This window comes from Streptomyces sp. NPDC059866 (assembly GCF_042731325.1).
Taxonomy (GTDB): Bacteria; Actinomycetota; Actinomycetes; order Streptomycetales; family Streptomycetaceae; genus Streptomyces; species Streptomyces flavusporus.
Window position 1 is genome coordinate 114,380 of the sequence record NZ_JBHWJT010000023.1, and the last position, 54,624, is coordinate 169,003.

The 54,624-nt window shown below is 71.5% G+C and carries 54 protein-coding genes and 2 pseudogenes (1 of these 56 running past the window's edge); 24 read left to right on the forward strand and 32 right to left on the reverse strand.

From position 1 onward, the window contains the following. Position 1: 1 nt before the first annotated feature. Positions 2-820: an RNA polymerase sigma factor SigF gene (locus ACFV7R_RS31760; protein ID WP_129797746.1), complete on the reverse strand. Its 819-nt coding sequence runs from the start codon at positions 818-820 to the stop codon at positions 2-4. 76 nt (positions 821-896) lie between these two features. Then, positions 897-1,675: pseudogene (locus ACFV7R_RS31765) on the reverse strand (class I SAM-dependent methyltransferase). A 145-nt stretch (positions 1,676-1,820) separates the two neighbouring features. On the opposite strand from ACFV7R_RS31765, the gene ACFV7R_RS31770 reads away from it, so the two are divergent. Then, positions 1,821-2,300 carry a helix-turn-helix domain-containing protein gene (locus tag ACFV7R_RS31770; protein ID WP_385269600.1) on the forward strand — a complete coding sequence of 160 codons (480 nt, stop codon included), beginning with the start codon at positions 1,821-1,823 and terminating at the stop codon, positions 2,298-2,300. A gap of 15 nt (positions 2,301-2,315) precedes the next feature. On the opposite strand, the gene ACFV7R_RS31775 is transcribed toward ACFV7R_RS31770, so the two are convergent. The 3 genes from ACFV7R_RS31775 to ACFV7R_RS31785 form a co-directional block, all read right to left on the reverse strand. Beyond that, positions 2,316-2,918, reverse strand: a complete 603-nt coding sequence (locus ACFV7R_RS31775) for a ClpP family protease (protein WP_385269602.1) — start codon at positions 2,916-2,918, stop codon at positions 2,316-2,318. A 1-nt stretch (position 2,919) separates the two neighbouring features. Beyond that, positions 2,920-3,558: an ATP-dependent Clp protease proteolytic subunit gene (locus tag ACFV7R_RS31780; protein WP_129797750.1), complete on the reverse strand. Its 639-nt coding sequence runs from the start codon at positions 3,556-3,558 to the stop codon at positions 2,920-2,922. A 194-nt stretch (positions 3,559-3,752) separates the two neighbouring features. Continuing rightward, positions 3,753-4,502: a TioE family transcriptional regulator gene (locus ACFV7R_RS31785; protein WP_385269604.1), complete on the reverse strand. Its 750-nt coding sequence runs from the start codon at positions 4,500-4,502 to the stop codon at positions 3,753-3,755. 58 nt (positions 4,503-4,560) lie between these two features. On the opposite strand from ACFV7R_RS31785, the gene ACFV7R_RS31790 reads away from it, so the two are divergent. Beyond that, the gene (locus tag ACFV7R_RS31790; RefSeq protein WP_385269606.1) at positions 4,561-5,778 is read left to right on the forward strand and encodes an erythromycin esterase family protein; all 1,218 of its coding nucleotides are present in this window, start codon (positions 4,561-4,563) and stop codon (positions 5,776-5,778) included. Between the two features lie 396 nt (positions 5,779-6,174). Continuing rightward, a complete protein-coding gene (locus ACFV7R_RS31795; RefSeq protein ID WP_385269608.1) occupies positions 6,175-6,657 on the forward strand; it encodes a VOC family protein in 483 nt (160 codons plus the stop codon). Between the two features lie 48 nt (positions 6,658-6,705). Here the strand turns inward: ACFV7R_RS31795 and ACFV7R_RS31800 are convergent, their stop codons facing one another. After that, positions 6,706-7,581 carry an aminoglycoside phosphotransferase family protein gene (locus ACFV7R_RS31800; protein ID WP_385269610.1) on the reverse strand — a complete coding sequence of 292 codons (876 nt, stop codon included), beginning with the start codon at positions 7,579-7,581 and terminating at the stop codon, positions 6,706-6,708. A 69-nt stretch (positions 7,582-7,650) separates the two neighbouring features. Then, positions 7,651-8,562: an SGNH/GDSL hydrolase family protein gene (locus ACFV7R_RS31805; protein ID WP_385269612.1), complete on the reverse strand. Its 912-nt coding sequence runs from the start codon at positions 8,560-8,562 to the stop codon at positions 7,651-7,653. A 175-nt stretch (positions 8,563-8,737) separates the two neighbouring features. Between ACFV7R_RS31805 and ACFV7R_RS31810 the strand changes: the two genes are divergently transcribed. Further along, positions 8,738-9,937, forward strand: coding sequence for an esterase-like activity of phytase family protein (locus ACFV7R_RS31810; RefSeq protein ID WP_385269614.1), 1,200 nt, complete (start codon positions 8,738-8,740; stop codon positions 9,935-9,937). Positions 9,938-10,002: 65 nt separating this feature from the next. On the opposite strand, the gene ACFV7R_RS31815 is transcribed toward ACFV7R_RS31810, so the two are convergent. Beyond that, positions 10,003-11,010, reverse strand: coding sequence for a zinc-binding alcohol dehydrogenase family protein (locus tag ACFV7R_RS31815; RefSeq protein ID WP_385269715.1), 1,008 nt, complete (start codon positions 11,008-11,010; stop codon positions 10,003-10,005). Between the two features lie 156 nt (positions 11,011-11,166). Between ACFV7R_RS31815 and ACFV7R_RS31820 the strand changes: the two genes are divergently transcribed. The 6 genes from ACFV7R_RS31820 (at position 11,167) to ACFV7R_RS31845 (ending at position 16,694) form a co-directional block, all read left to right on the forward strand. Then, positions 11,167-11,967, forward strand: coding sequence for a VOC family protein (locus tag ACFV7R_RS31820; protein ID WP_385269616.1), 801 nt, complete (start codon positions 11,167-11,169; stop codon positions 11,965-11,967). Between the two features lie 40 nt (positions 11,968-12,007). Further along, complete coding sequence (locus ACFV7R_RS31825; RefSeq protein ID WP_385269618.1) at positions 12,008-12,685, forward strand: ribonuclease H; 678 nt, start codon at positions 12,008-12,010, stop codon at positions 12,683-12,685. A gap of 390 nt (positions 12,686-13,075) precedes the next feature. Then, entirely contained in the window at positions 13,076-14,047 is a 972-nt protein-coding gene (locus ACFV7R_RS31830) for a patatin-like phospholipase family protein (RefSeq protein ID WP_385269620.1), read from the forward strand. Then, entirely contained in the window at positions 14,044-15,267 is a 1,224-nt protein-coding gene (locus tag ACFV7R_RS31835) for a macrolide family glycosyltransferase (protein ID WP_385269622.1), read from the forward strand. Before ACFV7R_RS31830 ends, ACFV7R_RS31835 begins: the two co-directional genes overlap by 4 nt. 3 nt (positions 15,268-15,270) lie before the next feature. Further along, positions 15,271-15,759: a hypothetical protein gene (locus ACFV7R_RS31840; protein ID WP_385269624.1), complete on the forward strand. Its 489-nt coding sequence runs from the start codon at positions 15,271-15,273 to the stop codon at positions 15,757-15,759. Continuing rightward, the gene (locus ACFV7R_RS31845; RefSeq protein ID WP_385269626.1) at positions 15,756-16,694 is read left to right on the forward strand and encodes a hypothetical protein; all 939 of its coding nucleotides are present in this window, start codon (positions 15,756-15,758) and stop codon (positions 16,692-16,694) included. Before ACFV7R_RS31840 ends, ACFV7R_RS31845 begins: the two co-directional genes overlap by 4 nt. 36 nt (positions 16,695-16,730) lie before the next feature. Here ACFV7R_RS31845 and ACFV7R_RS31850 read toward each other — a convergent pair. Together ACFV7R_RS31850 and ACFV7R_RS31855 are read right to left on the reverse strand one after the other, a co-directional pair. After that, positions 16,731-16,988, reverse strand: a pseudogene (locus ACFV7R_RS31850) (LysR family transcriptional regulator); the annotation flags it as partial. 13 nt (positions 16,989-17,001) lie between these two features. Continuing rightward, positions 17,002-17,670, reverse strand: a complete 669-nt coding sequence (locus ACFV7R_RS31855) for a nitroreductase (RefSeq protein WP_385269628.1) — start codon at positions 17,668-17,670, stop codon at positions 17,002-17,004. Between the two features lie 157 nt (positions 17,671-17,827). Between ACFV7R_RS31855 and ACFV7R_RS31860 the strand changes: the two genes are divergently transcribed. Further along, a complete protein-coding gene (locus ACFV7R_RS31860; RefSeq protein WP_385269630.1) occupies positions 17,828-18,478 on the forward strand; it encodes an FMN-dependent NADH-azoreductase in 651 nt (216 codons plus the stop codon). A gap of 54 nt (positions 18,479-18,532) precedes the next feature. On the opposite strand, the gene ACFV7R_RS31865 is transcribed toward ACFV7R_RS31860, so the two are convergent. Continuing rightward, positions 18,533-19,018 (reverse strand): MarR family winged helix-turn-helix transcriptional regulator, encoded by a 486-nt coding sequence (locus tag ACFV7R_RS31865; RefSeq protein WP_385269632.1) that lies wholly within the window; start codon positions 19,016-19,018, stop codon positions 18,533-18,535. Between the two features lie 100 nt (positions 19,019-19,118). Between ACFV7R_RS31865 and ACFV7R_RS31870 the strand changes: the two genes are divergently transcribed. Beyond that, the gene (locus ACFV7R_RS31870) at positions 19,119-20,102 is read left to right on the forward strand and encodes an aldo/keto reductase (protein WP_385269634.1); all 984 of its coding nucleotides are present in this window, start codon (positions 19,119-19,121) and stop codon (positions 20,100-20,102) included. A 130-nt stretch (positions 20,103-20,232) separates the two neighbouring features. Further along, entirely contained in the window at positions 20,233-20,730 is a 498-nt protein-coding gene (locus ACFV7R_RS31875) for a DUF6328 family protein (RefSeq protein WP_385269636.1), read from the forward strand. A gap of 37 nt (positions 20,731-20,767) precedes the next feature. Here ACFV7R_RS31875 and ACFV7R_RS31880 read toward each other — a convergent pair whose 3' ends face one another. The 8 genes from ACFV7R_RS31880 to ACFV7R_RS31915 all read right to left on the reverse strand — a co-directional run bounded on the left by ACFV7R_RS31880 (position 20,768) and on the right by ACFV7R_RS31915 (position 29,409). Then, positions 20,768-21,208 carry an SsgA family sporulation/cell division regulator gene (locus ACFV7R_RS31880; protein ID WP_385269637.1) on the reverse strand — a complete coding sequence of 147 codons (441 nt, stop codon included), beginning with the start codon at positions 21,206-21,208 and terminating at the stop codon, positions 20,768-20,770. Positions 21,209-21,268: 60 nt separating this feature from the next. Next, positions 21,269-22,240: an LLM class F420-dependent oxidoreductase gene (locus ACFV7R_RS31885; RefSeq protein ID WP_385269639.1), complete on the reverse strand. Its 972-nt coding sequence runs from the start codon at positions 22,238-22,240 to the stop codon at positions 21,269-21,271. A 41-nt stretch (positions 22,241-22,281) separates the two neighbouring features. Then, complete coding sequence (locus ACFV7R_RS31890; protein WP_385269641.1) at positions 22,282-23,913, reverse strand: serine/threonine protein kinase; 1,632 nt, start codon at positions 23,911-23,913, stop codon at positions 22,282-22,284. A 110-nt stretch (positions 23,914-24,023) separates the two neighbouring features. Next, complete coding sequence (locus ACFV7R_RS31895) at positions 24,024-24,983, reverse strand: threonine/serine dehydratase (RefSeq protein WP_385269642.1); 960 nt, start codon at positions 24,981-24,983, stop codon at positions 24,024-24,026. A 110-nt stretch (positions 24,984-25,093) separates the two neighbouring features. Further along, entirely contained in the window at positions 25,094-26,131 is a 1,038-nt protein-coding gene (locus ACFV7R_RS31900; protein ID WP_385269644.1) for a polyprenyl synthetase family protein, read from the reverse strand. Then, positions 26,128-27,180 carry a tetratricopeptide repeat protein gene (locus tag ACFV7R_RS31905; RefSeq protein WP_385269646.1) on the reverse strand — a complete coding sequence of 351 codons (1,053 nt, stop codon included), beginning with the start codon at positions 27,178-27,180 and terminating at the stop codon, positions 26,128-26,130. The genes ACFV7R_RS31900 and ACFV7R_RS31905 overlap by 4 nt, the downstream gene beginning before the upstream one ends. Positions 27,181-27,362: 182 nt before the next feature. Beyond that, the gene (locus tag ACFV7R_RS31910; RefSeq protein ID WP_385269648.1) at positions 27,363-28,040 is read right to left on the reverse strand and encodes an AIM24 family protein; all 678 of its coding nucleotides are present in this window, start codon (positions 28,038-28,040) and stop codon (positions 27,363-27,365) included. A gap of 64 nt (positions 28,041-28,104) precedes the next feature. Further along, positions 28,105-29,409 carry a CAP domain-containing protein gene (locus tag ACFV7R_RS31915; RefSeq protein ID WP_385269650.1) on the reverse strand — a complete coding sequence of 435 codons (1,305 nt, stop codon included), beginning with the start codon at positions 29,407-29,409 and terminating at the stop codon, positions 28,105-28,107. 213 nt (positions 29,410-29,622) lie between these two features. Here ACFV7R_RS31915 and ACFV7R_RS31920 point away from each other — a divergent pair, with 213 nt between their 5' ends. From ACFV7R_RS31920 to ACFV7R_RS31935, 4 genes are all read left to right on the forward strand, one after another. Then, on the forward strand, positions 29,623-30,819 hold the full coding sequence (locus ACFV7R_RS31920; protein WP_385269652.1) for an ROK family protein: 1,197 nt from the start codon (positions 29,623-29,625) through the stop codon (positions 30,817-30,819). A 24-nt stretch (positions 30,820-30,843) separates the two neighbouring features. After that, positions 30,844-32,652: an alpha-galactosidase D gene (locus ACFV7R_RS31925; protein ID WP_385269653.1), complete on the forward strand. Its 1,809-nt coding sequence runs from the start codon at positions 30,844-30,846 to the stop codon at positions 32,650-32,652. Positions 32,653-32,713: 61 nt separating this feature from the next. After that, positions 32,714-35,089, forward strand: coding sequence for a glycoside hydrolase N-terminal domain-containing protein (locus tag ACFV7R_RS31930; protein WP_385269655.1), 2,376 nt, complete (start codon positions 32,714-32,716; stop codon positions 35,087-35,089). Further along, positions 35,086-36,300 (forward strand): SGNH/GDSL hydrolase family protein, encoded by a 1,215-nt coding sequence (locus ACFV7R_RS31935; RefSeq protein ID WP_385269657.1) that lies wholly within the window; start codon positions 35,086-35,088, stop codon positions 36,298-36,300. Before ACFV7R_RS31930 ends, ACFV7R_RS31935 begins: the two co-directional genes overlap by 4 nt. Before the next feature lie 27 nt (positions 36,301-36,327). Here the strand turns inward: ACFV7R_RS31935 and ACFV7R_RS31940 are convergent, their stop codons facing one another. Genes ACFV7R_RS31940 through ACFV7R_RS31950 form a run of 3 tightly spaced genes read right to left on the reverse strand, consistent with a single transcriptional unit; the run spans position 36,328 to position 39,808 of the window. Continuing rightward, positions 36,328-36,678 (reverse strand): UBP-type zinc finger domain-containing protein, encoded by a 351-nt coding sequence (locus tag ACFV7R_RS31940; protein WP_385269659.1) that lies wholly within the window; start codon positions 36,676-36,678, stop codon positions 36,328-36,330. Further along, positions 36,675-38,135, reverse strand: coding sequence for an ATP-binding protein (locus tag ACFV7R_RS31945; RefSeq protein ID WP_385269661.1), 1,461 nt, complete (start codon positions 38,133-38,135; stop codon positions 36,675-36,677). The genes ACFV7R_RS31940 and ACFV7R_RS31945 overlap by 4 nt, the downstream gene beginning before the upstream one ends. Continuing rightward, positions 38,132-39,808: an FAD-dependent oxidoreductase gene (locus ACFV7R_RS31950; protein ID WP_385269663.1), complete on the reverse strand. Its 1,677-nt coding sequence runs from the start codon at positions 39,806-39,808 to the stop codon at positions 38,132-38,134. Before ACFV7R_RS31950 ends, ACFV7R_RS31945 begins: the two co-directional genes overlap by 4 nt. 214 nt (positions 39,809-40,022) lie before the next feature. On the opposite strand from ACFV7R_RS31950, the gene ACFV7R_RS31955 reads away from it, so the two are divergent. Next, positions 40,023-40,892, forward strand: coding sequence for a universal stress protein (locus tag ACFV7R_RS31955; RefSeq protein ID WP_385269665.1), 870 nt, complete (start codon positions 40,023-40,025; stop codon positions 40,890-40,892). A 1-nt stretch (position 40,893) separates the two neighbouring features. Here the strand turns inward: ACFV7R_RS31955 and ACFV7R_RS31960 are convergent, their stop codons facing one another. From ACFV7R_RS31960 to ACFV7R_RS31970, 3 genes are all read right to left on the reverse strand, one after another. Continuing rightward, positions 40,894-42,129 carry a DUF4032 domain-containing protein gene (locus tag ACFV7R_RS31960; RefSeq protein ID WP_385269667.1) on the reverse strand — a complete coding sequence of 412 codons (1,236 nt, stop codon included), beginning with the start codon at positions 42,127-42,129 and terminating at the stop codon, positions 40,894-40,896. Positions 42,130-42,138: 9 nt separating this feature from the next. Next, on the reverse strand, positions 42,139-42,885 hold the full coding sequence (locus tag ACFV7R_RS31965; protein ID WP_385269669.1) for an MBL fold metallo-hydrolase: 747 nt from the start codon (positions 42,883-42,885) through the stop codon (positions 42,139-42,141). A gap of 112 nt (positions 42,886-42,997) precedes the next feature. Continuing rightward, entirely contained in the window at positions 42,998-43,624 is a 627-nt protein-coding gene (locus tag ACFV7R_RS31970; protein WP_385269671.1) for an alpha-ketoglutarate-dependent dioxygenase AlkB, read from the reverse strand. 125 nt (positions 43,625-43,749) lie between these two features. On the opposite strand from ACFV7R_RS31970, the gene ACFV7R_RS31975 reads away from it, so the two are divergent. Further along, the gene (locus ACFV7R_RS31975; protein WP_385269673.1) at positions 43,750-44,391 is read left to right on the forward strand and encodes a TetR/AcrR family transcriptional regulator; all 642 of its coding nucleotides are present in this window, start codon (positions 43,750-43,752) and stop codon (positions 44,389-44,391) included. Positions 44,392-44,408: 17 nt separating this feature from the next. Continuing rightward, on the forward strand, positions 44,409-46,091 hold the full coding sequence (locus ACFV7R_RS31980; RefSeq protein ID WP_385269675.1) for an FAD-binding dehydrogenase: 1,683 nt from the start codon (positions 44,409-44,411) through the stop codon (positions 46,089-46,091). Between the two features lie 22 nt (positions 46,092-46,113). On the opposite strand, the gene ACFV7R_RS31985 is transcribed toward ACFV7R_RS31980, so the two are convergent. After that, positions 46,114-46,464: a DUF488 domain-containing protein gene (locus ACFV7R_RS31985; protein WP_385269677.1), complete on the reverse strand. Its 351-nt coding sequence runs from the start codon at positions 46,462-46,464 to the stop codon at positions 46,114-46,116. Positions 46,465-46,633: 169 nt separating this feature from the next. Between ACFV7R_RS31985 and ACFV7R_RS31990 the strand changes: the two genes are divergently transcribed. Continuing rightward, a complete protein-coding gene (locus tag ACFV7R_RS31990; RefSeq protein WP_385269679.1) occupies positions 46,634-46,756 on the forward strand; it encodes a hypothetical protein in 123 nt (40 codons plus the stop codon). A 20-nt stretch (positions 46,757-46,776) separates the two neighbouring features. Here the strand turns inward: ACFV7R_RS31990 and ACFV7R_RS31995 are convergent, their stop codons facing one another. Next, positions 46,777-47,676 (reverse strand): LysR family transcriptional regulator ArgP, encoded by a 900-nt coding sequence (locus ACFV7R_RS31995; protein WP_385269681.1) that lies wholly within the window; start codon positions 47,674-47,676, stop codon positions 46,777-46,779. A 94-nt stretch (positions 47,677-47,770) separates the two neighbouring features. Between ACFV7R_RS31995 and ACFV7R_RS32000 the strand changes: the two genes are divergently transcribed. Beyond that, positions 47,771-48,388, forward strand: a complete 618-nt coding sequence (locus ACFV7R_RS32000; RefSeq protein WP_385269683.1) for a LysE/ArgO family amino acid transporter — start codon at positions 47,771-47,773, stop codon at positions 48,386-48,388. 112 nt (positions 48,389-48,500) lie between these two features. Here the strand turns inward: ACFV7R_RS32000 and ACFV7R_RS32005 are convergent, their stop codons facing one another. The 3 genes from ACFV7R_RS32005 to ACFV7R_RS32015 form a co-directional block, all read right to left on the reverse strand. Continuing rightward, on the reverse strand, positions 48,501-48,959 hold the full coding sequence (locus ACFV7R_RS32005) for a cyclic nucleotide-binding domain-containing protein (RefSeq protein ID WP_129797792.1): 459 nt from the start codon (positions 48,957-48,959) through the stop codon (positions 48,501-48,503). A gap of 294 nt (positions 48,960-49,253) precedes the next feature. Next, positions 49,254-50,732 carry an aminotransferase class I/II-fold pyridoxal phosphate-dependent enzyme gene (locus tag ACFV7R_RS32010; protein ID WP_385269685.1) on the reverse strand — a complete coding sequence of 493 codons (1,479 nt, stop codon included), beginning with the start codon at positions 50,730-50,732 and terminating at the stop codon, positions 49,254-49,256. A gap of 55 nt (positions 50,733-50,787) precedes the next feature. Continuing rightward, positions 50,788-51,009, reverse strand: coding sequence for a hypothetical protein (locus ACFV7R_RS32015; protein ID WP_385269687.1), 222 nt, complete (start codon positions 51,007-51,009; stop codon positions 50,788-50,790). A gap of 185 nt (positions 51,010-51,194) precedes the next feature. On the opposite strand from ACFV7R_RS32015, the gene ACFV7R_RS32020 reads away from it, so the two are divergent. Next, positions 51,195-51,608 (forward strand): ATP-binding protein, encoded by a 414-nt coding sequence (locus ACFV7R_RS32020; RefSeq protein ID WP_240797339.1) that lies wholly within the window; start codon positions 51,195-51,197, stop codon positions 51,606-51,608. Between the two features lie 180 nt (positions 51,609-51,788). Further along, the gene (locus ACFV7R_RS32025; RefSeq protein WP_385269689.1) at positions 51,789-52,652 is read left to right on the forward strand and encodes a SigB/SigF/SigG family RNA polymerase sigma factor; all 864 of its coding nucleotides are present in this window, start codon (positions 51,789-51,791) and stop codon (positions 52,650-52,652) included. 48 nt (positions 52,653-52,700) lie between these two features. Here the strand turns inward: ACFV7R_RS32025 and ACFV7R_RS32030 are convergent, their stop codons facing one another. Both ACFV7R_RS32030 and ACFV7R_RS32035 read right to left on the reverse strand, forming a co-directional pair. Next, the gene (locus tag ACFV7R_RS32030; RefSeq protein ID WP_385269691.1) at positions 52,701-54,077 is read right to left on the reverse strand and encodes an NAD(P)/FAD-dependent oxidoreductase; all 1,377 of its coding nucleotides are present in this window, start codon (positions 54,075-54,077) and stop codon (positions 52,701-52,703) included. 177 nt (positions 54,078-54,254) lie between these two features. Next, on the reverse strand, positions 54,255-54,624 hold the 3' portion of the coding sequence (locus ACFV7R_RS32035) for an ATP-binding protein (protein ID WP_129797798.1). The gene runs 65 nt beyond the window's last position; the window shows 370 of its 435 coding nt (coding positions 66-435); the start codon falls outside the window, past its right edge; its stop codon occupies positions 54,255-54,257.

Sequence of the window (54,624 nt, forward strand, 5' to 3'; positions counted from 1 at the left end):
GTCAGGCGCAGTCGAGCTCTCCGAGCATGCCCCGCCGCAGCCGTACGATGATCCGCTTGAGCAGCCGGGAGACATGCATCTGCGAGCAGCCGAGCCGCTCGCCGATCTCGGCCTGGGTGGCCTCCTCCACAAACCTCAGGTGCAGGATCTGCCGGTCGCGTTCGTCCAGCTCGGCCATGAGCGGGGCGAGCGACTGGAAGTCCTCGACCAGCCGCAGCCCGTGCTCCTCGACGCCGATGTAGTCGGCGAGCACGGCCTCGCCGTGCTCGGGTCCGTCGCCGGTGAGCGCGGCGTCCAGCGACGCGGAGTTGTAGCCGTTGGCGGCGAGCTGACCCTCCACCACCTCGTCCTCGGAGATGTCCATCAGCGTGGCGAGCTCCGCCACCGTCGGTTCGCGGTCCAGACGGCTGGAGAGCTCCTCACGCGCCTTGGCCAGTTCCACCCGCAGCTCCTGCAGGCGACGTGGGACGTGCACCGCCCATGTCGTGTCGCGGAAGAACCGCTTGATCTCGCCCATGATGTACGGCAGCGCGAACGACGTGAACTCGACCTCGCGGGCCGGGTCGAACCGGTCGATGGCCTTGATCAGGCCGATCATCCCGGTCTGGACGATGTCCTCCATGTCGTCGCCGCGGTTGCGGAACCGCCCGGCGGCGAACCGCACCAGCGAGATGTTCATCTCGATCAGCGTGTTGCGCGCGTACTGGTAAGCGTGCGTGCCCTCCTCGAGAGCCGCCATCCGCTCGAAGAACTGGCGGGACAACTCGCGCGCGTCGCGCGGAGCCACGGTCCTGGGGTCCACGATCACGGCGGTGTCCATTGCCTCTCCCACGAAAGTTCCGGTGCGACGGCTGCCTCTTCGGGCGGGTACCCGGGGCGTGGCGGGTCATGCGCCGTCAATTGCCGGAACGGGTCGCGGAGATGAGCTCGTGGAGGTATCGCTTGGTGACGCTGCCGCCGTGATACGTGTCGATCAACTCCCGGATGCACCCGAGCAGGCCGTGCCGAGCGCGGTCGTCGAGTGCGCGGTGGCCCGAGTAGGTGAGCAGCACATCGATGTACTGGTCGGCGGAGTACGTGATCTCCTGGGCGTGACGTGTCACGGTGATGTGCTCGAAGCGCGCGGACCGGGTCAACTCATCCGTGTCCGAGGCGGTTTCGGTCTCGTCGAGCAGCCGCAGGCCGGGTGGGGTGGACGGATCCCAGCGCTCGTAGCAGCGCTGGGCCCGGGCGAAGAAGTCCGCGCTGCCGCCGGCCACATGGTGGGTGGTGACGAGGGCGAGACATCCTCCGGGGCCAGGACGTCCGCCGCCTTCTGCATGCGGACGACGGGGTCGATCCAGTGGAACGCGGTCGCGCTCACCATCACGTCGTACGGCTCCTGCGGTGGCTCCCAGCGTTCGAACTCCGCCACCTCCACGTCCACCAGCGGAAACCCCCGCAGCCGACGCCGGGCCACGGCCGCCAGGGCGGGCCCCAGCTCCACGGCCGTGATCCGGCAGCCGAACGCGGCGAGGGAGACGGTGAGTTGGCCGGTTCCGGGCCCTACTTCCAGGACCCGGTCGGCCGGTCCCAGGCCTGTCACCCGGGCCAAGTCCTCGACCAGGGCGTCGGGATACCGCGGCCGTGCCCTGTCGTACAGCTCCGCGGCCTCGTTGAACGTGTCCCGCAGCACGGCACCGCATCCCTTCCCCTCGGATCCCCTCGGATCCTCGGCCAGTCTCTCCCGGGCAGACACCGGGCGGGGTGTTTCGTCCGATTCCACCGAGGGCGGAACGCCGGGGACTTCCCGTGGCGGCGGGTGCTCCTAGGCTGAAGAGGTGAGCAACCAAGCGCCGAACGAAGCCCGCGTCATTCCGCTGCGCCCGCCCGCCGCGCGCCCCGGGACGGCCCGCCCAGCGTCCGAACGCCCCGCCGGTTCGCCGCCCCGGCCCGGACCGGCTCCGCACGAGCCGCTTCGGCAGGCACCCACTCCGCACGAGCCGCTTCGCTCTGCCCCCGCTCCCAAGGAACCGCTCTGGCGGAACCTCGTCGGTGACGTGCTGCGCCGTGAGCGTCTCGCGCAGGAACGCACGCTCAAGGACGTGGCCGACGCGGCGCGGATCTCCATGCCGTACCTGTCGGAGGTGGAGCGCGGCCGCAAGGAGGCCTCCTCGGAGGTCCTCGCGGCCGCCGCCCACGCCCTCGGCCTGGGCCTCGGTGACCTGCTGTCACTGGCGCAGAGCGAGCTCACGCGACACGCCGACCGCAGTCGCGGCAGGGCCGGTTCGCCGTACGACGGATTCTGCCTGGCAGCGTGAGGACGCGCCGGCGCCTCAGACCCTCACGAGGCGCCGGCTCACCACCTCGTCGGCCAAGCCGTACGCCACGGCCTCCTGCGCGGTGAACACCTTGTCGCGGTCCATGTCCGCGCGCAGTGTCGCGATGTCGTGGTGCGTGTGCCGGGCCAGCACCTCCTCGACCTGCGAGCGGATGCGGACCATCTCCTGGGCCTGGAGGGCGAGATCGGAGATCATGCCCCGGCTGCCGCCGCTGGCCGGCTGACCGAGCAGCACGCGCGCGTGCTCCAGCACGAACCGCCGGCCAGGATCCCCGCCGGCCAGCAGCACGGCTGCCGTGGAGGCCGCCTGGCCGACGCAGAACGTCGAGATCGGCGCCTGCACGAACGTCATCGTGTCGTAGATCGCCATGAGCGAGGTGAACGAGCCGCCGGGGGAGTTGATGTAGATCGCGATCTCGTTCTCCGGCGCCGCCGACTCCAGATGGAGGAGTTGCGCGATGACGACATTGGCGACGCCGTCGTCGATCTCGGTGCCGAGAAAGATGATCCGCTCCGACAGCAGCCGGCTGAACACGTCGTACGACCGCTCGCCCTGCGGGGTGCGCTCGACGACGTTCGGAATCGTGTAAGTCCCCATGTCACAGCCCCATCCGTCGCCGGGTGGCCGCCGGGCGGACGTCGGTGAACGACTCCACGACCCGGTCCACCATGCCGTAGTCCCTGGCCTCCTCGGCCGTGAACCAGCGGTCGCGGTCGCCGTCCCGGGAGATGGTCTCCGGGCTCTGGCCGGTGTGCTCCGCGGTGATCTGCTCGATCGTCCGCTTGGTGAACGCCAGGTTGTCCGCCTGGATCTCGATGTCGGCGGTGGTGCCGCCGATGCCCGCGGACGGCTGGTGCATCATGATCCGCGCGTGGGGCAGCGCGTACCGCTTGCCGGGCGTTCCCACGCTGAGCAGGAACTGCCCCATGCTGGCCGCGAACCCCATCGCGAGCGTGGCGACGTCGTTGGGGATCAGCCGCATCGTGTCGTAGATGGCGAGCCCCGCGTGCACCGAGCCGCCCGGGCTGTTGATGAACAGGCTGATGTCGGTGCGCGGGTCCTCCGCCGACAGGATCAGCAACTGCGCGCAGACCCGGTTCGCGGAGACCTCGTCGACCTGGGTGCCGAGCAGGACGATCCGCTGCCCGAGCAGCTGGGCGGCCAGATGGTCGTCGAACCGGGTGGGCGGGGTGTCGCCCTCCTCGGCCCGGGGCGGCAGGGCGGTGAGTGGAGACATCGGCGCTCCTTGTCGTCGTTGTCGTGAGGCGGCCGGCATCGCCGCGATCCCCACTCTGGGCCGGGAACAGGCACCGCAGGGGTTTTCTCTGCCCGCGGCAGATTCGCCACGGGCAGAGCGGTCAGCCGCCGCCGGAGGCTGAGAAGCATCCATGTCAGATCGAGCGCCAAGCCCTTCGGCCGGCGACCGAAGTCTCATCCGCGTTCGCGGAGGTACGCCTCCAGCTCGGCAGCCCCGGTCAGCATCGCCCGCCCGCGGGCGGACAGCCGGCCGCGCCAGTCGCACAGTGCGGCCTGAAGCGGCTCCAGCCCGCCGGCCGCCCGCACCTGGGTGATCAGCGGGGCGATCTGCTCCAGCAGGTAGCCGCCCCGCCTGAGCTGGTGGGCCAGCCGGGCGTCCCGTACGTCGGCCTCGTCGTAGACGCGGTACCCGGTCCGCGGGTCGCGGCGCGGGCGCACCAGCCCGGCGCGCTCCCATTTGCGCAGCGTCGCCGGCCGGATTCCGAGCTTGCCTGCCAGCGGCCCGATGAACGTGCCGCCGGGCCCGGACACCGCAGCCGGCTCGGACCCCGCCCCGGGCTCGGGCGCCGTGGTGGGCTCCAGGTCGCGCAGGGCGCTCTCCACGGCCTGGAGGGTCCGCCGGTCGTCGAGGAGCTGGGCGTGGCTCTCGTCGATGAGGCGGAACGCGTCCTCGGCCGCGCCCTGGTTCACGGCCCGCATGATCGACGTCGCCGTCCGGTGGCCGTGGCCGGGCACCAGGGCCAGAAACGCGCGCAGGGCCCCCGCGTGCAGCGAGGTATAGGTGCGGTAGCCGTGGGGTGTGCGACCGGCGGCCGGAAGGATGCCGGCCTCCTCGTAGTTCCTGATCGCCTGCGTGGACAGACCGTGCCCGCGCGCCAGATCAACCGGCCTGAGTCGCTCACCGTTTTGAAGGTTTCGTCCCATGAGCCTGCCGATATCGCGGAGAAGTTTCAACCGAAGGTTCAACGATACCGTTGATGGCATGGCTACTGACATCAAGGGCATCGCCCATGCCGTCGAGGCTGCCGCTGTCATGAGACTGCTCCCGGCCCGCCCCCGGCTGCTCGCGCTGGGCGAGCCCACCCACCGCGAGGACACTCTGCTCGAGGTGCGCAACGAGCTCTTCCGGCAGCTCGTCGAGCAGGAGGGCTACCGGACGATCGCGATCGAGAGCGACTGCATGAGGGGCCTGGTCGTGGACGACTACGTCACCTCGGGCAAGGGCACCCTCGACGAAGTCATGGAGCAGGGAATCAGCCACGGCTGGGGCACCTCCGCGGCCAACCGCGAGCTCGTGCGCTGGATGCGCGCCTACAACGTCCGCGCCGACAACGACGGCCGGCCCGCGTCCGATCGGCTCCGCTTCACCGGTTTCGACGGCCCGCTGGAAATCACCCACGCCGCGAGCCCCCGGCAGGCCCTCACCGCACTCCACGGCTACCTCACGGCCCGGGTGGACGCGGACCTGCTCCCCTGCACCGCGGAAACACTCGACCGCCTGCTCGGCACCGACGACCGGTGGACCAATCCCGCCGCGATGATGGACCCGGTCCAGTCCGTGGGGCAGTCGGCCGAGGCCGGTCAGCTGCGGCTGCTCACCGACGATCTGGTGGCGCTGCTCGACGCGCAGACGCCCCACCTGATCACGGCGACCTCGCGGGACGACTTCGACCGGGCGCGCCTGTACGGGCGCACCGCCACCGGCCTGCTGCGCTACCACTACTGGATGGCCGACCCCTCACCGGCCCGCATGACCCGGCTGTGCGCGCTGCGGGACTTGATGATGGCCCACAACCTCCTCGCCGTTGCCGCTCGGGGCCCGGCACTCGTCCACGCCCACAACTCCCATCTCCAGCGGGAGAAGAGCACGATGCAGATGTGGGAGGGGCCGGCGGAGTGGTGGAGCGCCGGCGCGCTGGTGAGCGCCCAGCTCGGCGAGGGGTACGCCTTCGTGGCCACCGCCCTCGGCACGATCCGGCACCAGGGAGTGGACACCCCGCCCCCGGACTCCCTCGAAGGACTCCTGTACGCGCTCCCGGAGGACCGCTACCTCATCGACGCGTCCCAGCTGGCCACCACCCTCGGCGACACACGGCCCGCGCCCCGCGTATCCCCTTGGTTCGGCTACTCCCCGCTCGACCCGGCCCACCTGGCGGACAGCGACGGCATCGTGTTCGTCAAGGACGTCCCGCAGAGCTAGGGCCTGTCCGGCGGATCATGCCGCAGACGCGGGTTCTGGCACGCCCATCTGCGGCGTTGTCGTCGGTTGCCGACTCCCCCACTCTCGGCTTCGCTCGAGCAGGGGGACCCCCATCGCGTCGACGCCCTCCTCCGCCTTGCAGCTGGACGCACCAGAACCCGCTCACCCACGCAAGCCCCCGTCACCAACGTCCCGGGACAACACACCTAGCGCCACCATCAGCAGTCCGGCCTGTCGGGCGCCTCGGATGCCGTCGGCGGGCGAGGATGTCATGGCCGCGATGCTGTGCCGGGGCGGTGCAGGGGCCACCTGGATCGATCAGCGGCCGGCCGATGAGTTCCAGGGCGAGGACCGGTCGATACAGGTGACCGCGTTCCGCGCCCCCAGGAGGTACTCATGGCCACCGACGGATTCACCACGTGTCTCTGGTTCGACGACCAGGCCGAGGAAGCCGCCCACTACTACGTCTCGATCTTCAAGAACTCCAGCGTCGGCAAGGTCGCCCGCTACCCCGAGGGTGCCCCTCGCCCCGCCGGCACCGTGCTGACCGTGGAATTCACGGCCAACGGTCACAAGTTCCTGGCGCTCAACGGCGGCCCCGAGTTCAAGTTCACCGAGGCGATCTCCTTCATGATCTTCTGCGAGAACCAGGAGGAGATCGACTACTACTGGACCAAGCTCACCGAGAACGGCGGCGAGCCCGGCCCCTGCGGCTGGCTCAAGGACAAGTACGGGGTGTCCTGGCAGGTCGTCCCGGACAGCCTCGACGACATGATGAGCGATCCGGACCCGGCGAAGGCGGCACGTGCGACCCAGGCGATGCTGTCGATGCACAAGCTCGACATCGCCGCCCTGGAGAAGGCGTACGCGGGCAAGTAGGGCACACCTCGCGGTGACCGGCCGCCACGGACCCGGCGGCCGGACGCCCTACCCGGCCTCGGCCAGGATCTCCTTGATCACATGCCGGGAGTTCGCCGCCAGCGGAGGATTGGTCTCCCAGTAGTACGGCAGCTGGATCAGCGAGATCGACAACGCCCAGCCACGCCCGCGCGCCCACTCGGAGTCGTCGACACCCAGAGCGTCACGGAAGACGGGGCGGGCCGAGGCGGGCAGGAGATTCCAGGCCGCGATCAGATCGACTGCGGGATCTCCCACGCCCACCGTGCCGAAGTCGATCACGGCGGTCAGCCGTCCCCCGGTGACCAGGACGTTCCCCGGCGACAGGTCGCCGTGCACCCAGACGGGCGGCCCCGACCGCGCCGGGACCCGCAGGTCCTCCTCCCACAGCGCCGTCAGCGCGGCCGTGTCCGTCCTTCCCGCCAGCTGCTCGATGGCCGACCGGGTCGGCGCGTCCCGGGTGGCGAGCGGGACGCCCCGCGAGGCGGGCGGCCCGTCCACGGGGTCGATCCGGCGCAGTGCACCGACGAACTCGGCCAGGTCCTTGGCGAGCAACTCCGGCTCCTGGAGCGCTTCGACGGCCGGATTGCGCCCCTCCAGCCACCGGTACACCGACCAGGGCCACGCAAACCCCGCACCAGGCTCGCCCTGCCCCACCGGCTCGGGCGTGTCGAGGGGCAGCAGCGGCCCCAGCCGGGGGAGCCACCGCATCTCGTGCTCCACTCCCTCGACGGCACGGGGATGCCGCGGCAGCCGCACCACCAGATCGGCGCCGAGCCGGAACATCGCGTTCTCGGTGCCCGACGACTGCAGCCGGCGCACGGGCAGCCGAGCCCACTGCGGGAACTGACCGGCGATCAGTCGGCGGACCAGTGAGGCGTCGACCTCGACCTCGTCCGTATGCATCTTGACGGCACACATGAGGTCCATCCCAGCGGCCCGGCCCCGCCTTTGTCGAACGGTTTTGACGCCGGGTCAGCCGGAGCGGATCCCTTCGTCCACCACCCGCGCGATCTCCCGTGCGATGCGCAGGATGCCGGGCGAGCGCACCGGGCACGGTTTCGGAGTGGACGTCGTGGGCGCCAGACAGAAGTGCAGGTAGTCGTCGTCGCGGTGGAGGGCGGTACGGTCACTGCCCGGCTGGGTGCAGTAGTCGGGGTGGGCGCGCTCGTACGCGGTGCACGGCAGGTACTGGGTCCAGGTGTGGCGGGCCGATGCGGGGCTCACCGCCCGCCCCGCGTCGGCGACCAGGTCGGCGGAGGCCGCGGCCCGTTCCTCGTAGAGGGCGTTCACGCGCCGGACCCGGTCGGGGGTGATCGGGTCCGGGCCCTGCAGCACCCAGACGATCCGCGGGCGCCGGGTACCGCCGGCCGCGGTGATCTGCTCGGTGAGCCGGCGCGCGTCGGCGGCGTACCGCTCGAAGTACCGGGCGCGGGAGGCGTCGTAGGTGATCCCGTCCATGCACGGTGTGTAGCCCCAGGCGTTTCCCCAGAACTGCAGCACCACGAAGTCCGGCCGCACCGAGCGCACCAGGGCGGCGGCCTTGTCGGCGTCCGGCACGAGGGACCGCTCGCCCGTGCCCTCGAGGTAGTCGCACAGGGTGGTGCCCGAGTACGGGGCGCTGGTGTATCGCGCTCCCAGGTCCCGGCGCAGTTCCCGGCCGAGGACCTTCTGGTTCTCCATCGCCAGCGAGTCCCCGAGATACAGCACCGTGGGCGCCTTCCGGGGCGCGGTGGGGGAGGCGGCGGCCCCCTGGTGCGTGGTGGGCGAGGCACCGGGTACGGAGGGCGCCGGCGGTGCGCCGTCCGGCCCGGACGCCGGATCCCCGCAGGCGCCGAGGAGCGTCACGCCGACCATCAGCAGACCGGCCACCCACCGCCTGTGCATACGGCCACCCCCACCCCGCCACCGACAGGGCTGCCCAGGCAAGCACACCCCGGCGGCAGGGGGAAGACACGCGTCGGCCACGGGAGCCGCGGACGCCCGCCCGTGCCGTACGTGTGTGCGGGATCGTCCACCGGTGTTGGCGTGTTGGTCATATGGTGTCTCTACGGTGCCCGCCATGAGAAGAACTTCGATCTTGCTCGGCGCCGCTGTCCTGACCGTGGCGCTGGCCTCCCCCGCTGCGGCCCGAAGCGGCCACCCGGACGGGGACTTCGGGCGGGCCACGCTCACCGGGTTCGCCTCCCTGCCGGCCGAGACCTACGTTCCCGACAGCGAGCCGTCCGGCTCGCTCATCGGCGCCGGCCCGTTCAACGGCATCGCCGCGCCGTTCGCGGACCAGCCCGTCCAGGGCTTCAGCGGCATCGTCAACCGCCACGACGGCACCTTCGACGTGCTGTCCGACAACGGTTACGGCAACAAGGCCAACAGCGCTGACTACCTGCTGCGCGTCCACCGCATCCAGCCGGACGCGAAGTCCGGGAAGGTCAGGGTGCTGGGCGGCTTCGACCTGAGCGACCCCCACCACAAGGTGCCGTTCCCGCTCACCCGTGCCGACCGGCTGCTGACCGGCGCCGACTTCGACGTCGAGTCGATCGTGCGGGTCGCCGACGGCACGTACTGGATGGGCGACGAGTTCGGCCCGTTCCTGCTCCACTTCGACGCCAAGGGCCGTCTCCTGGAAGCTCCCATTGCGCTGGACGGAGTGCAGGCGCCGGAGAACCCGTACCTGAACGGTGCACAGCCGACCATCGGCGGCAGCAAGGGCTTCGAGGGCCTGGTCCGCTCGGTCGACGGCCGCCGCCTCTACCCGCTCCTGGAAGGCAGCGTCACCGGCGACACGCCCGGCGACCTGCGGTTCAGTGAGTTCGACCTGCGTCAGCGCGCCTACACCGGCAAGCGGTTCGTCTACCGCCTGGAGTCGACCGCGCACGCCATCGGCGACGCCGTTGCCGTCGACCGTCACCGCTTCCTGGTCATCGAGCGCGACGGCGGCCAGGGCGACGCGGCCAAGTTCAAGCGGATCTACCTCGCCGACACCCGTGACCGCGACGACGACGGGGTGATGGACAAGACCCTGGTGGCCGATCTGCTCGACATCGCCGATCCCAAGGGCGTCGGCGGCTTCGGCGAGACCTTCCGGTTCCCGTTCACCACCATCGAGGACGTCGTCCTCCTGAACGACCGGACGCTGGCCGTCCTGAACGACAACAACTTCCCCTTCTCGTCCGGCCGTACGCCGGGCAAGGCCGACAACAACGAGTTCATCACCATCCGGCTGACGGACCGTCTGCACGCCGACCCGCGCGCGTTCCGCTGAGACACGCGCGGGGGCCCGGAGACCGGGCCCCCGCGCCGGGTCGCACGCGGCCAGGCCCCGTGGCTTCAGGCCAGGTCGTTCACCAGCACTGCCGCCCCGTCGAAACGGCCCGCCTTCAGATCGGTGAGGGCCCGCGCCGCCTCCGACAGCGGGTAGGCGTGCGTGGTGGCGCGCACCCCGTGACGGGCGGCGAGCGCCAGGAACTCCCTGGCGTCCTCGCGCGTGTTGGAGGTGACGCTGCGCAGCTCCTTCTCGTAGAACAGCTCGCTCTCGTAGCGCAGCGGTGGCACGTCGCTCAGATGGATACCGGCGATCGCCAGCACCCCGCCCCGGTCCAGCGCCCTCAGCGCCACGGGGACCAGGTCGCCGACCGGGGCGAAGAGGATCGCACTGTCCAACGGCTCCGGCGGCAGGTCGTACGCGTCCCGTGCCGAGGCGGCCCCCAGCTCCAGCGCGAGCCGTCGCGCTGCGGCGGCCCGGGTCAGGACGTGCACCCTGGCGCCCTCGGCCAGGGCGATCTGCGCACACAGGTGGGCGCTGCCCCCGAACCCGTACAGACCGAGTCGTCCGCCCGGCGGCAGCGCGGCCCGGCGCAGCGCCCGGTAGCCGATGATGCCGGCGCACAGCAGGGGCGCCGCCGCCACCTCGTCGAGGCCGCCGGGCAGCCGGTGAGCGAACGCGGCCGGAACGGTCGTGTACGGCGCGTAACCGCCGTCGGCGTCCCAGCCCGTGTACTGCGACGCCGGGCACAGGTTCTCGGCGCCGCGCGTGCAGTGGACACAACTGCCGTCGGTGCGGCGCAGCCAGGCCACGCCCACCCGCTCGCCGACGGGGAAACCCCGCGCCGACGCCCCGAACCCGGCCACCACGCCGACCACCTCGTGCCCGGGCGTGACCCCCGGCCGGTGCACCGGCAGATCCCCCTCGGCCACATGCAGGTCGGTACGGCACACCCCGCAGGCCCGCACATGCACCAGCAGCTCATCGTCCCCGGGCACCGGCACCGGCTTCCCCAGCAGCCTCAGGGAGCCCTCCTCCACGGGCCCCGGCGCCACCACCGACCATGCCCGCATCGTCCCGTTCGCCATCCCGCGCCCCGCTTCGCCGGCCCCCACCCGCCTTCCGCCCTCCAGTCTGGAACGGAAGGGCACGTTCGGCGCGCGGGCCGCCCTTCGGATGACTAGCGTGAGGAAGCGGACAACCCCACCGATCCCGGAAGGGCCGCAGCCATGGCCGTGAAACCTGAGGGAATGCCCTGCTGGGCCGACGCGATGTTCACGGACGTCGAGGGAGCCAAGACCTTCTACGGCGAGGTTCTCGGCTGGACCTTCGGCGAGACGTCGTCGGAGTACGGCAACTACACCCAGGCCTACGTGAACGGCAAGGCGGTCGCCGCCGTCGTACCGCCCATGCCCGGCCAGGAGGAACAGCCGCAGTGGTGCCTCTACTTCGCCTCGCCGGACGCCGCCGCCACCGCGGGCAGGATCCGCGACAACGGTGGTGAGCTGGTGATGGACCCGATGCAGGTCGGCGACTTCGGCACCATGTGCCTGGCCCGAGACCCGGGCGGCGTCGTGTTCGGTGTGTGGCAGGCGGGCAGCCACGAGGGGTTCGAGGCGCCCATGGAACAGCCGGGCGCGTTCTGCTGGGCCGAGGTCTTCACCCGCGATCCGGAGAAATCGGACGCGTTCTTCCCCGCCGTGTTCCCGTACACGGCGCAGCAGATGGACGACAACGGCATCGACTTCCGGATCTTCAACCTCAGCGGGAACCCGGTCCTGGGCCGGATGAAGATGACCGAGGACTTCCCGCCCGACGTGCCGCCGTACATCAACCTCTACTTCGGCGTCACCCACTGCGACGACGCCGTCGCCACGGCCACCAAGCTCGGCGGCATCCTGCGCTTCGGGCCGATGGACAGCCCCTTCGGGCGTTTTGCCGCGCTGAGCGACCCACAGGGCGCGAGCTTCTCGGTGATCGACACCACGACGACCGAGGGTGAGATGCCGAAGCTCACCGACGTCTCCTGACCGGCTCCGGCGCCCGGCCCGTGCATGGCATGATCGGACCATGGGTGAACGAGTGGTGGCCGCGTGCGACGGGGCTTCGAAGGGAAATCCCGGACCGGCGGGCTGGGCCTGGGTCGTCGCCGACGAGAGCGAGACCCCGACCCGCTGGGAGGCGGGGCCGCTCGGCAGGGCCACCAACAACGTCGCCGAACTCACCGCTCTGGAGCGGCTGTTGGCGGCGACCGACCCCGGAGTGCCGCTCGAGATCCGGATGGACTCGCAGTACGCCATGAAGGCCGTCACCACCTGGCTGCCCGGCTGGAAGCGCAACGGCTGGAAGACCTCCGCCGGCAAGCCGGTCGCCAACCAGGACCTGGTGGTGCGCATCGACGAGCTGCTCGACGGCCGCTCGGTCGAGTTCCGCTACGTGCCCGCCCACCAGGTCGACGGCGACCCGCTGAACGACTTCGCCGACCGCGCCGCCAGCCAGGCGGCGACCGTGCAGGAACCCGCGGGCAGCGGCCTCGGCTCACCGGAGCCGCCGCCCGCGCCGGACGTCCCGCCGACCGCGCCGCGCCGCCGGTCCGCGACGGCCAAGCCACGCTCCGGCTCCGCCCGCACGCTCAAGGCCAGGTTCCCGGGCCGCTGCGTCTGCGGCCGGCCCTACGCGACCGGCGACCCCATCGCCAAGAACGCCCAGGGCTGGGGCCACCCGGAGTGCCGGGCGGTCGACGCCTGAGCGCTCCGCTGGATGCGCGGTGCTTGAGCTGCAGGCCGGTGGAGCCTGATCGCTCCTCCACTCTCGGCTTCGCTCGAGCGGGGGGTCCCCCGCTCATGGGGTTCCCCATCGCGGCGGAGCCGCATATCGATGCAGGCCCGCGCCCCTTCGGGGTGCCGGCGAATCGCACCGGACTTCCAGGGTCGTCAGGGCCGGTGTCGTCGACCTTCGTTTGCGGTGTCACAGATCGGGTGGCCGCCCGGTCATAGTTACGGATCAATCCGTTCAGTGCCGTGATGAGAAAGGTCGATCATCATGAGGGGTACCGGTCGGGGGCCAGTCTCATGGGCACGCTGTGGCTTCAGCGGGGGCCACTCGGCGAGTGGTCGTGGCCATGAGAAGCCTCGAACCGTGACGCGCGACAGGGGGACGCGTCCCCAGTCATCGAGCCCGCTGCCCGAGGACCCGGCATCGGTGGGCTTGCGCGCCCTTCCCCGTCCCGTGGCCGCGGTGGTGGGCGCCGGTGGCGTGTTCGGCGCGACGCATGTCGGTGTCGGGTACGCGCTGGAGCAGCGCGGGTTCCAGCCGGACATGATCATCGGAACCTCGGTGGGTGCCCTCAACGGGGCCATCGCGGCCGCCCACCCCGACAGGGCCGCACCATGGCTGGACAACGTGTGGACCCAGTTGCGTCGCCGTGAGGTGTATCCGCTCGGCTACCTGTACTCACGGGCCAGCGTCTTCACCGATCGCGGCCTGCGCCGACTGATCGCCCGGGCTGGGCTGCCGTCGCGGATCGAGCAGCTGGCGGTGCCGTTCACCGCGGTGGCCATGGACCTGGTCACCGGCGCTCCGGCGCTGCTCGATGAGGGAGACCTCGAGTCTGCGTTGCTGGCCACCACAGCCATTCCCGGGATCCTGCCCCCGGTGGATCGTGAGGGCCGGACGCTCGTCGACGGCGGGGTGATCGCCTATGTCCCGGTACTGGCGGCCCAGCAGGCCGGGGCGGCCAGCGTGGTGGTGCTGTCGACCGGGCCGGAGAGTTCGGAGTTGAGCCCGGTCGTCCCGCGCCGACGTGCCGGTGCGATCGCCGCCAGGGCCGGGCTGTTGCTGTTGCACCATCAGATCGAGCGTGACCTGCACGAGGTGTCCCAGCACATCCCGACCGTCGTGCTGCCCACCGGTATCGAGGCCTGGCCCGCCCCGTGGGACTTCGGGCATTCCCAGCGGCTGATCAGCACCGCGGAGCACACGGCGGGGCGCTTTCTCGACGGGCTGCGCATCAGTGGACCGGGCCTGTACCGGCTCCACGGCCCTTCGGCGACACCCGCCGACCCGGGCGAGACGTCGACTTCTTCTTCCATATCGGAGGCTGGCCTGTGAGTGCCATCGCGTTCCTCAACATCGGCATGCACGGGCACATCAACCCGACGCTGCCGGTCGTGGCCGAGCTCGTCCGGCGCGGCCACACCGTCACGTACCACACCTCGCCCGCGTTCCGTGCGGAGATCGAGGACGCCGGCGCGACCGTGTGCCTCTACCCCGGGGGTGACCAGCCGCTCCCCGATCCGCCGACGCCGATCACGCTGATGGAGGGACTCGCACGCACCGCCGTCCGCCTGCTGCCCGCGGTGCTCGCCGACCTGCGCCGCGTCCGGCCCGACCTGATCGTCCACGACAGCTCCTGTCTGTGGGGCGCCGTCGCCGCCCGCGAACTCGGGGTGCCGGCGGCGTCGTCGTACACCATGTTTGCGTTCAACCGGCATGTGCCCAGTCCCACCCGCGGCTCCTGGGACCTGTTGGCCGCGGCTGCGGACCGGCCCCGCACCCTCCAGGGCTACTTGCGGTCGCGCTGGGAGCTGCACCGCCGTTTCGACACACGTGGGCTGCCACTGCTCGATTTGTTGAACATCCGCCAGCCGCTCAATCTGGTCTACACCTCGGGGGCGTTCCAGCCTGCCGTCGAGGACTTCGACCAGTCCTACCGGTTCGTCGGCCCGAGCATCGGCGCCCGACCGGTCGACCCCTCCTTCCCGGCCGACCGGCTTGAGGACCCGGTGCTGTACGCCTCGCTGGGCACGGTGTTCAACGCCGATCCGCAGGTGCTGCGCAGTTTCGCCACCGCGCTCGCCCCGCTGGGCGGCACCGTGATCATTTCCACCGGGCAGACGGATCCCGAGGCACTGGGTCCGTTGCCGGCCAACGTGCTCACCCGCCGCTTCGTGCCGCAACCGGAGGTGCTGGCCCGCGCGGCGCTGTTCGTCACCCATGGCGGGATGAACAGCGTCAACGAGGCCATGTACGCCGGAGTTCCCATGCTGGTGGTCCCGCAGGGCGCCGACCAGCCGATGGTGGCCCGACGCATCGTCGAACTCGACGCCGGCCTGTCGATCCGTACCCAGGACGTCACCGAGCGTTCCGTGCGTGCCCTCGCCCGGCGCCTGCTCGACGACCCCCGGTTCCGGGCAGCCGGGGCCACCCTGAAGGTCGCCCAGCACGAGGCGGGGGGATATCAGCGCGCCGCCGACGAACTCGAGCGGTATCTGCAGGCGGCCGGCTCGGTCCGTCGGTCGGCTCCCGTCGATCCGCCACAGCGAGGCTGAGTGATGTCCCCCGTCGTCGTTTTCCTGTTGCTGTTCGCCGGGCTGTCGGAGGCTGCCGGACGCATCCTGCCGCTGGTAGCGCGCCGGCCTGGCATGTCCCGGACGTTGGTGGCCGGGTTGCTGCTGCCCGCCGGCCTCGTCGAGGGTGCCGTGTTCGCGCTGTGGCCGCTGACCGCGTGGACCCTGGCCGAGCTGGTGCTGTCCTCCCCACCGCCAGGCACCGGGTTGGAGTGGACGCCGAGCCTGGTCGCCCCGCTGGTGCTCGCTGCCGTCCTCGCCTTCCCGTTGCTCGGGCCCCTGCTCCACCTGCTGCTCGTTGTGGGTGTCGGGGCCGGTCTGGCCGGCCCGCTCGCAACGGCGACCGGGCTCGGCTGGTGGGGTGCCGCCGGTTGCGTGGCCGTCGCCGGGGCCGGTCTCGGTGTTGCTGTAGAGGGCGTTCGCCGTCTCGTCGTGCGGATCAGTGCGGCCCGGGTACCGGAGACGATCACATGAACGATTTCTTGCTCTGGGTCTGCGCGCTGGGGCCGGTTCTGCTCGCCGAAGGACTGCTGGCCCGCTACGAGGTCCTGGCCTACAGCGCCGGCTGGCGGGCTCCTGTCACCGAACTCCCGGAGGGCGTGCCCTATGCCCGGGGGGCGGCCCCTGACAGTCCCCCGGATGCCTACCTGGTCTACCTGGACGGCATCGGCAAACGCCGCTTCCGCGACACCCGGGACGGCGGCCAGCTGGTCAAGGCCGTGATCGCCGGAGCACCGGAGCTGCGGGTGCTGGGTCAGGTGCAGCCCTACTCGCCGCTCGCCGACCCGCTCGCCGATCGGCCGGTGTGGGCGTGGCTGCGCCATCACATCGGGCTGCTGCTGTTCCTGCACAACGTCATGCAGGTCTTCGTCGCCGCCGACCACCGGTACCGCCCCCTGTACAACCGGGCCGTCGGCTCCCAGATCGCCACGCAGCTCCGGCTCGCCGGCTACCAGCCCGACAGCGGTATCCCGGTGGTGCTGCTCAGCTACAGCGGCGGCGCCCAGGTCGCCACGGGCGCGGTCAAGGAACTGCACACCCAGCTGCGCTCCCCGCTCATGGTGATCACACTCGGTGGGTTCCACAACGGCGCCAACGACGTCACGCAAGCCGAGCACGTGCACCAACTCACCAGTGCGGGTGACCGGATCGAGCGGGTCGGCACCTGGATGTTCCCTCAGCGGTGGCGACTGTTCCGCCGCAGCGGATGGAACCGCGCCCGCCGCGCCGGGAAGGTCACCGTGCATCGGCTCGACCCGGCCACCCACCTCGGGCCGCGCAGCTACATCAGCCCGGAGGCCCGGCTGCCCGACGGCCGCAGCTACCTCGACCGCACCACCGACACCGTGATCGCGCTCATCCGCGCCCGCCACGGCGCGACCGCGGCAACGGACGACCCGTTGCAGTGAGGCGAACCAGAGGATCAGGAGGGCGCGAGCGAGTCGGGAGAGCCAGTCGGCGTAGCGGGGGGGAGCGAGGTGAGCGTCCTTGTCGGTAAGGACGCTCACCTCTGACGACGGCGAACCTGCCGGCGGTGGGGGCGGTGACGGCGGTACGGTTGTCGCCCTTGCGGGACAGGGTGATCCGGCCCAGCTCGTCCAGGGAGAAGTTCTCCGGGCCGGCGATGGTGCGCATGCCGTTCAGCGGGCGCCCGCGGCGACCTCCGCCACCGCGCCCGCCACGTCCTTGGCGGCGATCGGCTGAGGGTGGGCGGTGTCAGAAACCATCGACGAACGTGACCGTCTCGTCGAGCGGCGCCCGGCCCGTCCGGGCGTGGTCCACCGTGACGTCCTCGAACCCGATCGACATGCCACAGAAGAGGAGGAGCTCGTCCGGGGGTGACAGGACCTCCGCGACGGTCCTGTGATACTTCGCCCACGCCATCTGCGGGCAGCTGTGCAGCCCTTCGGCGCGGAGCAGCAGCATGACGGTCTGCAGATACATGCCGACGTCGGACCATTGGGCCGGGCCCATGTCGCGGTCGATGTAGCAGAACAGGGCGGCGGGTGCGCCGAAACAGTCCCAGTTCGCGGCAGCGGCCCTCTGGCGCGCCTCCAGGTCCTCGCGCGCAATACCGAGTGCGCCGTAGCGCTGCGCGCCGAAGGCGGATCGGCGCTCGCCGTAGGGGGACTTCAGCGTGGGCGGGTACTGCTCGTACTCCGGCTCGTCCCAGGGGTCGCCTGTGGCCAGGCGCTCGCCGACGTGCTTCTTGAGTTCGGCCAGGGGCGCGTCGGTCAGCACGTAGGCGTGCCACGGCTGGATGTTCGATGCGGACGGTGCCCAGGCCGCGGCGGACAGCACGCGCTCCAGCGCCTCCCTCGGGACATGCCGGTCGGTGAATCCGCGCACTGCCCGTCGGCTCGTGACCGCCTCATAGATGTCCATGATCGCCTAACTCCCATCCGCTCAACGCGCCCCTCCCCTTCTTCTCAGTTTCATATGCGATAGTATCACACAATACCGTCTCATGTTTAACTATTGTCGAGTACGGATCCTCAGCCCTTGGTTCCCCGACTCGGGTACCGCTCTTTGGAGAAAGCTCATGGCCACACTGCTGCACATCGACTCGTCCGTGTTCCCTGGCGAGGCGTCCTCGTCCCGATCCGTCGCGGATGCCTTCCGCAAGGCCTGGGAGGAGCAGCACCCGGCGGGCGCGGTGATCTACCGCGACCTCGCCGCCGACCCTGTCCCGCACATCACCGCCAGTGCCTGGTCCGCCGGTTTCGCCGCCCCGTCCGAGCACACCCCGGAGCAGTCCGCCGCGTTCGCCGCACGCGTGCAGCTCATCGAGGAGCTCGAGCAGGCGGACGCCGTCCTGATCGGCGCTCCCATGTACAACTACTCGATCCCGTCGACCCTCAAGGCGTGGCTGGACAACGTGATCATGGTCGGCCGCACCTCGGGCGAGAACCCCTCCGCCCAGGGCACCCCGGTCACCGTCGTCGCCAGCCGCGGCGGCTCCTACGCGCCCGGCACGCCGAAGGAGCCCTACGAGTACGTGCAGAACTACCTGGAGGCCGTCCTCAAGGGCATGCTCGGCCTGGACGTCGACTTCATCGTCCCGGAACTCACCCTGGCCCCCCGCACCCCGGCCATGTCCGAACTGGTCCCCCTCTACGAGGCCTCCCGCAAGCGCGCCTTCGAGGACGCGGCCGCCAAGGCCAAGGAGCTCGCGGAGCGTCTCGCCGCCTGAGCCCCATGAGGCGCAAGCGCGCCCACGCGGCGGGCAACCGTCGCGCGGGCGCGCTTACGCCTCACCGTCCGCGGGATGGGCGAACCGGGTCAGCAGATCCGTCAGCTGCTCGGACTCACCCGGCCCCAGTTCGGCAACCAGACGCTCGGCCAGCGGCTCCGCCGCCACATGAGCTGCATCGAAAAGCTCGCGTCCCTGAGGCGTGATCTCCACCGCCCGCACCCGCCGGTCCCCGGGAACGGTCTTGCGTACGGCCAGCCCTTTGCGCTCCAGGTCGTCCACGACCCGCATGATTCCCGCCTTGTCCGACCCTGTCGCCGTCGCCAGGTCCCGCTGCACCGTGGGGCCGTGGTTGACCAGCTCGATCAGCACGGCGAAATGCCGCAACTCGATGCCGAGCGGCCGGAGTGCCTCCGTCATCACCGTGACCGCGCGCCAGTGTGCCCGGCGCAGCAGCAAGCCGAGCGCGAAAGGCGATTCGTCCCCGGGGTGGTCGGTCGCACGCGAGACGGTGGTTCGGTGAGGAACGTCGGCGGTCATGAGATCACGCTACAGCCATCCGTTCATTCGATACGGTCTCGTTTGAAACCAGGTGCGGCCACGTCAGCTGCGCGGGCGTGCCGGGTGACAGACTGACGCCATGGATGAGCGTGAATTCGGCAGGTCGGATCAGCATGCGTCCGTCGTCGGCCTCGGCACCTGGCAGTTGGGTGCCGACTGGGGCGACGTCGACGACAAGGAAGCCCTCGCAGTGCTGGAGGCCGCGGCGGAGTCGGGAGTGACCTTCTTCGACACCGCCGACGTCTACGGCGACGGACGCAGCGAGCAGACCATCGCCACGTTCCTGAGCGGCCGGCCGGATCTGCATGTGCTGGTCGCGACCAAGATGGGCCGCCGCGTCGACCAGATCCCCGAGAACTACGTCCTGGACAACTTCCGCGCCTGGAACGACCGGTCCCGGCGCAACCTCGGCGTCGACCGCATCGACCTGGTCCAGCTGCACTGCCCGCCCACCCCCGTCTACTCCTCGGACGAGGTCTTCGACGCCCTGGACACCCTCGTCGAAGAGGAGCGCATCGCCGCGTACGGCGTCAGCGTGGAGACCTGCGCCGAGGCACTGACCGCGATCGCCCGCCCGAACGTGGCGAGCGTGCAGATCATCCTCAACCCGTTCCGCATGAAGCCCCTGCGCGAGGTGCTCCCGGCCGCCCGCGAGGCCGGCGTCGGCATCATCGCCCGGGTGCCGCTGGCCTCGGGCCTGCTGTCGGGCAAGTACACCAAGGACACCGTCTTCCCCGAGAACGACCACCGCACCTTCAACCGGCACGGCGAGTCCTTCGACCAGGGCGAGACCTTCTCCGGCGTCGACTACACCACCGGCGTCGAGGCCGCCGCCGAGTTCGCCGCCCTCGCCCCCGACGGGTACACCCCGGCCCAGCTGGCGCTGCGCTGGATCGTCCAGCAGCCCGGCGTGACCACGGTGATCCCCGGGGCCCGCTCGCCGGAGCAGGCCCGCGCCAACGCGGCCGCCGCCAGGCTGCCCGCCCTGCCCGACGCCACGCTCACCGCGATCCAGGACCTCTACGACCGGCGGATCAAGGACCAGGTGGAGGGCCGCTGGTAACCGCCTGTCCGGCGAGTGCCCGGGTGACCGCGGGACGACCGTACGGCGGACCGTCGGTTGCCCGGACACTTCTGGCGCGCACGGGGAACCCGGATGGGAAGGACGTCGGTCGTTCGCACCGGGAGGAACAGTGTCGATCACGGAAGGCAGTCCGAGCAGGCCCAGGGGGCGCAACGAGACCGAGGAGGAGAGGGCCGACCGCATGTGGGGGGAGCTCATCCAGGAGGTCCGCGTTGCGCAGATGGGCGTGCAGATTCTGTTCGGTTTCCTGCTCACCGTCGTGTTCACCCCCACGTACCGGACCCTGGAGGACGCGGACCAGGCGATCTACATCGTGACCGTCGTCCTGGGCGCCGCGGCGACCGGCGCACTGATCGGACCGGTCTCCCTGCACCGCCTCGTCTCCGGCCGACGGGTGAAACCGCAGGCGGTGACGTGGGCGTCCCGGCTGACCTTCGTGGGCCTTGTCCTGCTGCTCGCCACCATGACCTGCTCGCTGCTGCTCATCCTGAGGGTGGCGACCCACAACCCCTTTGTGCCGTGGCTGGTCGCCGCCGTGCTCGTGTGGTACCTGCTGTGCTGGTATGCCCTGCCGATGTGGACGCGGCACCGCCATACGAGCCGGTGAGGGACAGCGGGGCGGTGGCGCCGACCGACCGGGTTGCTCAACCACCGCCCCGCTCAGCCTCGGCGATGACCTCTGCCAGGAAGTCGTCGACGCTGAAGCGCTCCTGACCGGGGGCGACCACGTCATGGGTCCGGCGCAGGAACGCCTCGACCGCCGGGGCCCAGGCGAACACCACCGCGTGATGCCGTCCGCCGTCCGGCCGGGCGTCGCCGAAGAACTCCATGCGCAGTTCCGCCCACGCTCCCGTCGACACCGGACGGAACCGCACGTCGCCCGTTCCGACCGGCCGGCGCAGCCCGTCCTGGAGCATCTCCCGGTCCAGCCGCCACCGGGCGAGCACCCGGCCGTCGTGACTGAACACCACGGTGACGGCGAACGGGTCGTCCGCGTCGTAGCTCAGATGGGCGACCACGGGGAAGCGGTCCGTGGCGCCCGCCTGCAGTTGCATGACCAGAGTCCTGTGCACGTAGGGGTTCACGAGGGGCCTCCGAGGAGAGCGGTCCTGGAGAGCCCAGGTACCCCGTTGTACGCGTGATGCTCAGTCAAGGGCGTCGCGCAGTGCGGGCAGCAGGGTCTTCGCCGACCAGTCCAGGTAGTCCGGCTGCGACTCGCCGCCGATCTGTACCAGGGCGATCTCGGTGAACCCGGCCTCGGCGTACGGGCGTACGGCTGCGACGAAGTCCTCCGGGTCGTCACCGCAGGGGATCGAGTCGGCGACGTCGTCCGGTGTGACGAACTGGGTGGCCGACTCGAAGGAGTCCGGGTGCGGCAGCTCCGCGTTCACCTTCCAGCCGCTGCCGAACCAGCGGAACTGCGCATGCGCCCGCTTGACCGCGGTGTCGCGGACGGGGTCGTAGCAGACGGGCAACTGGCCCACGCGCGGCTTGCCCGCACCGCCGTGCCGGTCGAAGGTGTCCAGCAGCCCCGGCTTCGGTTCGGTCGCGATGACCAGGTCGGCGAGTCTGCCGGCCAGCGCGCAGGAACGTTCTCCGGAGACGGCGATGCCGATGGGCGGCGGCTCGTCGGGCAGGTCCCAGAGCCGGGCCGACTCCACGTCGAAGTGCGTGCCGCGATGGGTCACATGGCCGCCCGCGAAGAGCTCCCGGATGATCCGGACCGCTTCCTCCAGCATCTCGTGCCGCACGTCCACGGACGGCCAACCGCCGCCCACCACATGCTCGTTGAGGTTCTCACCCGACCCGAGCCCGAGCCGGAACCGGCCCTGCGACAACAGCTGCACGGTCGCCGCCTTCTGCGCGACCACCGCCGGGTGGTAGCGGAAGGTCGGGCATGTCACGTACGTCATCAGCGGGATGCGGGACGTCGCCTGCGCCGCCGCGCCCAGCACGCTCCACGCGTACGGGGAGTGCCCCTGCGAGCGCAGCCACGGAAAGTAGTGGTCCGAGGTCACCGAGAAGTCGAAGCCCGCCTCCTCGGCGCGCACCACATGGTCGACGAGCTCACGGGGACCGGCCTGTTCGGTCATCATCGTGTATCCGATTTGCACCATGAAGGGCGAGTTTCCGCGTCGGGTCGGCAGAAACGGGGGACTCACTCCGAGGGCGTCCGGAAGGTCCGCAGGAAGGTGTCCAGGGCCTGCTGGTTCTCGGCGTCCTCCCAGTCGTCGGCGGGCGTGGTCCAGCGCAGCGAGTAGCCACGGCCGCCTCCGATGAGGAAGCCGCGTCCGAAGGTGCGCACCACAGTGCCGTCGGCCTCGACGACCCACTGCATGTCGGCGGCCTCGCGCCCCTGGTAGGTCGTCGCCTGGATCTCGCCGACCCGCCGGTAGTCGTCGGCCTGCTGCTTCAGGTCCGGTTCGACGTCGTCGCGCCAGACGGCGACCGGGTCGTCGCCGACGCGTTCGCTGTAGGTCACGGCGAGCGTGCGGGGGTCGTCCGGCGCGCCGAGGACCACGCGGTACGCCAGGTCGGACACGCGGCTGGTGCGCAGCGGCTGCCAGCCGTCCGGGAGGGCGATGGAGAAGCCCTCGGGCGAGTCGTAACGGCGGAAACCCTGCGGGAGGGCCGTCGCCGGGGCCGACGGGGTCGCGGTGGTGGGCGGTGCCGTCGGGGTCGGGGTCGGGGTGGGGGTCGGGGTCGGCGCCGGTGTCGACGGCGCGGACGGGCGGTCCGTCTGCGAGGGCGCGGCCGAGGTGGGGGGACTGGGCTGTGCCCCGGACGCGGAGGTGTCGTCGTCGGGCAGCTCGCGGGTCACCGCGAGGACGGCGACGGCGACGGTGACGACGGCGAGCGCCGTCCCGGCGATCATGGTTCGTCTGCTCCACCCCGGTCCGGTGGCATGCCAGGCGGCGGCGTACGCGCGGCGCAGCCGGGGCGTCGGCGCGGCCGGCAGGGCCGCGTCGGGGTCCTCGTTCACCACTCGGGTGAGGGCCTCGCGCACCACCGGCCGGGTCAGCCGCTCCCGGGAGTCCTTGCGCAGCAGCCCCTGCACGACCTGGGTGAGGGGTCCGGCGCGCTGCGGTGAGCGCAGCGGGAGCCGGTCCACGCCCTTCAGCGTGGCCTCGGGCTGGTCCCGGTCCCGGAACGGCGGGCGCCCCTCGGCCATGGTGTAGAGGATCGCGCCGAGCGCCCACAGATCGGCCGCCGGGCCGATCCGCTCGTCACGGGCCTGCTCGGGGGAGGCGTACGAGGGTGCGGCGAGCCGCGGTGCCAGCGTCGCGCCGGCCAGTCCGAATCCGGCCACGACGACCGGGCCCTCCTCGCGGACGAACACCTGCCCGGGGCTCAGCTCGCCATGCGTGATGCCCTGACCGTGCGCCGCCTCCAGCACATCGAGCAGCTCCAGCCCGATCCGCGCCGCCCGCACATAGTTGAACGGGCCCTGCTCGGTGAGGAGTTCACCGAGCGGTGTGCCGCCCACCCACTCGGTGACCGTCCACAGCGTGCCCGCCTCCTCCACCGCGTCGACGACGGGCGCGACCCGGCCGGGGCACAGCCGCCCCATCGTCTCCGATGTGCGCATGATGCGGCCGACCGTCCGGCGCGCGCTCTCCCCGCCGAGCTCGCCCGGCAGCCCGACCTGCGTCACCAGACAGGGCCGCCCGGCCTCGACGTCCTCCCCGTACCAGCAGACCCGGTTTGTCTCGCGGTGGACGGCATCGAGGAGCCGGTACCTTCCGGCGACCAACCCGTGTGCCGAGACGTACGCCTTGCCCATGGTCATCCCTCGCTGAACGCCTGGCTGTCACCTTTGCCACTGGTACGCGGGGCGCGACGGCAGGCGTTCAACGCGGCGGGCGCATATTCGGGCGAGCCCGAAATTTTGACGATCCGTCAAAGAACGCCGAAGCGGCCCGCCCAGGTCATCACGTCGGCGGTCGACGCATTGCCCCCGCACACCACCAGACCGAGCCGGCAGCCGTCGCCGATCCGTTCCACGACCCGCCGGGCGGCGGGCAGCAGACAGCCGGCGGCCGGTTCCGTCCACACCTTGGCGTGTTCGGCGAGGTCCAGACAGCCCCGTACGGCGTCCCGGTCGGGAACCACGAGGACGTCGCTGACCAGGGCGGACACATGGTCGTACGTCAGCTGCGACACCGACGGAGCGCTGAGCGTGGTCGAGATCGACGACAGCGCGACCGGTACCGGGCCGCCCGCCCCGAGCGCCTCGGACATGGCCTCGGCGCCCTCGGTCTCCACGCCCCAGATCCGCACGTCGGGGCGGCGAGCGCGCAGGGCCGCGGCCACGCCGGCGATCAGCCCGCCGCCCCCGATGCTGACCAACACGTCGGTGACCTCGCCCGCGTCGTCGGCGAGCTCCAGCCCCACCGTGCCCTGTCCGGCGACGACCACGGGGTCGTCGAAGGGGTGCACCAGTGTCAGGCCCTCGTCCCGCAGCTCGGTCACGAGGCTGAACGCGCCGCCCATGTCGTCGGTCAGGCGCACCGTCGCACCGGTGTCGCGGGCGATCTCGACCGCCCGTGCGGGCGCCGAGCGCGGCATGACCACCGTCGCCTTCACGTCGAGGGCGGCCGCCATGACCGCGAGGGCGATCCCGTGGTTGCCGCCGCTGACCGCCACGACACCGGCGGCCCGCTCGGCCTCGCTCAGCGACAGCAGCTTGGCCGCCGCCCCGCGCGCCTTGAAGGAGCCGGTGCGTTGCAGGAGTTCCAGCTTCGCGGTCACCGGGACGCCGAGCAGTCCGGACAGGCCGGGGCTCGGCACCGTGGGGGTGCGAATGACATGTCCGGCGATCCGCTCGGCGGCGGCTTCGATGTCCGAGATGCCGATCAAGGAACTCACCCTTCCGGCGCGGCAGCGTCGGTGGTGGGGCCGCGCCGTTCTGAACCCTGACGCGGGCGCCGCCGCTGGTCAACACGGTCTCGGTGACCGGACGGCTCCCGCTACAGATCGCGCCGCACCAGGAAGTCCAGCAGCGCCCGCAGCTCGGCGACGGCCCGCGGCTGAAGCGGTACGCCCGTGAGGGCCGCGTCGGCTGCGGCGATGTGCCGGTGCGCCTCGGCCAGTGCCGCGGTACGGCCGCCCGCCTCGTCGATCAGCGCGGCCGCCTCGGCCGGGTCCCCGGCCGATTCCAGCAGCGCGGTGAGGCGGCCGGCGGCCGGATCGGGGTCCTGCAGGGCGAGCAGCACCGGGAACGTCTTCTTGCGCTCCCGCAGGTCGGCGAGCACCGGCTTGCCGGTGACGGCGGGGTCGCCCCAGATGCCCAGCACGTCGTCCAGGATCTGGAAGGCGATGCCCAGCTGCCGTCCGGCGCGGTCGAGGGTGGCCACCGCGGCCGGTGGCGCGCCGCCGAGGAGGACACCCAGGGCGAGTGCGGCGCCGAGCAGTGAGCCCGTCTTGTGCTCGGCCATCGCCCGGTACTCCGCGGGCCGCACGCGCCGCGGACCGCTCCAGGGCCGCTCGGCGAACAGCAGGTCGTCGGCCTGGCCGCGCACCAGATCGCCCAGCGCCCCGGACAGCAGACGCAGGGCGTCCGGGCCGGCCGGTGCCCCGGCGAGCGTCTCGACGGCCAGCGCGAACAGCGCGTCGCCCGCGAGGACCGCGGGGCCCGTGCCGTACGCCTTCCACACCGCGGGGCGGCGGCGCCGGGTCGCGTCGCCGTCCATGATGTCGTCGTGCAGCAGCGAGAAGGCGTGCACCAGCTCCACCGCGACCGCCGCGGGCACCCCGCACAGCCCGGGTGCGCCCGCGGCCTCGGCGCCGAGCACCGCCAGGGCCTGCCGGACCCCCTTGCCGCCCGGTGCGCCGGCCGGAGTGCCGCCCACCTCGCACCAGCCGAAGGAGTACGCGGCCATCTCGCCCACCCACGGATGCATCCGCCCGACGGCCTCCTGCAGCGTCGGCCGCACCAACTCCCGGCAGCGGAGGAGGACTTCGGGAGCCGAGGCGGGCGCCGGAACGGCCGTGTGCAGCGCCGTCACCGTACGGCCTCCAGCGTCCGGCGCGGGTCGAGACCGAGCTCCTCCTCGGCCCGGGCCACCATCTCCCGCGCATGCCGCAGCCCGATCCGCTCCAACGTCCGGGCCAGGTCGGCCAGTTCGGCCGCCGTCTCGGTGCGGTCGCGGCCCAGCCGGGCCAGGGACTTGGCCAGGCCCAGCCGGGCGAGCGCCTCCCCGCGCGGTTCGCTCATGGCGCGGAACTCGGCGAGTGCCTGCTCGTACAGGTTCCGGGCCTCGGTGTACCGCCCGGCGCGGTAGTGGACGTTGCCGCGCATCTTGTGGTTGTACGCCAGCGCACTCGTCAGGTTCATCGCGCGGCAGGTCTTCTCCGCCTCGGACAGCAGGGCCAGCGCCCGCTCCGTGTCACCGTCCCGCACGGAGACGACGTCGGCGAGCCCGCGCAGTGCCCAGGCGTGGCCGCGCCGGTCGTCGGCGCGCGCGGCGATCTGCGCCGCCTCCTCGAACAGGGCGTACGCCCGGTCGTAGGCACCGGAGTTGCGGTGCATCTGCGCGATGCCCTCCAGCGCCCACACGGTGTGCCGTGCCTCGCCGCGCCTGCGGGCCTCTGCCAGAAGCTGCTCGTGCAGCCTGCCGACGGCCTCGTAGTCGCCCTGGATGCGGCCGGTCTCGGCCAGGCCCGCCAGCGAGTAGCCACGCACCACGATGTCGTCGCCCCGCTCACCGAGTTCGGCCGCGAGCCCCAGCAGCCGCCGGGCCAGGGCGAATGCGCCGCGCTGTCGGGCCAGGGTCCCGCCGCTCCACAGCGCCCAGGCCATCGCGGCGGTGTCCCCGGCGTCCCGGGCCGCGCGGTAACTCGCCTTCCACGCCCGGTCCGCGTCCCGCACCTGTCCCAGCCGCCGGTGCGCCTCGGCGACCGCGAGGCCGCAGCGGGCCACTTCGCCCGGCTGCCCGGCCCGTTCCGCGGCCCTCAACTGCTCGGTGCCGGTGGCCAGTACGTCGACCAGTGAGGAGTTCACGGACAGGGTGGTGAGTGCGCCCTGATACTCCGGGGCGACTGCCTTGCCGTACATGGATGCCCTTCGCCGTCACGGCTGTACACACCATCTCTACACTGTGTGTATACATGGCGTGTATAGCACCTTGGAAAGAAGCCCTGGTCCCCCGGGGAGGGTCAGGGCCTCACCTGCTGTGGGTCAAGACGTGGGCGCGTGCGGCGAGGTTGCCCGTGAGGTACAGATCACGTCAGTGGCACTCAGTGCTGCTGCGCCTTGGACGGTGTCGCTTCGCTCGGCCGCACCACGACGTACCCCTCGCCCTGCAGCATCAGCTGGACGGCCTCCCCGGAACCGCCGCGCAGCATCGAGCCGATGGACTGGGAACGGTGCAGCGAGGTCTGCAGCCCCGCGGACCAGCCGACCACCGCGTCCGTGTCGACGTACACCGGGTACTGCGCCGAGACCGGGATGACCAGCGGGTTGCCGTCACACACCAGCCCGAGCCTGCCGTGCCCCGTGAAGACGCTGTTGAACAGGCCGCCGCCGGTGATCCCCGCGCCCTTCACCGTGGCGATCCGGTACGCCAACGAGGCGTCGAAGCACAGGACGTTGCGGCCGTTGACGGTGAACTCGTCGCCGGGCTCGACCTCGACGACGAAGCAGTTCTGCGCCTCGTGCGCGAACCAGGCCTCGCCCTGTCCGCGCACCGCCATGAGGGGCAGCCCCTCGCCGGTGACCGCACGCTTGAGCATGCCGCCCACGCCCTGGCCCTTGCGCTCGAACGTGAGGTTGCCGCGGTAGGCGATCATCGCGCCCTGGCGGGCGAGCATCTCGCTGTCGACGGCGTATCTGATGCACTTGGCGTTCTCGACGGTCATGCCCGGCGCCGTGGCCGGCTGCACCATGTGCTCGCTGGAAAAGAGGTCACCCTTCATGGGGGCATCCTGTCCGGAGGATGTGGTTTCGCCAAGGTCGCGGGCCGGTCGGGGTGGTGTGTCGTCAGGCGCCGAAGAGCTGGGTCCAGTACGTTCCCGCGCGGCCGCCGCCGGCGAAGCCGATCCCGATGTGGGTGAAGCCGGGCTTGAGGATGTTGGCGCGATGGCCGGGGCTGTTCATCCAGCCGGTCACGACTTCGGCGGGGGAGCGCTGACCGCAGGCGATGTTCTCGCCGATCGAGCGCCGGGTGGACCCCGCGGCGGCGGCCCGGTCCCAGGGCTGGCTCCCGTCGGGCGCGGTGTGGGAGTAGAAGTCCCGGGCCACCATGTCCGCGCTGTGCGCCTGTGCGGCCGCGGTCAGCAGGGGGTCGACGGCCAGCGGCGGCAGACCGGCCCGGGTGCGTTCACGGTTGGTGAGCTCGACGACCTCGGCCGCCGTGCGGGTCAGCTCGGCCGGGGTGAGGGGCCTGGCCCACAGGGCGGTCCAGTACGTGTCCCCGGAGCGGCCGCCGCGCACGTACGCCAGGCCGGTGTGGAGGAAGGCCGGGTCGTGCAGCGTGCGGCTGGGTCCGTCCGTGCGCAGGCAGTAGTCCACGAACTCCGCCGGCGTGCGCGGTCCGGAGACGAGATGCTCGCCGACGGTGATGTACGTGTACCCGGCGGCGGTGACGCGCTGGTGGACCGAGACGCCGTCCCGGCTCTCCACGCCGAGCCGTCCCGCCGCCGCCATGGCCGCGGCGTGTGCACGGGCCGCGGTGGTCAGGCGGGGGTCCGGGGAGACAGGCGGGGAACCCACGCGGGCACGGGCGGAGTTGACCAGACCGAGGAATCCGTCCGGGTCGGGGACGTCGCGCGCCGGGCCGGAGGGTGGTGCGGGGTGGGGCGGCGTGTCGTCCAGCACGTCGACACCGAAGTCGCGGGCCAGGCCCGCCAGTCCGTCGGAGTACCCCTGCCCGAGCGCTCGCAGCTTCCAGCCCGCACCGCGCCGGTATATCTCGGCGAGCAGCAGGACGGTCTCCTGGCCGGGGCGCGCAGGAGCGAACCGGGCCAGCGTGCGGCCGGCCGGATCCGTGACGTACAGCGTGGGGGCGGGCAGCCGGCCCAGTGCGGTGCCGGGGTCGGCGGAACTGACGACCACGGTGACCCGGGTGGCCCCGGCGCGCAGCCGCGGCGGATCGACGGTGAGCGTGTCGCCGCGCAGCCGGGCTCCCGGGGCGGCCGGCTGGTTGTAGAAGACGAAGTCGCCGTCGCCCCGGACCTTGCCGCCGTCGTCCGTGATGAGCGCGGACACGTCGAAGGGACCGGGAACCCGCACGGTCAGGGCGCCGCCCGGAAGGGGCAGATTGCCCCCGGGGACCAACTCGCTCATGGTGCCGCCCTGTTGTAGGCCGAGGTCTGGTGGGGTTGCTCGGACAACGTCCATCGTCGGACGGCGGTTCCCGGCAGGCCGGGTACCTTTGATGCGGTGATTCACCGCCGATTTTGCCTCACATGCGAAGAAGAAATGCTCTCTTCGCTGACATCTTGATGAGTTCTGCTTCTTTCATTGACAGCAGAAAATAAGGCCCCTAGGTTCTCGGCCATGCGCTCGACCTCCCCCGCCGAGACGTTCCCGGCCGCCACGCCCGCCGCTTCGCAGATCTTCACCACCGTCCTGTCCCACGGCCCTCTCACCCGCTCGGAGATGGCCGAGCGGACCGGGCTGTCCGCGGCGGCGGTGACCAAGGCGGTCCGGCCGCTGATCGAGGCCGGATACCTGGTCGAGGACACGGACGAAGAGGCCCGTCGCGCGCTCGGCCGGCCCGCGAACCCGGTACGGGTGGAAGGCGGCCGGGCCCTGTTCATCGGCGTCAAGGTGACCGGCGACGAACTCATCGGCGTCCTCACGGACCTGTGCTGCCGCATCCGCGTCGCCCGGCACGTGCCGCTGCCCGACCGTGGCCCCGAGCCGGTACTGGCGGCGATCGCGGACCTGGTACGGGAACTGCTCACCGAGGCGGACGGCTTCGGGGTACCGGTCCTCGGCCTCGGCCTCGCCGTCTCCGGTGACGTCGACCGGGCCGCCGGGGCCGTCCGCTACTCGCCCTTCCTGGAGTGGCGGGACGTGCCGCTCGCCGAACTCGCCGCCATGACGACCGGGTTGCCGGTCACCGTCGACAACGACGTACGTGCCCTGACCGTCGCCGAGCAGTGGTTCGGGGCCGGAGTGGGGCTGTCGGACTTCGCCGTGGTGACCGTCGGCGCGGGCATCGGCTGCGGCCTGGTCGTGCACGGTCAGGTGGTCGCCGGCGCGCACGGGGTGGCCGGTGAGATCGGCCATGTGGCCGTCGACCCGGCAGGCCCGCCGTGCCACTGCGGCAACCGGGGATGCGTGGAGGCGATCGCGGGGGACACGGCGATCCTCGCCGGGATCAGGGAGGCGACGGGTGTTCAGGTCGCCGACTCGGCGCAGGCACTGGCCCTCGCCCATCGCGGCGATGCCGGGGCGCGCGCGGTGTACGCGCGCGCGGGGGAGGCGATCGGCCGCGGCATCGCCACGGTGGCCAACCTCCTCGGACCCGAGCTGGTGATCATCTCCGGTGAGGGGCTGGCCGCCTACGACCTGTTCGCCGAGCAGATCCGCGACACCTTCGCCGCGGCCGCGTTCGGCTCCGCCGCCCGGTGCGACGTACGGACCCGCCCGCTGCCCTTCGAGGAGTGGGCCCGCGGCGCCGCGGCCACCGCCATCCAGAGCTTCATCACCACGGACCGGAACCAGCCCCACCCCACCCGCAGCTGAACCGACCCCCAGGAGGCACGACCCATGCGGTCATCCTCGTACTCCGTCCTGCCCGTACGCGGTCTGAGAGCCGTGGTTGTGCTGGCCCTCACCGCCGGCTTCGCGACGGCGGCACCGGCGGCCCAGGCGTCCGCCGGGACCGAAGCACCACCGCCCCTCGCGGCCAAGCCCTACATGGGCTGGTCCAGTTGGAGCATGCAGTCGTCGAAGTACCCGGGCCTCAACCCGGACGGCGACTACAGCTACCTCACCGAGGCGAACGTCCTGAAGCAGGCCGGCGCCCTCGCCAAGAAGCTGAAGCCGTACGGCTACGAGTACGTCAACATCGACGCCGGCTGGTGGATGGACTGGTCGTGGAAGCAGAACTACGACGAGTACGGCCGCCAGAAGGCCGACCCGGAGCGCTTCCCGAGCGGCATGAAGGCCGTCGCCGACCGCATCCACTCCAAGGGCCTCAAGGCCGGCATCTACCTCCCGGTCGGCCTGGAGAAGGGGGCGTACAACGACGGCAGGACGCCGATCTGGAACGCCGAGGGCTGCACCACCGCCGACATCGTGTACGACGACCTGCGCACCACCAACGGCTGGGACAGCGCGTACAAGATCGACTTCTCCGATCCCTGCGCGCAGAAGTACATCGACTCCCAGGCGCAGTTGTTCGCCGACTGGGGCTACGACTTCCTGAAGCTCGACGGCGTCGGCCCCGGCTCCTTCAAGAGCGGCGACCAGTACAACAACGTCGCCGACGTGGCCGCCTGGCAGCAGGCCATCGCCACCGCCGGCCGCCCGATCCACCTGGAGCTGTCCTGGTCCCTGGACTACGGGCACGTCGGGGACTGGAAGAAGTACTCCAACGGCTGGCGTATCGACACCGACGTCGAGTGCTACTGCAACACCCTGGTCAGCTGGGAGAACTCGGTCGTCGACCGCTGGTACGACGCCCCGGCCTGGACCGACCACGCCGGCCCCGGCGGCTGGAACGACCTCGACTCGCTCGACGTCGGCAACGGTGAGATGGACGGCCTCACCAAGGCCGAGCGGCAGAGCTACGCCACCCTCTGGGCCATCGCCAAGTCCCCGCTCTACACCGGCGACGACATCACCAAGCTGGACTCCTACGGCCTCTCCCTGCTGACCAACCGCGAGGTCATCGCGATCAACCAGGGCGACACCCCGCCCGCCGAGCCGGTCACCCCGTCCGACCCGCAGCAGGTGTGGGCGGCGAAGAACCCCGACGGCACGTACACGGTCGCACTGTTCAACCTGGCCGACTCCCCGGCCGCGGTGAGCGCGAACTGGGCCACCCTCGGTTTCACCGGCAAGGCCTCGGTACGCGACCTGTGGAACAAGGAGAACCTCGGCACCTACACCAACAAGATCACTCAGGCGCTGCCCGCCCACGGCTCCCGTCTGTTCACCGTCACCCCGCGCGGCACCGCCCTGACCTCCACCGCCTACGAGGCCGAGGCCTCGGCCAACACCCTGAGCGGCAACGCCTCGGTCGCCGACTGCTCCGCCTGCTCCGACGGCCGCAAGGTCGGCAACCTCTACACCGGCGGCAAGCTCACCGTCAACGACGTCGTCGTCGCCAAGGCCGGCACCTACCAGGTCAAGGTCGCCTACATCAGCGGTGACTCCCGCTCGGCCGACATCTCCGCCAACGGCGGCGGCGCCACCCGTCACAAGTTCCCGTCCACCGGCGACTGGGGGACGGTGAACAGCGTCTACGTACCCGTGACGCTCAAGGCGGGCACCAACACGATCACCTTCGACAGCGGTTCGGGCTACGCGCCGGACATCGACCGGATCGACGTACCGAAGTCCTCCTCCTGACCCTCCCCGGGGGCCCGGCCCTGCGCCGGGCCCCCGCCCCCGACGTTTTCCGGAGCCGCACATGAACCCGCGCTCTCCCGACCCCAGCAGAAGAACCCTGCTCTCCCTCGCCACGACGGGCTCGCTCGCCGCCGCCCTCGGCGGCCTGCCCGCCTTCACCGCGTCCGCGGCCCCGCAGCGCCCCGCCACCTCGCCGCTCCTCACCGGTTCGGCCCGTAACGAACTGTGGTGGCAGGCCCCCGGCGACGAGGGCTCGCTGATCGAACAGGGCCTGCCGGTCGGCAACGGCCGCCTCGGCGCCCTCGCGAGCAACGATCCCGGCCGCGAACTGCTGCTCATCACCGACGCCACCATGTGGACCGGCGGCCTCAACGACACCCTGGACGCGGACGGCCAGTTCCCCTACGGCCGCGCCGACTTCGGCTCCTTCACCCTGCTCGCCCGGCTGACGGTCGACATCCCCGACCACGACCTGTCCGCCGTCTCCGGCTACCGTCGTACCCTCGACCTCTCCCAGGGCGTGGTCACCAGCTCCTACGTCCGCTCCGGCGTCACCTACAGCCGGCAGATCTTCGCCAGCCGGCCCGACGACGTGATCGTCCTGCACTTCACGCAGAGCGGCGGCGGCCGGTACACCGGCTCCGTCACCCTCGGCGGCACGCACGGCGAGAAGCCTTCGCATGCCGAGTCGTTCGGGGCCGCCCTGGCCAACGGGCTGCGCTACGGCGCCGCCGTCAAGGCCTACGGCACCGGCGGCAAGGTCGCCGTGAACGGCACACGGATCGACTTCTCCGGATGCAGGAACCTCACGGTGGTGGTCAGCGGCGGCACGAACTACGCGCCCGACGCGAAGGCCGACTACCGCAACCCCTCCCTCGACCCCGAGCAACTGGCCCGCACGAAGGTCCGCAACGCCGCCCGGCACTCGGCCGACACCCTGCTGCGCACGCACGTCGCCGACTACCGCGCCCTCTATGACCAGCTCGGCCTCTCGCTCGGCACCTCCACGGCCGCCCAGCGCGAACTGGACACCTGGGAACGCCTCAAGGCCCGCGCGCGCGACGGCGTGCCCGACCCCGAACTGGAGGCCGCCTACCTCCAGTTCGGCCGCTACCTGATGATCTCCGGATCGCGCGGCAGCCTGCCGCTGAACCTGCAGGGGCTGTGGCTCGACGGCAATGACCCGGACTGGATGGGCGACTACCACACGGACATCAACATCCAGATGAACTACTGGATGGCCGACCGCGCCGGCCTGTCCCAGTGCTTCGACGCCTTCACCGACTACTGCCTCGACCAGCTCCCGTCCTGGACCGACCTCACCCGGAGGCTGTTCAACGACCCGCACAACCGCTACCGCAACTCCACGGGGAAGATCGCCGGCTGGACCGTCGCCATCTCCACCAACATCCACGGCGGAAACGGGTGGTGGTGGCACCCCGCGGGCAACGCCTGGCTGAGCAACAGCCTCTACGAGCACTACGAGTACACCCGGTCGCGAGAGCATCTGACGAAGATCTACCCGCTCCTCAAGGGCGCCTGCGAGTTCTGGGAGGCCCGGCTGCTCACCACGACGCTCCCCGGCACCTCGACGGAGGTGCTCATCGCCGACAGCGACTGGTCGCCGGAGCACGGCCCGCTCGACGCCAAGGGCATCACCTACGCCCAGGAGCTGGTGTGGGCGCTGTTCGGCAACTTCTGCGCCGCGTCCGCCGAGTTGAAGAAGGACACCGGCTATGCCGACACGATCGCCGGCCTGCGCAGGAAGCTGTACCTGCCGCAGGTGAGCCCGAAGACGGGCTGGCTCGAGGAGTGGATGTCGCCGGACAACCTGGGCGAGACGACCCACCGGCACCTGTCCGGACTGGTCGGGCTGTTCCCCGGTGACCGCATCCGCCCCGACGGCTCCACCCCGAAGGACATCGTCGACGGCGCCACCGCCCAGCTCACCGCCCGCGGCATGGAGAGCTTCGGCTGGGCGAACGCCTGGCGCAGCCTGTGCTGGGCCCGTCTGAAGAACGCGGAGAACGCCTACCGGCTCATCGTGAACAACCTCCGCCCGTCGACCGGCGGCAGCAACGGCACCGCGTTCAACCTCTTCGACATCTACGAGGTGGAACAGGGCCGCGGCATCTTCCAGATCGACGCCAACTTCGGCACCCCGGCCGCCATGATCGAGATGCTCCTCTACTCCCGCCCCGGCCATCTGGAACTCCTCCCCGCCCTCCCCGACGCCTGGGCCGCGTCCGGTCACGTCACGGGCGTCGCCGCGCGCGGCGGTTTCGTGGTGGATCTCGACTGGCGGGACGGGAAACCGGCCTCGGCCCGGATCCGCAGCGTCGGCGGCCGGACCACGACCGTGGCGTACGCGGGCGTCCACCGCACGGTCACACTCGAACCCGGCGAGTCCGTCACGCTGCGGGACTTCGCCCGATGACCGTCCGGTTCGCCCGACCGGGCGGCCTGATCGCGGTCCTGGCCGTCGCCGTCGCCGTCGCCCTCCAGGGCACGCCGACGGCGGCGCAGGCGGCGACGACCAGGCATGACGTCGTCACCTGGGGCGCCAGTGCCGACCGCATGGGCGAGGGAACCCCCGACCGCAGCTACCGGCTCGTCGTACGCACCAGCGTCGGCGGCGACGACCTGCGCATCCGGCTCTCCAACGCCTTCGGGGACCGGCCGGTGACCTTCGACAGCGTCTACGCCGGTGTGCGGCGGACGGGCGCCGAGCTGGTACCCGGCAGCAACCGGCGGCTGACCTTCGACGGCGCGCGCTCCGTCACCGTCCCCGCGGGCGCCACCGCCTACAGCGACCCGCTGCCCGGCCGGCTGCCCGCCGCGACGGACCTGGTGATCAGCCTGCACAGTCCGGACGCGGCAGGACCGGCGACCGGCCACTGGATGGCCATGCAGACGTCGTACGCGGCCCAGGGCGACCACACCGCCGAGGAGGGCGCCGCCAACTGGACGGACACCGTCGGCTCCTGGTTCTACCTAGACGCCGTCACCGTCCGCACGAGCGCGTCGACCGGCGCGGTCGTCGCGCTCGGTGACTCCATCACGGACGGCTGGCAGTCCAGCACCGACCTGAACCGGCGCTGGCCCGACTATCTCGCCCGCCGACTGCGGGCCGCGTCCGGTACGACCGTCAAGGGTGTGGCCAACGAAGGGATCTCCGGCAACAAGGTCCTGGCCGACGGCGCCGGGCAGAGCGCCCTCAACCGGCTGGACCGCGACGTCCTGTCCCACCCCGGTGTGCGGACCGTGTTCCTCTTCGAGGGCGTCAACGACATCAAGGCCCACACCGGCGTGACCGCCGAGGATCTCATCGCCGGCTACCGCGAGATCCTCGACCGGGCGCACGCGGCGGGCAAGTGTGTCGTCGGCGCCACCGTCGGGCCCTTCAAGGGCTGGTACGAATGGGATCCGGCCGCCGAAGCCGTACGTCAGGAGGTCAATGCGTTCATCCGGAACAGCGGGGAGTTCGACGCGGTCACCGACTTCGACCGCATCCTGCGCAACCCCTACGACCCCGAGCGCATCCTCCCGTTCTTCGACAACGGCGACCACCTGCACCCCAACGACAAGGGGATGCAGGCGCTCGCCGACGCCGTCGACATCGAGCGCCTGGACTGCGCGCCGGGGTAGTTCACAGGGCGCCGTCGGCTGCCCGGCTCAGCGCAACGTCCTCGCCCAGTCCGCCGGAACCCGTCCCGCGGGACCCGGCGTCGGCTGGTCCAGGGGGTGGCTCTCCGGCGGGGCCAGGTCGGGGCCGGACTCGTACATCTCGTTCGTCGCGAAGTTCCAGAACCACTCCTCGCCCGGCTCGAAACTCCGCATCACGGGGTGCCCGGTGGCCTCGTAGTGCGCGGTGGCGTGCTTGGCGGGGGAGGAGTCGCAGCAGCCGATGTGGCCGCACTGGGCACAGCGCCGCAGATGGAACCACCACCCGCCGACCTCGTCGCACTCCCCGCAGCCCGTACCGCTGGGCGGGATGGTCGGGTCGATTCCGGTGTCACTGGTCATGCCGACTCCTCGGGGGCCGTTTCGTCGTCCGTGGCGGTGAGCGGAAGGAGCACCTGGAAACGCGTGTCGCCCGGCACCGACTCGACCTGGAGGCTGCCGTGGTGCTTGTTGACGACGATCCGCCAGGAGATGTCCAGGCCGAGCCCGGTGCCCTCGCCCACCGGCTTGGTGGTGAAGAAGGGGTCGAAGATACGGTTCCGGATCTCCGGCGGCACGCCGGGCCCCGTGTCGCGGAACTCCACCAGCATCCGGTCGTGGTCGAGCGCCGTCCGCACCGTCAACGTCCCGTGGCCGCCTGCGCTGTTGATGGCGGAGACCGCGTTGTCGATCAGGTTGGTCCACACCTGGTTGAGCTCCGCCGGGTAGGCGGGGACCTTCGGGAGCGTACGGTCGTAGTCCTTGACGACCTTGATCTGCTGTCCGATCTTTCCCGACAGCATCAGCAGCGTGCTGTCGAGGAGTTCGTGCACGTCGGCCATCCGGTACGGGGCGCGGTCGAGCTGCGAGTACTGCTTCGCCGCGTCCACGAGGTGGGAGATGCGGGTGGTGGAGTCCTCGATCTCGTCCATCAGCAGCTCGGTCTCGACCGTGTAGTTGAGCCACCCGACCGCTCCGGGGAGGATCTCCTCGTCGACGGCCGCCGCGACCTGGTCCAGCCAGTCGATGTCCAGTCCGGCCTGCACGAAGGTGGGCGCGAGCCGCCAGCCGTCCTGGATGCCGTGGTCGTCGAGCCAGTCGGTGAGGGCGTCCTCGCGGTCCGCCGCCTCCAGCGGGCTCAGCGTCGGTGCCTTGGCGACCAGTTCGGCCGTGCGGTCCTGGATCTCGATGAGATGCGCCAGCTGCTCGCGCGGAAACGGGCCCGAGGCGATGATGCTGAGCTTGTGCCGCATCTTCGCCACCCGCTCGCGCAGGGTCGAGGTCGCCCGTACGGCCGCCGCGGCGGGGTTGTTGAGTTCGTGGGTGAGCCCGGCGGACAACGAGCCGAGCGCCAGCAGCCGTTCGCGCTGCCCGATCATCCGCTGGGTGTTCTTCGAGCCGAAGAAGAGCCCCTCCAGGAGATGGACCGCCATGGGGAACCACTCCCGCATGATGCTCGCGAACGTGTCCGCGGGCACCACGAAGAACCGAGTCGGCTCCGTCACGCGCATCGAGTTGTTGTAGACCTGCCGCACCCGGTCGCCGAGATACGCCTGCATGGCCCCGGCGTACACCCCGGGCTGGGAGGTCCGGGTGACCTCGACGTCGTCGGCGCCGACCCGCCGGGACAGCACGACCGTGCCCTCGATCATCACGTAGAAGCAGGTGGCGGGCTCGCCCTCGGTGTACACCGGACCGGGTTCGAACCCCTCCACGCGTCCCGCGGCACACAGCCGTCCGAGTTGTTCGGGGCTCAGCTTCTCGAACAGGAACAGTGAGCCGATCTCCCGGGGGTTGCACGGCAGGAGCTGCCCGCTCATGACTGCTCCAGGTAACGGTGGACGAGCATCACGGCCATGGCTCCCTCTCCGACGGCGGACGCGACGCGCTTGGCGGACTCGGCGCGTGCGTCGCCCGCCACGAACACGCCGGGAATGTTGGTCTCCAGGTGGTACGGCGGCCGGTCCAGCTCCCAGTCCGCGGGCGGCCGCCCGTCCGGCGTGAGGTCGGGGCCGGCCAGGATGAACCCGCGTTCGTCGCGCAGCACCGTGCCGTCCAGCCAGTCGGTCAGCGGGGCCGCGCCGATGAACACGAACAGCCACTGCGCGTCGACGAGTTCGGTCTGCCCGGTCGCCGCGTCGCGCAGCGTCAGCTGCTCCAGGTGGTCGGAGCCGTGCGCGGCCTCGACGGCGGTGCCGCAGCGCACCGAGATGTTCGGTGCCTCCTCGATCTGCTGGACCAGGTAGTACGACATCGACGCCGACAGCGACTCCCCGCGCACCAGGAGGGTCACCGACTTGGCGCCCCGGGCCAGGTACATCGCCGCCTGCCCTGCGGAGTTGGCGCCGCCCACGATGTACACGTCGTGGCCCTGGCAGGAGGCGGCCTCGGTCAGCGCCGATCCGTAGAACACCCCGCAGCCGTTCAGCTCGTCCACGCCCGGCGCGGGGAGCTCCCGGTAGGACACGCCGGTCGCCAGGATCACGCTGTGCGCGGCGATCGCCGAGCCGTCGGAGAACCGTACGACCCGCGCGGCGCCGTTGATCTCCAGCCCGGTCACCTCGCGCGCGGTGAGGATCTCGGCGCCGAACTTCGCCGCCTGCCGCCGGGCCCGGTCGGTGAGCTGCGCGCCCGACACCCCGTCGGGGAAGCCGAGGTAGTTCTCGATGCGTGAGCTCTGGCCGGCCTGCCCGCCGGTCGCGGACCGCTCCACGAGCACCGTCCGCAGCCCTTCCGAGGCCCCGTACACGGCCGCGCCGAGACCGGCCGGGCCGCCGCCGATGACGACCAGATCGTAGAAGTCGGCCGTCGGTGTCGTCGCCAGCCCCACCCGGGCGGCGAGTTCGGGCGCCTCGGGCGCGACCAGCGGAGTGCCGTCCGGGGTGATCACCAGCGGCAGCCGCTGCCCGTCCGCGCCGGCGGCGGCCAGCAGCCGCCGGCCCTCGGGCTCTTCGGCCGAGTACCAGCGGTACGGCACCTGGTTGCGGGCCAGGAACTCCCGGACGTCCGACGAGCGCGCCGACCAGCGGTGCCCGACGACCTTCGTGCTGGGCACGGGCCGGTAGTCGCTGCAGCGCCACGCCTGGATCAGGTCGTCCAGCACCGGGTACAGCTTCTCCTCGGGCGGATCCCACGGCTTGAGCAGATAGTGGTCGAGATCCACGACGTTGATCGCGTCGATCGCCGCGTTCGTGTCCGCGTACGCGGTCAGCAGCACCCGCCGCGCGCCCGGATACACGTCCAGGGCCTGTTCGAGGAACTCGATGCCGTTCATCTGCGGCATGCGGTAGTCGGCCAGGATCACGGCGACCAGGTCGCCGCGCAGCTTCAGCTCCCGCAGCGCCTCGAGCGCGGACTCGCCGGACTCCGCGCGCACGATCCGGTACGACTCGCCGTAGCGCCGCCTCAGGTCCCGGGCGACGGCACGGGAGACTCCAGGGTCGTCGTCCACGGTCATGATGACGGTCCGCGCTGTGTCGGCGGCCTGTGCCATACGTCTCCCACCCCGAGTGGTCGGAATCAGGGCACGGCGTCCCCTTCGTCACCGCGCCGGCTCAGCCCATCGTATGTTCGATCGCCCCGCTGCGCGCTGCTGTGCCGCGGGCCCGCCGCTCGTCAGCGCTGTGTGCTCCCCTGCGAGGCTCATGCCGGCAGCGTAGGGAACACTGAAACCCGACGATGTGATCGCGACACGAGGAGGCAGCCGCATGACGCGCCCGATCACGGCAGGGGTCGACGGATCGGAGGAGAGCCTCGCGGCGCTGGCCTGGGCCGGACGCGAAGCCGTCCGCCGCGGGCTGGCGCTGCGCGTGGTGCACGCCTGGCGGTACGAGCCGCACGCGGCGGTGGAGGGGGACCGGGAGACCCAGGCCCAGTGGGTGCGCGACAGCGTGGCCGGCGCCGTCCGGACCGTCACCGAGCGGCACCCCGGCCTGGACGTGTCCGCCGACGTCCTGGAGGGCGACGCCGTCGACACGCTGGTCGCCGCGGCGGCCGAGGCCGAGCTGCTGGTGCTCGGCTCGCGCGGCCACGGCCGGGTCGTCGGCTTTCTGCTGGGCTCCGTCGGCCAGCAGGTGATCGCCGCGACCACCCGCCCGGTGGTGCTGGTGAGGTCCGGGGACCGGCCCGCGGCCGAGGTGGCCGGCCGTGAGGTCGTCGTCGGTCAGGAGGGCGGCCCGGAGGACAGCGCCGCCGCGCTGGGGTTCGCGTTCGAGACGGCCGCGGCGCGCGGGGCGACCGTCCGCGCGGTGCGGGCCTGGACGCTGCCGCCCATGTTCGCCTACAGCCCCGGCTCGCTCCACCTGCTCGACGAGGCCGGCGGCCCCGAGCCGTTCGAGAAGAAGGCGCTGGCCGAGGCGGTGCAGCCGTGGCGGGACCGGTTCCCGGACGTTCCGGTGGTCGAGCACGTGGAGATGGGCAGCGCCGGTCAGGTGCTGCTGTCGATGGCGGGGCGGGCCCAGCTGATGGTCGTCGGCCGCCGTGCCCGCCGTACCGCCGTCGGTGCCCGGATCGGCTCGGTCGCCCATGGCGTCCTGCACCACGCGGACTGCCCGGTGGCCGTGGTCCCGCCCGCCTGAGTCACTCCGACGCGGCGGGCCGAACCGTCTGCCGCGCGTGGGGGAGGATGTTCCTGACGTAGTCCTCGACGGCCATGTCGAGGCCGATGTCGTGCTGGGCCCGCTCGGACAGGTACCAGCGGTGCTCGAGCAGCTGGTGGTAGATCTCGGCCGGGTCCATGCCGCCGCGCAGCTCCGGCGGCACCGCACGCACGGTGGGCCGGAACACCTCGCGCACCCAACGGTGGGCGAGCACCTCCGGGCGGGCCGCAAGGGGGTCGCCCGGCGCGTGGTCGTCCTGGGTGGCCATCCAGCTCTCCAGGTCGTTCAGCAGGCGGCGGGCCTGGTTCTCCTCGGTGTCCAGGCCGGTCAGCCGCAGCAGTTGCCGCTGGTGATGGCCCGCGTCGACGACCTTCGGAACGAAGGTGACCGTGTCGCCGTTCGAGGAGTGCTCGATCTGCATCTCGGCCACGTCGAAACCGAGGTCGTTGAGGCGGCGTATCCGGCGCTCTATGTAGTGGTACTTGCCCGCCGGGTAGACGGAGGTGCGGGTCAGTTCCTTCCACAGGTCCTCGTAGCGGGCGCAGATCCCGGCGCCGAACTCGACCGGGTCGACGGAGGGGTGCAGCGCCCCCGACGCCTCCAGGTCGAGGAGTTCGCCGCTGATGTTGACGCGGGCGAGGTCCAGGTCGTAGTCGCGCTGCCCGGAGCTCAGCTGCGGGTGCAGTTCGCCGGTCTCGGCGTCGACCAGATACGCGGCGTACGCGCCGGCGTCCCGTCGGAACAGCGTGTTCGACAGCGAGCAGTCGCCCCAGGCGAACCCGGCCAGGTGCAGCCGCACCAGCAGCACCGCCAGCGCGTCCGTCAGCCGGTGCATGGTCGCCGGGCGCATGGTCGTCTCGAACATCGAGCGGTACGGCATCGAGCCGTTCAGGTGCCGGGTGATCAGCACCGACTCCAGCGGGCCGCCGTCCGCGTCGCTGCGGCCGGTGACCACGGCCAGCGGGTCCACCGCGGGGATGCCGAGGCGGTCCAGGTCGCGCAGCAGCTCGTACTCGCGCAGAGCGGGGCGCTCGGCGAGCTCCTTGACGGCGACCACCTCGCCGCCCGCCCGGGCGTAGCGCACCACGTGGCGGGAGATGCCGCGGGGCAGCGGGACGAGGTGGTCCTCCGGCCACTCCTCCAGCGGCAGGTGCCACGGCAGCTCGAGCAGGAGGGCGGGGTGCTCCGGATTGGTGGCGCTGATCTGCAATGCCATGGCCCGACCCTAGACGGCCCGCTCCCTGGCCTGTCGGGCGGCGTCCCGCACCGGGCCTCGGTGGACCGGCCCGTGCCCGGGCGCCAGCACATCGGCGTCCAGCCCGTCGAACAGCTCCAGCGAGGCCAGGGCCCGGGCGCGCTCGTGATGGAACATGTCGGGCAGCAGCTGCGGACCCTTCGGTCGCGCCGTGGGGTGTCCGCTGACCAGGGCGTCACCGGAGATCAGCACCCCGGCGTCCGGCAGGTGGAACGCACAGTGGCCGAGGGTGTGGCCGGGCGTGTGGACGGGCACGGGACGCCCCGGCAGGTCCAGCGGGCCCGCCGTGGGGAAGGGCCGGGGCGAGGTCACCGGGTTGTGGGCGGTGCCCCCGGAGCGGATCGCGTGCACCGCCCACGGCAGCACGCCCGGCCGCCAGCCGTTGCGCAGCACCCGGCCGACGGACACCTGGTGCTGGAAGTCCCGGCGCGCGTGCGGCACTTCGGCCTCGTGCAGGTACACCGGCGTGCCGTAGGTGGTGCTCAGGTACTGAGCGGATCCCAGATGGTCGTTGTGGGCGTGGGTGATGAGCACGGCCGCCACCGCCTGAGGCGAACTCCCCACCTGGGCAAGGGAGTCGAGGACCTCCTGGCGGTCCCCGGGATATCCGGTGTCGACCAGCGTGACGGCGTCCCCCTCGCGGAGGATCACCCAGTTGGTGTTGCTGCCGTGCACCAGGTAGGTGCCGTCGGCAACTTGCTGGACATCTGTCCGCATGATCGTCCCGCATGGTGAGGTCCGCGCCCGACGAGGACAGCAAAGCGGATCACGAGGCCGGCCTCTGCGGAGGGTGCCCCTTGCCCACGGGGCCTGCCCAGCCGCGCCGTACTCAGTTCACGCCGTGCGGGCGGAACTGGATGCTGATGCGCGGCCCCGCGGCCCGCGTGGTCTTCGGCACGCAGTGCTCCCATGTCCGCTGACACGAACCGCCCATCACGATGAGGTCGCCGTGGCCCAAGGGGCGCCGTACGGTGTCGCCGCCCCGCATCGGACGCAGCAGGAGGTCCCGGGGAGCGCCCACGGACAGGATGGCGACCATGGTGTCCTCGCGCGCGCCCCGGCCGATCCGGTCACCGTGCCAGGCGACACTGTCCCGTCCGTCGCGGTAGTGGCAGAGCCCGGCCGTGACGAACGGCTCGCCCAGCTCGTCGGCGTAGTGCGCGGTGAGCGCGTCGCGCGCCTCGGTGAGCACCGGGTGCGGCAGCGGGTCGCCCGCCTTGCAGTACGCCAGCAGCCTGGGTACGTCGACCACGTGGTCGTACATCGCGCGGCGCTCGGCCCGCCATGGCACCTCGGCCGCCAGCTGTTCGAACAGCGCGTCGGACCCGCTCAGCCAGCCGGGCAGCACGTCGATCCAGGCGCCGGAGCCGAGCTCGGTGCGGCGCAGGCCGTCGAGGGAGCCGAGCCGGAGCTCGTCGGTCTGGTCGAAGAGCGAACCCTGGAGGTGCATGGCCATGGCTCCAGCGTACCGTTGATTCGAATGTATGTTCCATTGGCGTGACGGGCTGAACTGACGCCGTCCCGGCCCTTTGGATACATTCCCGTATCGGATACATTCGTGTATCGAACGGAGGGGCGGACATGGTGGCGGAGGGAACGACCGGGCGCGTGACCAGGCGCCGCGTCCGCACGCGCGCCAACCTCCTGGACGCCGCGTTCGAGGTGTTCGCGGCCAAGGGGTTCGGGCGGGTCTCGATCGAGGAGGTGTGCGAGGCCGCCGGCTACAGCCGCGGTGCCTTCTACTCGAACTTCGCCAGCCTGGACGAGCTGTTCTTCGCCCTCTACCGGCAGCGGGCCGACCTCATCGCCGAGCAGGTCTCCGGGGCGCTCGCCCTGGACGGACCGGACCTCGACGTGCCCGCCGCCGTCGACCGGGTCACCGAGGTGCTGCTCCTCGACCTGGACTGGCTCCTGGTCAAGACGGACTTCCTCGTGCACGCCGCCCGTGACCCGGCCGTCGCGCAGACCCTCCTGGAGCACCGGGCCCGGCTGCGCGGGGCCATCGCGCAGCGGCTCGCCCGCGCCGTCCGGGGCCACACCGCACTGCCCGCCGTACTCGGCGACATCGACGCCGCCGCCCACGCGGTGGTCGCCGCCTACGACGGAGTCACCACCCAACTGCTGCTGGACAAGGACGTCGAGCATGCGCGCGGGTGGCTCAAGCAGCTGCTCACCGCGCTGCTGACCGACGGCAGCGGCACACCCGAACTGAGACCCCAATGAGAAGGGCAACGGTCCCCATGGACGCCACGGACGCGGACGTCATCGTCGTCGGAGCCGGTCTCGCAGGCCTGGTCGCGGCGCACGAACTCACCAGCCGGGGCCGCAGGGTCGCCCTGGTGGACCAGGAGAACGCCGCCAACCTCGGCGGCCAGGCCTTCTGGTCCTTCGGCGGGCTGTTCCTCGTCGACTCCCCGGAGCAGCGCCGGCTGGGCGTCAAGGACTCCCTCGACCTGGCCTGGAACGACTGGCAGGGCAGCGCCGGGTTCGACCGGCTGGACGACGAGGACTCCTGGGCGGTGCGCTGGGCCCGCGCCTACGTCGAGTTCGCGGCCGGCGAGAAGCGGTCCTGGCTGGAGGGGCACGGCATCAAGTTCCTGCCGACGGTCGGCTGGGCCGAGCGCGGCGACCTGCGCGCCGACGGACACGGCAACTCCGTACCCCGCTTCCACATCGCATGGGGCACCGGCACAGGGGTCGTCGAGCCGTTCGTCCGGTACGCCGAGCAGGCCGCGCGCGACGGACTGCTCACCTTCCACCACCGGCACCGGGTCGACGAGCTCGTCATCGAGGACGGCGCGGCACGCGGGGTGCGCGGCACGGTACTCGCCGCCGACGACTCGCCCCGCGGCGTCGCCTCCAACCGTGACCGCGTCGGCGAGTTCGAACTCACCGCCCAGGCCGTGGTCGTCACCACCGGCGGCATCGGCGCCGACCACGACATCGTCCGCCGCTACTGGCCCGAGCGGCTCGGTACGCCGCCCGCCGAGATGGTCACCGGCGTCCCCGCGTACGTCGACGGGCGGATGCTCGACATCAGTGCGGAGGCGGGCGTACGGCTGGTCAACCGCGACCGCATGTGGCACTACACCGAGGGCCTGCAGAACTGGGACCCGATCTGGCCCGGCCACGGCATCCGCATCCTGCCCGGACCGTCCTCGATGTGGTTCGACGCCCTCGGCCGCCGCCTGCCCGAACCGTGCCTGCCCGGATACGACACCCTCAGCACCCTGAAGTACCTGCGGACCACCGAGGACATCGCCGGGTACGACCACTCCTGGTTCATCCTCACCCAGAAGATCATCGAGAAGGAGTTCGCGCTGTCGGGCTCCGAGCAGAACCCCGACATCACCGCCAAGGACCGCAAGGCGTTCCTGCGTGACCGTGTGCTGGGCAAGGGCGCGCCCGGCCCGGTGGCGGCCTTCCTGCGCAACGGCGCCGACTTCGTGACCGCGCCCGACCTCGAACAGCTCGTCGTCAAGATGAACGGTCTGACCGACAAGCCGCTCCTCGACGCGGCCGCGCTCCGCCGCCAGATCGAGGCCCGCGATCTGCAGATCGCCAACCCCTACAGCAAGGACGCCCAGGTGCAGGGCATGCGCAACGCCCGCCGCTACATCGGCGACCGCCTCGGCCGGGTCGCCACTCCGCACCGCATCCTCGACCCCGGGGCCGGACCGCTGATCGGCGTCAAGCTGCACGTCCTGACCCGCAAGACCCTCGGCGGCATCCAGACCGACCTCGACTCGCGCGCCCTGGGCGTCGACGGACAGCCGATCGACGGTCTGTACGCGGCGGGCGAGGTGGCCGGCTTCGGCGGTGGCGGCGTGCACGGCTACAACGCGCTGGAGGGCACCTTCCTCGGCGGCTGCCTCTTCTCGGGGCGTGCGGCGGGCCGGGCGGCCGCACGGCAGACCGCCTGAGGCACACCGACGGCCCGCCTCCTCATGCCTGAAGGAGGCGGGCCAGCACCGCCGCGTGGCTCTGCTCCGGGGACTTGGCGGCGGTCAGCAGCGTCACCGTCGCCTTGCGTGCCGACGCGCGCAGCCCGTCGAGGAGCTCGGCCGCCTCGGGCTCGGCCAGCTCGGCCTCGTAGCGGCGCGCGAACTCCTCGTACGACCCCTCGCCTGCGTGGTACCAGCGGCGCAGTTCGGTGGACGGGGTGAGGGCCTTCGGCCACTCGTCCACGCGTGCCGCGTCCTTTGCCAGGCCGCGCGGCCAGAGGCGGTCGACCAGGACGCGCACGCCGTCCTCGGCTTCCGGCGGTTCGTAGACGCGGCGCACACGGACACTCACGATCGGGGCCTTTCTCGTGGCGGCTCGTGCCGGGAGCGTACGCCGGCGGGTGGCAGCAGCCGTGGAACCCGGGGGTGGATCTGTTGGCCGTCGGCTGCGGTTGAGTGGTGGTCGTTGCGCACGGCGACGTGGTCTTTTCGGGTGGTGGACGTGTGGGCGGGGTGCGGAGGTGGCGGCTCCGTTCGTGGTGACCGGTCCCTCGGGAGTGGCGATCCGCGACCGGATCAAGGGGCTCACGCCCGAGGACGAGATGGTGCTGCGGCCGGCCGGCGACCACCGCAGCGGACGCTGACCCCCTGGGGCGGGGGCTCCTCAGCGCGGGCGCAGGGTTTGCGCGGCCGTGGCCGTCACGGCGTCCGCCACCGCCGCGAGGGCGGGTGAGTCCAGTTTCCACTGCTGCCAGTACAGCGGGACGTCCACCGCGCGGTCGGGGGCGAGCTGGACCAGCCGGCCGGAGCGCAGCAGCGGGTCGGCCTGGACCTCGGGCACCACGCCCCAGCCGAGGCCCGCCGCAACGGCCTCGACGAAGCCGTCCGAGGTGGGCACGAAGTGCCGTACGGGGCTCGCGCCGCCCCTGCCGCGCCGCAGTCGGCGGACGAAACCGTCCTGGAGGTCGTCCCGCCGGTCGAAGACGACGACCGGCGCGTCCGCGAGCGTCTCCCGCAGCGGTCCGTCGAGATGCCGCTCGGCGAAGTCCGGGCGGGCCACGGCGACGTAGCGCATCGTGCCGAGCGCGCGCACGGAACACCCCGTCACGGGAACCGACGACGACGTCACCGCCGCCATCACCAGCCCCTCGCGCAGCAGCGCCGCGGTGTGGTCCTGGTCCTCGCGGCGCAGTTCGAAGCAGAGCCGCAGCTTCTCGGGCACGCAGGTGAGCGCCGGCAGGAACCAGGTCGCCAGCGAGTCGGAGTTCACCGCGATCGACACACGGGTCGCCTCCCCGGCACCGCTCATGCCGAGCTCGGCGCGCGCGTCCCGCTCCAGCCGGGCCAGCTGGCGCGCCAGCCGCACCACGACCTCGCCCGACTCCGTCGGCTGCACCGGCTTCGTCCGCATCAGCAGGATCCGTCCGGTGCGCTGCTCCAGGGCCTTCACCCGCTGACTGACCGCCGACGGCGTCACATGCAGGGCGGCCGCCGCCGCCTCGAAGGTGCCCTCGTCCACGACCGCGAGCAGGGTCCGCACCTGGTCGAGAGGAAGCTCCGTCATCACCCGCTCCGTGCCTCAGGGCCATTATGAGAGCTAATGATACTTAAGAATCTTTAGCTACACATTAGGATGCCGCGTCCGTAGCGTCGATGCCATGTCCCACACCCTGACCGCCGCGGCCGCCGGATTCGGCACCGGCCTCTCGCTCATCGTCGCCATCGGCGCCCAGAACGCCTTCGTCCTGCGCCAGGGCGTCCGCCGGGAGGCGGTCCTCGCCGTCGTCGGCATCTGCGCACTGTCCGATGCCCTCCTGATCGCCCTCGGTGTCGGCGGTGTCGGCGCGGTGGTGGTGGCCTGGCCCGGCGCGCTGACCGTGGTGGGCTGGATCGGCGGGGCGTTCCTGCTCGGCTACGGAGCACTCGCCGCCCGCCGCGTGCTCAAGCCCGGGGAGGCGGCCCTGCGTACGGAGGGCGAGGCCGCCGGGTCGCGTCGGCGGGCGGTGCTCACCTGTCTGGCGATGACCTGGCTCAACCCGCACGTCTACCTCGACACCGTGTTCCTGCTCGGCTCCGTCGCCGCCGACCAGGGTCCGCTGCGCTGGACGTTCGGAGTCGGAGCGGCGGCCGCCAGCCTCTGCTGGTTCACCGCGCTCGGTTTCGGGGCCCGGCTGCTCGGCCGCTGGCTGGCCCGGCCCGCCGCCTGGCGGGTGCTGGACGGACTCGTCGCCGCAACCATGATCGTCCTTGGTGTCACGCTCATCGCCGGCAGCTGACCGCTCCGGCGCGAGCGTCCGCACGGGGCTGCGACAGTGATCGCCGGTTCCGCAGGATGACCGATCCCGGCCGCCTTCGTCCCGGAGCCGCGCCGGTACCCCGTCCGGCCCCCTACAGGCCGCCGCTGCGCCGGTGGAGCGAGTACTGCTCCATCAGCTGGCCGCGGGTCATCTCCAGCCGGGACGCGAGGATCTCGGCGACGATCCGCACCAGCGTCATGCCGAGCTGCGGATCCTCCTCGCACAGCTCGAGCACGGGCTGCGCCTCGAACTCGTAGGCGCGTACGGGGCTGAAGGCCACCGCGCCGAAGTCCCACTGGTGCGGCGGGAACAGCCAGGACCAGCCCAGCAGATCGCCCGAGCCGAGAGTGGCGACGGTCACCCGCTGCAGCGACGTCACCTGCTGGTCGAGCGAGACCGCCCCGGAACGGATGACCCAGAAACGGTCGGCCGTGCCACCCGCCTCGAAGATCCGGGTGTCCTCGGGGAAGGACACCTCCCGGCCGAGCGCCATCAGTCGCCCGCGCTGCGGCGGGGGAAGGGCGGTCAGCAGTTTCGTCGCTTTGGTCATGGCGCGGAGCTCCTCGCCGGCGATCGGTCCCGGTGCTGTTCCTATGCCCATTCCAGCCGCTGACGGAGCGCGGAGCACCTCGGCGAACCCTGGAAATTCCGTCCGATCCGGCGGTTGCCGCAACGCGGACATGAAAGAGCCCTGGCTGGACGGGGGAGGCCAGCCAGGGCCGTTAGCGGTGGTGTACGGAGGACGATGAGGTCGACTCCGTCACCACGTATGGATGAACGATAAACCATCACGGGGTGTGGTCCGAACACGGAACCGGGTCCCGTGAGCTGTTTCACTTCGGCCTCACTGCTCCTGTGAGGTCACGACACGGATCGTGTCCAGTTCCGGGTCGCTGGGGTCGGGCAGGTTCATTCCGGAGGCCAGCCCCGAGCGCAGGTACCGCAGCACCGGCTCGGTGAGCCGTTCGCCGGGCAGGACGGCCGGGATGCCCGGTGGGTAGGGCGTGACCATCTCCGCCGCGACCCGGCCGGCCGCCTCGGCCACGGGCACGTTCTCGGCCGGACCGAAGAACGCGTCGCGCGGCAGACGATCCTGCACCATCCGGAGCCCGGACGGCGACGGCACCTCCACCTGCGGGGCGGGCCCCAGGTCGGGCGCGGCGGCCGCGAGGTCCTTGAGCGCGGCGAGCAGTTCGCCGGTGGTCTCGTGGTCGTCGGCGTGGGTGAGCTGTGCGCCGATGCGGCGATGGTCGGCCAGGTGCGTCTCGATGTTGCGGAACCCGCGCAGCCAGTCGGCGGCCTGGTACCCGGTGATGCCGAGCCCGTCCACCTCGATGATCACGGGCAGCGGGTCGAAGTCGTCGGCCTTTCCCCGCCCGCAGAAGTCGGCACGGTCGTTGACGTGCATCCCGTCGATCTCCTCGATGGTGGCCCGGACGTGGGCGGCGAGGTCGAGGGCGGCACCCAGGAGCTCCCACCCGTGCAGCACCATCTGCCGGCGCCAGCCGTCGAGCCCGGCGAGGATCAGCACCGACGGGCTGGTCGTGCCCAGCAGGTCGGCCCGCATCCCGAGCAGGTCGGGTGGCACCAGGTCACCCTGCAGATGGAAGACGGAGCCCTGTTCGAGACCGCTGCCCATCTTGTGGATGCTCGTGACACAGATGTCGGCGCCCGCGTCCATCGCCCAGGACGGCAGCTCCGGGTGGAACGGCAGATGCGCACCCCACGCCTCGTCGACGATCAGCGGAACCGGCCGCCGGTGACAGACCTCCGCGACCGCCCGTAGATCCGCACAAGAGCCGTACGGCGTCGGACTGGTGACCAACGCGCCCTTGGCGTCGGGATGTTCGGCGAACGCCCGGTCGAACGCCGCGGCGGACGGCGGATGCGCGAGATGCCGCTCGGCGTCCCAGCGGGGCTCGACCCACACGGGCTCGATACCGGACAGGATCAGCCCCGACACCACGGACTTGTGCGCGTCCCGCCCGATCAGCAGCCGCTCGTGCGGACCGGCGACGGCCAGCATCGCCGCCTTCACGGACAGGGAACTCCCGCACGTGCTGAAGAACGTGTGCTCGGCGTGGACGGCGTCCGCCATCAACTCCTGGGCACGCTGCAGTACCCGGCCCCGGGTGAGCCGGTCGTCGAGACCGCCCGACGCCAGCACGTCACCGAGGAACACCGCGTCCCCCAGCACCTGGCACACTGCAGGATCGGCGCCCCGAGCCTGCTTGTGCCCGGGCGGCGTGAACGACAACCGCCCGGTGCGCCGGTACTCGGCGAGGGCTTCCAGAACGGGGGCGCGGGTGTGATCGACGGCCATGGCAGCCGGGTTCCCGACATCGCCGACCGCAAATCACCCCGTGCACGACGCCCGCTCAGCCGACCTCGGCGTGCCTGCCGGGGGTGAGGATCTCGTCCAGCACCCTGAGCACCGCCTCGTAGGCCAGCCGTCGTACGGCCGCCTCCCGGGCTCCGTCCGGGTCGTCCGCCGCCAGGGCGTCGCTGCGCGCCCGCCACGCGCGTTCCTCCTGTTCCGCGCAGGCCCTGCCGCGCTGGATGCGCCGCAACAGCTCGTCTGAGTCCACGACGTCGGTCATGCTCTCCGCGTACCCCCGTGTTCCGCTTCGATGGCCGACTGCGCGGGCTTTCGGCGACTTGTTCCGGCTGGTTTGGCGGGCCCCTCAGGGGTGAGCCGAACAGTGTGGGCGGCGCGGCCGGACGAAAGCCCGTTTTCTTCGACTCGGCGGTGTCCTTCCCGGTCGATCAGTCAGGGAGCGAAGACGTGAGCGCGCAGCACTGGACCGAGCCCGCAGGCAGCGCAACGTGCCGTCCGGCCGACGTTCGCCGGGCGGTACGGCATGCGGTGGCGAGTCGTTGCCGGGCCACCGGCATTCCGTGCGACAAGGACGCCCTCGAGGACGCCCTGCTCGTGGCGTCGGAACTGACGTCCAACGCCATCCTGCACGGCGGCGGTGTCACCGACGTCGCCGTCGATGTGGACGGGCGGGAGGTGCGGGTCTCCGTCAGTGACCGCAGCGACCGGCTGCCGGTGGTCACGGCGCCGGTCGACGCGCAGGGGCGGCGCCGGTCAGGGGGCCGTGGCTGGCCGATCGTGTGCCGGCTGGCGCGGGACGTGCGGGTGGCGGGACTGCCCTCGGGCGGCAAACGCATCACCGCCGTAGTCCCCTTGGGCTGACCGGTCTTCGCCGTCGTGGAGTTTGTTCCCGCGGTGGCAGGGCAGACGCATTCTCGTGCTTCGGACCGGAGGCGCGCCAGCGGGGAGCGGTATGCCCTCCGGGTCTCCGGGATCCGGATCGGCGCCCTTCCCGCGGTAGTCCCTGAAGTCCCTGAAAAGACCGTTCAGGAGCGATTCCGCATGCCCATCGACACGTCGACAAGCCGTTCTGGCACGTCCGACCACTCCGCCGCGCACCACCGGCGGTGCCATGACGACGCTCCCGACACCACCCACCTCTTCATCCAACTGCACACCCTGGAGGACGGCCCCGAGCGGGACGCCGTCCGCGATGAACTCGTCAGCGCATGGCTGCCCATGGCCCACCGCATCGCCGGCCGGTTCCGCGACCGCGGTGAATCCCTCGAGGACCTCCGTCAGGTGGCCGCCCTCGGGCTGGTCAAGGCCATCGACCGCTACGACCCGTCCCGGGGCGCCTTCGAGAGCTACGCCGTGCCCACCATCACCGGCGAGGTCAAGCGGCACTTCCGGGACCGGATGTGGGCCCTGCGCGTGCCCCGCCGGGTCCAGGAGCTGCGCAACAAGGTACGGGTCGCCCGCCGGGAACTGGCCCAGAGCCCGGGCTCGCCCGAGCCCACCGTCGCCGACATCGCGGCGCACAGCGGGCTGACCGAGGACGAGGTCTCCACCGGAGTGGAGGCGCTGGAGAGCTTCAGCACCCTCTCGCTCGACGCCGAACTCTCCACCGACGACGAGGGCTACAGCCTCGCCGACACCCTCGGCGCGCCGGACGGCTCGTACGACGTCGTGGTCGACCGCGAGTCGGCCAAGGAGAGTCTGCGCAATCTGCCGGAACGCGAGCGCGCCATCCTCTACATGCGCTTCTTCGAGGACATGACGCAGAGCCGTATCGCCGACCAGCTGGGCATCTCCCAGATGCATGTCTCACGCCTGATCAGCCGAAGCTGCGCCCGGGTGCGCAACGAGGCCCTCGGGCACAGGAAGGCCCGACGCAGGACCCGGAACCGCTCGGCGGCGGCCTGACCCGACGCGTCGCCGGCCGGGCGACCGCGAGGCAACGGCGGCGGGCCGTCACCCCGCCGCCGTGTCCTTCCCCTCGAGGTGCGCCCGGACCTGCTCCGGCGTCAGATACAAGTCGCTGTACACGAAGTCCTTGAGCTTGGCGGACCGGTGGGCCGTGAGACCGGTGCGGACGAAATCGTCGCCTGCCACCGCGTTGAGCAGCCAGTTGGTCATGACGCGGGTCTTGGCGACGTTGGTGCGCAGTGCCGACCAGTGGTAGCCGCGGGCGACGGCCTGGGCGGGCAGGCCGCGCAGTTCGACGCCGAGCGGTTTGGAGACCGCGTCGCGGCCGCCGAGGTCGACGACCAGGCCCAGGTCCTTGTGGACGTACGGCTGCATCGGTTCGCCCCGCAGCGTCGCGATGACGTTGTCGGCGACCTTCCTGCCCTGGCGCATGGCGTGCTGGGCCGTGGGCGGACAGATCGCGCCCTCCTCGCCCTTGGCCTTGTCGGGCACCGCGGCGGCGTCGCCGAGCGCGAACACGCCGTCGTGTCCCGGCAGGCTCATCTCGGCGGTGACGGCCAGCCGCCCGCGCACCGTCTCCGCGCCGAGCGTGGCGATCAGCGGGCTCGCGACGACGCCCGCCGTCCAGATCAGCGTGTGGGTGGGGACCACCCGCCCGTTGGTGAAGGTCACCTCCTCCGGGCCCGCCTTGGCGATCGAGACGCCGAGGGAGATGTCGATGCCGCGCCCGCGCAGCACTTCCTGCGCACTGCGGCCGAGCTTCTCGCCCAGCTCGGGCATCAGCTTGGGGGCGATGTCGATCAGGTGCCACTTGATCAGGTGCGGATCCAGCCGGGGGTAGCGCTTGACGGCGTTGTGGGTGAGGCGCTGCAGGCAGGCGGCCGTCTCGGTGCCCGCGTAACCGCCGCCGACGACCACGAACTGCAGCCGGGAGGCGCGCTCGGCGGGGTCATGGCTGGCGTCGGCGAGGTCGAGCTGGGAGATGACGTGGTCGCGGATGTAGGCGGCCTCGGCGAGCGACTTCATGCCGAAGGCGTTGTCGACGAGCCCGGGGATGTCGAACGTCCGGGTGACGCTCCCGGGAGCCAGCACGATGTAGTCGTACGGCTCGTCGACGAGCTCGTCCGTGACGGTGCGGATGACGCAGACCTTGGCCTTCAGGTCCACGCCGATCGCTCCGCCCGGGATGATCCGCGTGCGGTACTTCCGGCTGCGGCGCAGGGACAGGGCGATGGACTGGGGGGTCAGCACCCCGGAGGCGACCTGGGGCAGCAACGGCAGATAGAGCTGGTAGGCGAACGGTGTCACCAGGGTGACGGCGGCCTCGTCGGGGGAGAGCCGGCGTTCCAGGCGCCGTACGCACTCCACTCCCGCGAAGCCCGCGCCCACCACCAGGATCCTGGGTCGTGTCACGATGTCCATCCCTTCCGCGGTTCCGGGGCGGTCTGCCTCGACGCCGTGCGCGTGCCCCCGGAGCGTGGCTTCGCACCTCATCGATCCCACCGTGCCTTCAGCCGCTGCGCCAGTCGGGCGCGGCAGCAGACGAACGGCTGGAGACCAGCATGCCCGTTCGGACCGTGCATCGCGCCGGGCGGAGGCTCACCAGGGCAGGAACGCGTGCACGTCCTTGCCCTGGTCGGCGGTCACCACACTGACCTGGTCGCACAGCGCATGGATCAGATGCCAGCCGATGCCTCCGCCGCCCCGGCTCGGACGGAACGGACGCGGAGCGGGCCGTGTGGTGCTGGTGTCGTGCAGGGTGACATGCACTCCGTCGTAGGTGCGGCGCATCCGCAACTGGAACGGACCCGGGGCGTACTGGACCGCGTTGGCGGCCAGCTCGGTGACCACCAGCAGGACGTCGTCCCACTGCTCGCGGGAGGTCGGCGGCACGACGCGCGCGAGGTCGCTCAGGAACCTCTCCGCGGCCAGGCGCGCACCCGTGACGTCGTGCGGCCCACCCGCGAAG

Excerpts from the sequence above, each read along its gene's own strand:
- ACFV7R_RS31760 (WP_129797746.1), bottom strand. The coding sequence starts at position 820 with ATGGACACCGCCGTGATCGTGGACCCCAGGACCGTGGCTCCGCGCGAC.
- ACFV7R_RS31775 (WP_385269602.1), bottom strand. The coding sequence starts at position 2,918 with ATGGGGACTTACACGATTCCGAACGTCGTCGAGCGCACCCCGCAGGGC.
- ACFV7R_RS31780 (WP_129797750.1), bottom strand. The coding sequence starts at position 3,558 with ATGTCTCCACTCACCGCCCTGCCGCCCCGGGCCGAGGAGGGCGACACC.
- ACFV7R_RS31785 (WP_385269604.1), bottom strand. The coding sequence starts at position 4,502 with ATGGGACGAAACCTTCAAAACGGTGAGCGACTCAGGCCGGTTGATCTG.
- ACFV7R_RS31790 (WP_385269606.1), top strand. The coding sequence starts at position 4,561 with ATGGCTACTGACATCAAGGGCATCGCCCATGCCGTCGAGGCTGCCGCT.
- ACFV7R_RS31795 (WP_385269608.1), top strand. The coding sequence starts at position 6,175 with ATGGCCACCGACGGATTCACCACGTGTCTCTGGTTCGACGACCAGGCC.
- ACFV7R_RS31800 (WP_385269610.1), bottom strand. The coding sequence starts at position 7,581 with ATGCATACGGACGAGGTCGAGGTCGACGCCTCACTGGTCCGCCGACTG.
- ACFV7R_RS31805 (WP_385269612.1), bottom strand. The coding sequence starts at position 8,562 with ATGCACAGGCGGTGGGTGGCCGGTCTGCTGATGGTCGGCGTGACGCTC.
- ACFV7R_RS31810 (WP_385269614.1), top strand. The coding sequence starts at position 8,738 with ATGAGAAGAACTTCGATCTTGCTCGGCGCCGCTGTCCTGACCGTGGCG.
- ACFV7R_RS31815 (WP_385269715.1), bottom strand. The coding sequence starts at position 11,010 with ATGCGGGCATGGTCGGTGGTGGCGCCGGGGCCCGTGGAGGAGGGCTCC.
- ACFV7R_RS31820 (WP_385269616.1), top strand. The coding sequence starts at position 11,167 with ATGGCCGTGAAACCTGAGGGAATGCCCTGCTGGGCCGACGCGATGTTC.
- ACFV7R_RS31825 (WP_385269618.1), top strand. The coding sequence starts at position 12,008 with ATGGGTGAACGAGTGGTGGCCGCGTGCGACGGGGCTTCGAAGGGAAAT.
- ACFV7R_RS31840 (WP_385269624.1), top strand. The coding sequence starts at position 15,271 with ATGTCCCCCGTCGTCGTTTTCCTGTTGCTGTTCGCCGGGCTGTCGGAG.
- ACFV7R_RS31845 (WP_385269626.1), top strand. The coding sequence starts at position 15,756 with ATGAACGATTTCTTGCTCTGGGTCTGCGCGCTGGGGCCGGTTCTGCTC.
- ACFV7R_RS31855 (WP_385269628.1), bottom strand. The coding sequence starts at position 17,670 with ATGGACATCTATGAGGCGGTCACGAGCCGACGGGCAGTGCGCGGATTC.
- ACFV7R_RS31860 (WP_385269630.1), top strand. The coding sequence starts at position 17,828 with ATGGCCACACTGCTGCACATCGACTCGTCCGTGTTCCCTGGCGAGGCG.
- ACFV7R_RS31865 (WP_385269632.1), bottom strand. The coding sequence starts at position 19,018 with ATGACCGCCGACGTTCCTCACCGAACCACCGTCTCGCGTGCGACCGAC.
- ACFV7R_RS31870 (WP_385269634.1), top strand. The coding sequence starts at position 19,119 with ATGGATGAGCGTGAATTCGGCAGGTCGGATCAGCATGCGTCCGTCGTC.
- ACFV7R_RS31885 (WP_385269639.1), bottom strand. The coding sequence starts at position 22,240 with ATGGTGCAAATCGGATACACGATGATGACCGAACAGGCCGGTCCCCGT.
- ACFV7R_RS31890 (WP_385269641.1), bottom strand. The coding sequence starts at position 23,913 with ATGACCATGGGCAAGGCGTACGTCTCGGCACACGGGTTGGTCGCCGGA.
- ACFV7R_RS31905 (WP_385269646.1), bottom strand. The coding sequence starts at position 27,180 with ATGTACGGCAAGGCAGTCGCCCCGGAGTATCAGGGCGCACTCACCACC.
- ACFV7R_RS31910 (WP_385269648.1), bottom strand. The coding sequence starts at position 28,040 with ATGAAGGGTGACCTCTTTTCCAGCGAGCACATGGTGCAGCCGGCCACG.
- ACFV7R_RS31915 (WP_385269650.1), bottom strand. The coding sequence starts at position 29,409 with ATGAGCGAGTTGGTCCCCGGGGGCAATCTGCCCCTTCCGGGCGGCGCC.
- ACFV7R_RS31920 (WP_385269652.1), top strand. The coding sequence starts at position 29,623 with ATGCGCTCGACCTCCCCCGCCGAGACGTTCCCGGCCGCCACGCCCGCC.
- ACFV7R_RS31925 (WP_385269653.1), top strand. The coding sequence starts at position 30,844 with ATGCGGTCATCCTCGTACTCCGTCCTGCCCGTACGCGGTCTGAGAGCC.
- ACFV7R_RS31930 (WP_385269655.1), top strand. The coding sequence starts at position 32,714 with ATGAACCCGCGCTCTCCCGACCCCAGCAGAAGAACCCTGCTCTCCCTC.
- ACFV7R_RS31935 (WP_385269657.1), top strand. The coding sequence starts at position 35,086 with ATGACCGTCCGGTTCGCCCGACCGGGCGGCCTGATCGCGGTCCTGGCC.
- ACFV7R_RS31940 (WP_385269659.1), bottom strand. The coding sequence starts at position 36,678 with ATGACCAGTGACACCGGAATCGACCCGACCATCCCGCCCAGCGGTACG.
- ACFV7R_RS31945 (WP_385269661.1), bottom strand. The coding sequence starts at position 38,135 with ATGAGCGGGCAGCTCCTGCCGTGCAACCCCCGGGAGATCGGCTCACTG.
- ACFV7R_RS31950 (WP_385269663.1), bottom strand. The coding sequence starts at position 39,808 with ATGGCACAGGCCGCCGACACAGCGCGGACCGTCATCATGACCGTGGAC.
- ACFV7R_RS31955 (WP_385269665.1), top strand. The coding sequence starts at position 40,023 with ATGACGCGCCCGATCACGGCAGGGGTCGACGGATCGGAGGAGAGCCTC.
- ACFV7R_RS31960 (WP_385269667.1), bottom strand. The coding sequence starts at position 42,129 with ATGGCATTGCAGATCAGCGCCACCAATCCGGAGCACCCCGCCCTCCTG.
- ACFV7R_RS31965 (WP_385269669.1), bottom strand. The coding sequence starts at position 42,885 with ATGCGGACAGATGTCCAGCAAGTTGCCGACGGCACCTACCTGGTGCAC.
- ACFV7R_RS31970 (WP_385269671.1), bottom strand. The coding sequence starts at position 43,624 with ATGGCCATGCACCTCCAGGGTTCGCTCTTCGACCAGACCGACGAGCTC.
- ACFV7R_RS31975 (WP_385269673.1), top strand. The coding sequence starts at position 43,750 with ATGGTGGCGGAGGGAACGACCGGGCGCGTGACCAGGCGCCGCGTCCGC.
- ACFV7R_RS31980 (WP_385269675.1), top strand. The coding sequence starts at position 44,409 with ATGGACGCCACGGACGCGGACGTCATCGTCGTCGGAGCCGGTCTCGCA.
- ACFV7R_RS31995 (WP_385269681.1), bottom strand. The coding sequence starts at position 47,676 with ATGACGGAGCTTCCTCTCGACCAGGTGCGGACCCTGCTCGCGGTCGTG.
- ACFV7R_RS32000 (WP_385269683.1), top strand. The coding sequence starts at position 47,771 with ATGTCCCACACCCTGACCGCCGCGGCCGCCGGATTCGGCACCGGCCTC.
- ACFV7R_RS32005 (WP_129797792.1), bottom strand. The coding sequence starts at position 48,959 with ATGACCAAAGCGACGAAACTGCTGACCGCCCTTCCCCCGCCGCAGCGC.
- ACFV7R_RS32010 (WP_385269685.1), bottom strand. The coding sequence starts at position 50,732 with ATGGCCGTCGATCACACCCGCGCCCCCGTTCTGGAAGCCCTCGCCGAG.
- ACFV7R_RS32015 (WP_385269687.1), bottom strand. The coding sequence starts at position 51,009 with ATGACCGACGTCGTGGACTCAGACGAGCTGTTGCGGCGCATCCAGCGC.
- ACFV7R_RS32025 (WP_385269689.1), top strand. The coding sequence starts at position 51,789 with ATGCCCATCGACACGTCGACAAGCCGTTCTGGCACGTCCGACCACTCC.
- ACFV7R_RS32030 (WP_385269691.1), bottom strand. The coding sequence starts at position 54,077 with ATGGACATCGTGACACGACCCAGGATCCTGGTGGTGGGCGCGGGCTTC.